Consider the following 57,029-nt stretch of genomic DNA (forward strand, 5'->3'; position numbering starts at 1 on the left):
TGTCCCGTCTTGAAGGCGGTGGCGTCGTCGGTGAAGATGCCGGTGGTGCCGACCTTGTGCTTGATCGCGAAGTCAAGCAGGTATTGAAACGCCTCCAGACCGGCCGGCGTGTCTGCCCACAGTACCTTGCGGCGGTCTTCACTTAAGTCCTGTCCCCCGGCCTGAAGCAGCAACCCGTCGCGGTACCAGTGGTGAAGCTGCGCCCCCGGTTCCCAAGCGAAGCCTTCGACAACGAATTGTCCGTTGGCGTCCTTTTCCGTCAGCTTCACGGCGTCCTTGACCAGCTCTTCCCACGTCGCGGGCGGCTCGACAATATTCGCCTTGGCGAACAAATCCTTGTTGTAAAACAAAGCCAATGTCCGAACGGCAGTCGGGATGGCCCAGTAGGAGCCGTCGATCTTTGCAGCCTCCACGAGAGGGTAATACCGGTTTTCGATTTCCGCCGCCGGAAAGGCGGATTCGGGCAACGGCTGCAGGAAACCGGACGAGACGTACTTCGGAAGCCAGCCGTAGTACAGGTTGATGACGTCCGGGCCTTTGCCCGCAGGAACGAGGGTCGCGACCTTTTCGTTGTATTGATCGTACGGAAAGTTCGTCTGCTTGACCGTAATGTTCGGGTTCTGCTCCTGGAATTGCTTGATCAGTTCGTCCATGAGCGTTACCTTGGCCGGATATTCGTACTGCCAGTACTCGATCGTTACTTTCTTCTGCACACCGCTTTCGGATACCGCGGAAGCGGACGGAGAAGCGGATCCGCTTGCTCCCGCGACGACGCGGATCCGGAGTTGCCGGTGTTGCCCCCGCCGCAGGCGGCGAGCAGCAAGGCTGCGGCTGCAAGTATGGATAGCGGTTTGAATGGTTTGATATTCATGATCATGATCGGACGATCTCCTTGGATTCGGTTTCGGATTGGGGAATGGACGGCTCCAGACGAAGCAGCTTTCTCGCGTTGTTGCCGAAGATCGCCGCAATCTGCACGGCGAGCTCTTCGTTTGACCAGCCGGTCAGGAAATTGAGTCCGCCGATGCCGTACCGGTCGAGTTCGTCTTTCCAGCGTTCGACGAGTGGACGGCTCGCCTGAGCGTCGTCGGCCTCTTCCGACGGAAGATCCCAGGTAAGACGCATCCGTTCGGACCGCTCGCTGGCGTATCGGGTAATTTTTTCGTGTTGGTCGTACAACTTGGGGTAGTTGTAAGGCAAATGTCCGTGAATGTCGAAAACGTTGAAACCGGGTCTGAACACGTTCATTCCTCCTTAAGCCCGTCTGGCGGCGGCTTCCCCTGTGGGATGATTCGCACGGCGAATCCGTTCGGTTAGGATAATATCCAGCATCTCGAGCTTGGAAGCCAATGCGGCATTCGCCCTTTCGGTCCACTCTTCCGCCTGTTTTCGCGCCGCCTCCTGATCCGCGAGCGCCCGCCTTAGCTCATCCGGACTCGGACCGCCCGGGATCGAACGGATTCGGACGAAGTGCTCCGGATCGAGCGCTTCCCTGAGCTCGTCGGCCGTCAGTGAAAGCGATCGTCCGACGATGTCCTCCGCAGCGGCGTTGAGTCCTTCCACTGTCAATTCCCGAACCGAAAGACCAGATGCGATCGCGGCTCGCACGAGCGTCGCGACGATTGCATGAGCGGTGCGGAAGGAGAGACCCTCCTTGCGAACCAACGTATCCGCCAGCTCCGTAACGGTCGCGAAGCTCGTCTCCGCCCTTCGGCGCAAAACGTCCTTGTCGACCTCAAGCGTCTCGATGATTCGCGCAAGAAGTCGGTAAGACGAATCCAGCGTCCGAAGCGTCCGCCACGCATAGGGCTGAAGATCGTCCTCCGTATCCACGATATCCCCAAAAGGCGTGTTATGGACCATCGCGAGCACCGTATTCGCATCCCCGACGCAGCTCGAAAGCAGCGACCTCAAGTGCTCGACCGAGACCGGATTCCGTTTTTGCGGCATGATCGAGCTGATCTGGACGTAGGGCGCTGCCACCTTGACGACGGCAAATTCCTGGGTCCCCCAGAGCAGCAGCTCCTGGACGAAGCGGCCGAGATTGACGGCGGCAAGCGATGCCGACGAGGCGATCTCGAGGACGTAATCCGCCCCGCTAACCGCGTCGTACGCATTCGCAATCGTTCCGTCGAAACCAAGCAGTTCTGCGGTCCTCTCCCGATCGATCGCGAATCCCGTCGTCGTCATCGCGGCCGCCCCCAGGCTGCTGCGGTTGCAATTGGCATAGGCGGCCCGCAGGCGCCGGACGTCACGGGACAACGAGTCCGACACCGCCGCGATATAATGCCCCAAGGTCGTCGGCTGTGCCTGCTGCGTATGCGTGTAGCCGATCATCAGCGTCTCCGCGTGTTCCTCGGCGAATGCGATAAGCCGCTGCTGCAGCTCCAGCGCGGAGTTCAGGACGCTCAGCAATTTGCTCCGCAAGACGATCCTGTAAATTGCAATCCCCATGTCGTTGCGGCTGCGGGCAAGATGCAGATAACCTGTCGGCTCCCCGCCTATTTGTGCCAGCTCATGCTCCACCTCGAAAAACAGATCCTCGAATTCGCCGGTGTAACGGCCGTTCTCCAGTTTCTCCAGATCGAGCTCCTGGAGCGCCTTCGCAATGATCGCCGCCTCCGGTCCGTTTACGAGCCGCTGCTCGTAGAGCATAATGAGATGCGCCTTGCTGACGGCGATCATCGGTCGCAGCAATTCCTTTTTGGCCTGTTCGTATGACGGCTCGAGCACGACCTCCGCGTAGGTTTTTCCAGGGAAGGCGCTTCCCTCCTCCCGGCGCCGGTCTTTCGCATCCAGCATCGCTCTTCGCTCCTATCCGCATGATCCGGCCGACCCAAACAAAAAGGAGACCTTCATCCCTCAAGGGATTCGGTCTCCAGTTGTCTGGTAGAAGCCGTATTATTCCAATAAAACCTACTTGTATGGTTTTATTTTAACATGGTAGCACCGGTACTCACGGAAAGTCAATGGCTTTCACAATCAATAATTGCTATGGGTCAATTTGATTTATTTATAGGAATCCGGCGGATCAAAGGCTGAAAGAGCGCAAGCTAAGGCGTTCACGATCAATCCGAACTGGAGAGCAAATTCCGGGAGCGTACGTTAGAGCAACTTTTTTTGATATTATAAAATCGTATTGCGAGATTCAACTTCAGAGTATAGAAACGAACGGATGGGGTAGAGTAAAATATGTAGTTATCCTGAATTTCGAAAGTTCCACTCTCTGAAAATATAAAAAGGGCTCCAAATCTTTGGTAGAATGGTGTTTGTCGAGAACACATCACCCAAAGAGAGGAGCACCTTTTAGGTGAAGTCTACCACAGCCATCAGCAAAATCAAGAGCGAATTTTCACTGCAAAACGCCACAAGCTTCGGTGGCGTCAAAATCTTTCTGGCCTTTCTCGAAAAAATCAAGCTGACCGAAGCAATGCGCAACCTCTCTGGCGGAAAAGCGCACAATGCGATTTTCCCTGTTCATCGAATTCTGCTCTACTTCATCGTCGGCTGGATGCTCGGCTGCGAGCGAATTTTCCATTTTCGTCGGTTGAAGTCTGACGCGCTGCTACTCCGTTTCCTTGGCGGACGTTGTCCACATCATAGCCTGTTGTATAAGGAACTGGGGAGACTGGGCCGAACCTGTCCGCAGCTGGCAACCGAGCTGAGGCTGCTCAATCAAGAGATCATCCGACCATGTTTACCGTCTGACCTTATTCTCGATCTGGATTCCACGGTGGAGACAGTGTACGGCGATCAGACCGGCGCGGCCAAGGGTACGAATCCACATAAGCCCGGACGTAAAAGCTACCATCCGTTACTGGCCTTTGAAGGACAAACTCGCTTGAATCTGAACGCGGTCCTACGGCCGGGCAACACCCACTCTTCCACTGACGCCGCCGCCTTTCTGCAGCAAACCTTCAAGCTTCTCGGCGAGCGCAAGGTGAAGTATGGTCGATTCGACAAAGGCTTCGGCGGCGAAGAATTCTATAGCCTCTGGGAAGGCCAAGGAATCGGTTACGTCGGCAAGCTCAAATGGACTCAGCGGCTCGCCAGTGAAGTCCAGGCTTGCCGTTATTGGACACGCTTTGTGGACGAGGATTGGATCATCGAAGGAATCAGCTTGATCTACAAAGCGACATCTTGGAGCAAGGCGCGTCGTGTAGCGGTTATTCGCAAAGCGCAAGTATTCGAAGACGGCCAAGGCCGAATCGTGTTTGATTCCGATTGGCAATACGAAGCCATCGTGACCAACCTGGAATGGGAAGCGATTGATCTATGGCGGTTTTACAACCAACGCTGCTGCATGGAGAACTACATCAAGGAAGCCAAAAACGGCTTCTCAATCGACCGTATCGCCACGAGCGATTTCAATGCCAATGAGTTGGACTTGCTCATTAAGCTGCTCGCTTACAACTTATTTGAGCGATTTAAACGCGACTGTTGCGAGCCCATTCACCAAGGCTATACGATCGCCCGTTTTCGCTTGGAGTTCTTTCATTGCGCAGCGACGCTCATTCGGCACGGCCGCTCCGTCGTATTGAAGCTGATGAAAGATTTCGCTGGTCGCTACGCCTGGAAGCGAATCGAGACCAAAGTGGCCTTGCTGGAATGATCAATATCCATAAAGTTACATGGAAAATGAACTTGCCCCTTCACTGGGGAGGGGGAAGAACCATCCGTAAATCGCGAAAGAATCCTACAGGAATGGAAAATACCCACATTTTTACACCCCGTACTCCTTTTGCATCACCACGTTATCTTGGACTTACGGGCTTTCGAAATTCAGGGTTATTTTTATTCTTCGAGAATCGGGAGGTAGTTCCCTTGTATCAAGGATCGTTAATTGAATCCAACAGCGATCGAAGCCGGCCTTTAGCAAACAGAGTACGCCCGCAACAATTAGATGAGTTTGTAGGTCAGAAACATTTGTTGGAAGAAGGAAAAGTTTTGCGTGACATGATTACAAATGACCAAGTATCGTCTATGATTTTTTGGGGACCTCCTGGAGTCGGAAAAACGACTTTGGCCAAGATCATAGCGAATCAAACTAAATCCAAATTCATTGATTTTAGCGCGGTAACCAGTGGGATTAAAGATATCCGAAATGTGATGAAAGAAGCCGAAGAAAACAGACAATTAGGGAATAAAACCATCTTATTTATCGATGAGATTCATAGATTTAACAAGGCACAGCAGGACGCTTTTCTCCCCTACGTTGAAAAAGGCAGCATTATTCTAATTGGAGCAACAACCGAAAATCCCTCTTTTGAAGTCAACTCGGCCTTGTTGTCTCGTAGTAAAGTGTTTGTCCTCCACCACTTAGCGAGTGGGGATATTGTTGAATTATTGGAAAGAGCAATTGTGAATCCTAACGGATTTGGGGATCAAGAGATTAAAGTAGAAGATGGTGTACTCTCCGCTATAGCAGAATTTTCAAATGGCGATGCCCGGGTTGCCTTAAATACTTTGGAAATGGCCGTTTTAAATGGGGAAAAACAAGGTGAATCTATTAAAATCGGCAAAGAAGATCTGATTCAGATCATTCATCGAAAATCACTATTGTATGACAAAGACGGAGAAGAACACTATAATATCATTTCCGCTTTGCATAAATCCATGCGAAACAGCGATGTGAATGCGGCTATTTATTGGTTAGCTCGAATGTTGGAATCGGGAGAAGATCCGTTGTTTATCGCTCGTCGGCTGGTTAGGTTTGCAAGTGAAGATGTGGGTTTGGCGGACAATCGTGCTTTGGAGATCGCCGTTTCGGTTTTTCAGGCGTGTCAATTCATAGGGATGCCGGAATGCGATGTGCATTTAACGCAAGCGGTCATTTATCTTAGCCTAGCCCCTAAATCGAATGCGGCTTATCTGGTGTCATCAGCCACTTTAATTGACGGTAGATTCGGAACCGCCAATGACGGTGGCTTTTTGCTTTCCTCACCGCCGTTTCGGAGACAATTATATTTCGCCTTTGTTTGTCGGCGTAAAAAAACTGCTCCGAAGAGCAGTTAGAACAGCGGTCGGACGCGGTACTTGGCATGTCGGTGGAGCCAGAACTTCGAATTTCCAAACTTCACGTACCAGTCCGTATCGAGCTCAAGGTTGGATGGCAAGAAGTGCTTTCCTACTTGAATCATCACGGCATCACCACAACGTAGCGAGCAAAGCAACTCTTCTCCATCGTACACGTTCCAACGCTCGGTATCTCCATGAAATCGTATCTCATTCATATTTGTCATCCCTCACTGTTCCTTAAATTCAGCTAGGATCCTCGTCACATGGACGGTATCAATCATTTTGTCTTTTCGCAGCACTGCATCCAGAAGCGCAGCGGTGCAGACGTTATTTATCTCTCGGCATATCCCCCGAGCATGCGCGTATATGGCGTCCATCGCTTCTGTCGTAAACACCGGCCCTGTACTTCCGGCAACCTCCAATTGGTGGGAGATGTAATCGCGGCACTCCTCGAGCGACAAGCCTTCCAAATGAAAACGCACGTTCATCCGCTGTGTAATCGGCTTGAAGATTCTCAGTTGCAACGTGGCCTGTAGTTCCGGCTGTCCAATGAGCAGCAGGGCAAGCGGCGAAATCGAGTCCATACGAAAATTCGTCAAAAAGCGTATTTCTTGCAGCATGTCTCCTGAAAGCAGGTGCGCTTCATCCACGACAATAACGGCGACCTTCTGCTGGTTCTCGTACAAATCCCATACGAGGTGCTGGAATTGCCGTTTGGCTTCGCTGCGCAGAAACTTGGGCGGCAAGCCGAAGTGGTGGAGGAGTTCACGGTAAAAGTCCCTTGGTTTCAGATTCGCATCCGACAGATAGATAAACCGGTACTTGTTCGGATCCAGTTGGTCTTTCAAGTAGCGAACGGCTGTCGACTTGCCGCAGCCAATTTCACCGGTGACGCAGCCAATCGAGCGAGTCATCACCATATACTGCATCCGTGCTACACATTCTTCGAATCGCTTGGAGCGGTGCAGATGCCGTGTTTCAATCTCCCGGGTGAACGGAACGCGCTCCCACCCGAAGAAACCACGAATCATGAGCGATTCACCTCTTTCATCGCTCGCGAAAGCGCAGCGCCTTGCGCTTCGCGGGTCTGCCGTTTCTGTTCTTCCACCAATAATTCCACATAGTTGAGGCCCGTCTTCGGCGGTTGCATGACGGCCTTCGGTTCATCCTGCTTCGGCCGGTTTTTCGGATCGCGGAGCTTCATTGGCTTCGCGTCTTCATAGCGCTGGCCGTCCTTCCACACCTGGATGACGGACAGGTCGTGCGGATCGAATCGCACCTGAATCTTCGAGCCGGCAAGCTCTGTCTGGACCTCGAATATCGTGCCCAGCAGCGAGATGCATCCCGTTTTGTCCACTTTGCGGGATTCCTCCAGCAAGAATACTTCTATGAGTTCATGCGGCGGCAACATGCGAATCGGGTGGTCGTCTTTTTGGTATCGGTCGACTGGGCGCTGCTTAAAGCTGTTGTGGACTTTCTGGTGGTAAGCAATCTCAAGCCACGCCGAGAAGAATCGATTCAAATCGTTAAGCGTCTGGATCTTCCCTTGTTCAATCAGGTCGTATGCCTCCGGCACAAAGCTCTGGTCGACAAATCGGAAGAACTTTTCTTGCTTCCCGCGTCCCATAGGACGTCCGGGGCGAGTATGCTTAAGCTCTGCCCCCAGTCGCCCGCAAATCCGCTCAAAATGGTGTGAAGAATAGATGGCGCCGTTATCGACATAGATCATTTCCGGCACTCCGTTCTTTAAAATCGCCTTCTTCAGGCAATCCTCCAGCCGGGCCACACGTTCCTCGAAATAGAACTGGCCATGCACAACGAAGCGAGAGTAATCGTCAATGAAAATAACCAGATAGGCCATGACCTTCTTGCCGGGCTTGTCCGGATGCGGAAGGTAAAGGGTATGCTGCACATCGCCTTGCCACATGCTATTTCGGTGCGTGGCTTCAAACCGGCGAAAGTGGCTCCACCCCGTATTCAGTAACGCTTTGCGCGTGACGCCGCGGCGGCGAAGCTGCTTGCTAAGCGTGCTTTCTTTCAGGGTGCCGGGGGCCACGAATGCCGCCAGTTCCAGAATCGCAATAATCTGCCTGACGCTTCGGCCGGGTTGCTCCTGCTTTAAGGCAATCGCTTTGGCAAGCACATCCTCGGGGATTTCCCTGGTCGTGAGTTTGTCTGCTCGGACGGAGGGCAACAGCGCCTCCCATCCGCCTTCGCGATACGCTTTTAAATATCGCTCAAGCGTTCGTAGACTAATTCTCCTTCGCTGTCCCGACGACGTTTCATACTCATGGCTTACAATTTCGCGCATCAACGCCATCTGTTCTCCGGGATCCAATTTGCGGCTAACCAGTGATGCAATTAAGCCATAACGGAAGTTGGCTTCTTGCTGCCTTGCTTGCTCATCCATGCTAAATCTCCTCTCCCTGTGGTCTATGAGAGTATCGCATAGACGCTAGAAGCCAGGGAGGGCGCATATTTTGTGGGATCAGGAGGGCAACTTGCCGTCCAGGCGATTTTTAAAGCAATTTTGGAGGCGATTTTCGTTTGCCTTGCTCCTTGGCGGTGGATGCTGAAGGGATTTATAAGCGTGATGCTACAGGTAACCTCGCATTTAGAAACGTCCAATAGCCCCGTCTGGATGCGCCAGCGGGGATGAATCGGGGTAACAGTTTGTCCAGCCAATCCAATGTATCCATTGGCGTTGGGTTCATCATGGTGGGGTAAAGGTGGAGCATATCCGTGTCGTCCCCCTGGGCTACGAGTTTCCCAGCAACCCATAGTGCTGCATCCGCTGCGCGGCGCAGATGTCTTGCCCACCAGCGTTTCAACGTACGGCGGCTATAACGCACGGCAGGAGTTGTTGTGCTTTCTGTCGTCTGCCGCCAAGAGAATCCCTTGTGCTTGCGCTTTAATGCCGCTTCTCGCACCCAAGTCGCATACCGGGCCCATGGAATCAGGAACTCCGGCAGGAGGGAGATTGTTATTCTACAGGTAGGACAATATCGACGGTAGATCGGGATCTGGATGACCTCATGCTTCGTCACAATTCCTCGCCAATAACGACCGTGTTTATGGAGAAGCCGACCGCAGTTTTCACAGCAGAGCTGGACGTCAGGAGATTGATTTCCGAATGTGCGTAAATAAGCCTTGCAAGAAAGGCCGAAATAAAGTATTTTTGACATGATGAAGTGAATGCTCCCGGGGATCCTCGCCAAAGGTTCGGGAGCATTTTCCTTTTTAATCGACAATAGCCTAATCCACCGTCATTGTACAGAAGGGATTAGGCTATTGTCGGCTGTTTATTCGGTTTGGCTCCGCCACACCGAATGGCGAATTCATGCCTTTTTCCCGCCATAAAGTCAGGCGGCGAACAATCTGGCTTATCGGTCCGCGAAAAAAGATGCCCTGCATTCCATGAGTGAACCCGTCCCGTTGCAACTTCGCAATGCCCCAACGAAGCTAATGAAAGAGTTGAACTACGGTAAGGGGTATCAATATGCCCATGATACGGAAGAAAAATTAACCATGATGCAGACGATGCCGGATTCCTTGATCGGACGCGAATACTATCATCCTACAACACAGGGATCGGAGGCGAAAATTAAACAACGATTGGAAGAGATTGCAGCATGGCATGCCCAAAACAAGAACCGGGAATAACAACAAAGACAGGAGCAGATCGGGATGAAGATAGAGGAATTCGTAGAATACTGTTTGTCTTATCCAGGCTCGTATGAAGATCAACCTTTCGGAGAGGGCTGGACGGCCATACGCCATAAAGGGAACAAGAAGTTATTTGCCTTGATCTTCCATCGGGATGGACATCTTTGCGTTAACCTGAAATGCGATCCCGAACGCTCCGATTTTCTTCGGCGGGCTTTCAAGGAAGTCAAGCCGGGGTATCATATGAATAAAGAGCACTGGAATACAGTGATTCTGGATGAAGAACTTCCGGAAGATGATCTTCATGACATGGTAAGGCATAGTTTTGAGCTCACAAGGCCTAAACGTAAAACCGATTGAAAGATGGACACACAAAAAGCGAAGCTAAACAGGCTTCGCTTTTTAATATGGATCGGCGGAAAATAAATTCTACATTTGAATACACGCTAAGGGGTAAGGTTATGAATAGATTCTACCGCAGGACGCTCGTATTGCGGCATTTTATTTCTCAAATAAAGAGGATAGGATGCCTGCCATTGTCGACTGCTCTCCACTGCAATCGTATCAAAAGCCAGAGAACTTTTTCCTGAACCGGATATGCCTACGAAAACCACTAACTTTTCTTTTGGTAGGGTCAGATCAATATGCTTCAGGTTATTTTGCGGTCAGGGGAAATTGTTTACGGGCAAGATGGTACAGATGCCTGCGTTCCGACTCATCTAACCGAAGACGGTTATGTCGGAGAGGGAGCGGAATCTGGTTTGGATGACGTTTACTTCTCCCCGTTTCCGCTATCTAAAGGGAGACCAATGGGAACTGCATGCCAAGCGAATCGTTGCTAATTTTCATGCCGGATATGCGCGTCACGTCGACGATCCTTGGTGGTCCGAGCAGTTCGAGGCGCTTTCACAGGCTAGCAGGGAGTTTCGAGAATTTTGGGATTCCCACGAGGTTCTCGATGCTTTCGATGCTCCTAAGAAGCTACATTGTCCGAATCTCGGGATTTTGAATATTTCGAAGAGCAATACAGTCCCATACCCGGAATAGAATAATGACCCGCCATACTCGAAATCTGTACCATGTGACCGCCGCCCTGCTTACGGAAAAAGGGCAGGACTGCACGCGCTGCACGCAGGGAGCCAAGCACATTGGTCATAAACTGATGCTCAATTTGCCTGTCGCTTGCTTCTTCCACTGCGCCATACAAGCCATAGGCTGCATTATTGACAAACACATCGATCGTGCCCAGTTCTAAAAATGCACGTTCCACCACTTCAGCTATTTGCCGAGAGTTTGTCAGATCTAAATTAGCCTGCCAAAGTTGTGAGCCATACTGTGACTGCAGATCATCCAGCACCCCCGGCTTGCGTACCGTTGCAGCTACACGGTCCCCCCTATCAAGCAACCGGCGAATTATACGTGAAGCCAAGCCTCCTGACGCTCCTGTAATGAACCATGTTTGCATACTAAATACCCTCCAATCGTTGTCTTCCACTGAATCATACAAACAACTGGAGGGTGCTAGCCACAGCACGTCTATTCTACTAACAGGAGTAACAGTCTATGGTAGCTGCCTGTCCTGCTCAAGTAAACGCAATAATCTCTTCTCCGTGCCTGAACCGGGCACCGGAACAAAGAAACACCAGTGCAGTCCCGGGTCATTATCGATTACAGCCGCGGAATGGAGCTCGAACTCCATCACCTGTGCGTCAGGAACACGGAATAAAGCAGTGGCTACGCGTTTTTGTTTGATTTCATATAGCTCCCAGAAATGTACGAACTCCACGCTTTCCCGTGTCAAGCGTTCAAACCGTTCCCTATATAACGGGTTGTTCTTGTAAAGATCGAAGCCTGCCCGCAGAACGGCTACAGAGTAACGGGCAAAGCCTTCCCAATTCACCAGTCTGTTGCGGTAATCCGGCCTTAAAAACATAATGTTCATCATATTCCGTTCGTTGTCCGGCAGACTGCCGAAGTCGGCTACGATCAGTTCTGCCGCCCGATTCCAGGCGATAATATCCGTACCTTCGTCTGTGATAAAAGAAGGATATTGCAGTTGATCTACGATTTTCTGCAAAACTCCCGTATCCGGCCCACCGTTATTTGGCAATGTGACGACGCTCGCCACATCTACATTGGCCAGATCGAACAGATGCTTCTGCTCGTCTTCGTCAAGCTGAAGCGCTTTGCTGATACTTAGCAGCACTTCCGGCGAAGGATTATCCTCCTTGCCTTGCTCCAGCCAGGAATAGTAAGTCACGCTTATATTGGCAAGATAAGAGACTTCTTCTCTTCGAAGTCCCGGAGTGCGCCTACGTCCGGGCAACGGTTGGATCCCCGCCTCTGAAGGCTGCAACCGTTCTCTGCGCGATTTAAGGAAGTCACCCAAGGTGGATGAGGAACGATTCATTTTCAAGTGGGTCACCTCTATTTACTCTTATGGAAGATACAAATCGCTATTAACAAAATGGACCTAAAGCACTCTATACATGATTATTATAATCTCTGCTGAATGTCCGTTTCCACAAAAGAGAACCATAACGAGTACCGAGGCTGTTAATCCCGCTAATAGTATAAACATGATGTGGTTAACCTCTTACTATCGACAGTACGATAAAGATAATTTACGACAGAGAAGTGCTATCGATAGGAGGTTTTGTATCTTGAACAAGTATGCATATCGAAACAAGCTGGCAGTAGTCACCGGTGCTTCATCCGGAATAGGGAAAATGTATGCCAAAGAACTGGCGGCACGAGGCTGTCATGTGGTGCTGGCAGCGCGCTCCAAAGACAAACTGGATGCAATAGCTGGGGAAATCAACCGCCAGTACGGCGTGCAGGCTTATGCATTGGCTTGCGATTTGTCCAAAGCGAACGCCCCGCGCCAACTGGCCGAACAAATTTCCGAACTGGGCTTGTCCGTGGATATTCTCATCAATAATGCAGGCGTTGGCACTTACGGCCGTTTCGAGGAAATAGCCCCGGAGCGCGAGCAGGAGGAGATTATGCTGAACACGGCTGCGTTAGTCGATCTTACGCACCGGTTGCTGCCTAATATGCTGAAGCGAGAGGATGGAGTCATCGTTAACGTGGCATCGATGGCCGCGTTCATGCCCTGTGCTTATTCGGCCGTTTATGGGGCTACCAAAGCATTTGTATTGTCCTTCTCTGAGGCACTATGGGCGGAAACGCGCGGGCGAGGCGTTCGCGTGCTCGCACTGTGCCCTGGTGCAACCGAGACGGGTTTCTTCGATGCGGTAGGCAGCGAGGAAATGGGGGCGGGCCAAAAGCTCTCGACCCCGGAAAAGGTTGTACAGGCCGGATTTCGCGGGATTGACCAGGGACGCAGCTATATCATCGATGGCCGTAACAATTACCTTATGGCTCAATTGATGCGATTTTTTAGCAGGCGCAGGGTAGCCTTGATCATGGAACGCATGTCAAGGCCAAAAAGACACGGATAGCGGGATCCGGTTCTTTTGAGGATCTGCAGCTTGTAAACCAATTTAGCGGTAAGTGTGTTTTACCCCAATCGGTTATTCGCCAGGACTTATTTTGCTTTCGAATTGGCACGACGAATCGAAGGAACAGGAGTTTCATAATTTGCATTTCATTCGGGATGGCTTGCGAAAGGGGGCTTTATTTGAAAAGCAGTGAAAAAACTTGTCGTTACAGACAGCGCGGTGAACCTTATCACAAGTAGGGCGAAGTTTTTGCTCAGAATTATTAAGAAAGGTAAGACCTATCAGGATAAAGGAAAAGCCCCTTGCGCTATTGTTTCAGCGGAAGGGGCTAAGCTTAAAAATACTTTTCGGTCTCCTCGTTGAAGGCGAGCTCGACGCTGCCGATGTGTTTCCTGTCGTCCAGCGTGTTCCTCTCACGATCAGGTGCATTAGGGTCTTGCGCTGCGGGAAAGCCTTTTTGATAGCGTTCCTACGTACACTGGGATATCCCTAAATTCACTTTAAGCCATTGGCCGGCTGCCTGTTCAGATCATCTTGGGAATTATCTGCTCGCGTTGCGAGTATTAGAAAAATGCCGATAACTGACATAACTATGACAATGATAAAGGAAATTGTAAAGTTAGTATTGAAGGATAAAAATCGACTTAAAATAGAAGGACCAAATGCACCTCCTAAAATACTTAAAAGCGTGAAGAGTCCCATCCCGATACCAATCTCCGTCTTTTTCAAGGTCGATGGCACAACATTGGCAGCGGATGATACTAATGTGGTATAGCCGAGCGAAAAGATAAACATGACTATCCCAATGCCGAGGGGCATGTCTTGCAAAACCGCCATAAGCAGTGCTCCCAGAATCATAAAACCATGACCAGCTAGAATAATGATCCTGCCATTGTACTTGCGAGAAAGTGCTCCCATGTAAGGGACGAACAACGAACCAATCAGTGCGCCTGGGAACATGACGATGCCGATCAGGTTTGCTTGCAAGTTACCGCCCTGTTTTAGAAGTCCGGTGATAAAGTCCGCGTAAGCAGGCTTTTATCACGGTTTTGTCGAATTAATATCGTAACACGACTATCGAAAGAGTGATTAGGTATGAAAGCCCGCAAGTCATCGGCTATCCAGCCTCAGATGTTCCAATTCGTGGATATGGATGAACTCGTGCCGAAAAAGCACATCCTGCGCCAACTGAACGAAGCGCTTGATTTTTCCATCGTTCATGATTGGGTGGCGCCTCTATATACGGAACGTACCGGCCGCCCGGCGGCTGACCCGGAGCGGATGGTTCGACTGATGCTGCTTTCGTATTTGTTCAACCATTCCGAACGGGAATTGTATCAACTGTTGCCCATGCATGCGGGCTATTTGTGGTTTTGCGGACTGGATTTCGAATCCGTCGTGCGCCCGGACTCATCGCGGCCGTCCCTGCCGGATCGGACGACCTTGGTGAAGACCCGGAAATTGTGGCGAACGCACGGTGTTTTTGAGAAGCTGATGAAACATGTCGTCGATCAGTGCATCGCCGCGGGACTGGTCCAACCCGATGTGCATGTCGGCGTCGACGGCACCCAGGTACGGGCCAACGCATCCATTCACAGCTTGAAAGAAATCACCCTGGCCCCGGTGGAGTCGATTGAAGACTATTTGGCTCGCATGGCCCGGCAAGATGAAGAGACCGGTGGTGTCGCCCATGATTCCGATGATGACCGACAGCCGCCCGCACCGCCCGCGCAAAAAGAGCGGCTGCTGGAAGACGAAGCGACGCATGAAGATTTTCATGGCAAAACGTTCTCGAACAAGACCCACCGCAGCGTAACGGATCCGGATGCCCGCTTGTACAAAAAGAGCAACGGTCAGGAAGCGCATTTGCGGTATTTGGTGCATGATGTGACGGATATCAAATCCGGCGTCATTCTGTCTACGCAAGCGAGCATCGCGTCCGGAACGGCTGAGCGTGAAACGAGCTTGCGGCAGCTCTTCGCGATCCGTTTTGCCCATCCGCAAATCCGGATTCGGACGCTTTCTGCCGATAAAGCCTACGGTACGACAGATTATCTGCAAGCGTTGTTCGAGCAAGGGATTGTTCCCCTGGTTTCGCTTCGCAACCTGACACTGGAAGATGTACCTGCTTGGAAACGTCAAACGAACGATCCGGAGAAACAACGCAAACGGCTGGCCAAAATCCGGGAAATCCAAATTCGAAACAAAGCCAAACGAATTCAGCTTATGGGTTCTTACCGTCATCTGCAAAAGTTGCGGACGCGGTGCGAGCATGTGTTTGCCGAAAGCAAAGTCGCGCATGGCCTGGGCCGCGCACGGAGCCGTGGATTGGACTGCATGCAAGAGCAGGCGGTGCTCACGGCCATCGTTCAAAATCTGAAAAGACTGTGCCGGTTTAAGAAAAAGCGACCACAAACCGGTGTTTTGGCATGTCCAAAACCGAAATCCGTGATGATGGAGGCAGTGTCGGACCTGCTCATTTCGGCGCTGGTTGGGTTGTTTTCCTCTTTTTTTATGCCGAAGAGACGGTTACAACTGACCTAAATCACCGGACTTTTAGAACCAAGGGCAATAAAAATAAAGCGGCCGGATATGCAGATGTGCCTGCAAATACAGAGAGCAAGGAATTTCTGTAGCTTTTGTTAGCGAGTAAAGAGATGGTGATAAAAAGTGAGTTCTTCCCGCGTATGTGGAATGAAAACGCAATAAACATCAGGACAGCAATTATTAAAAGATAAGGATTTAGGCTGATACCTAATACCAGAATGCCTACTGCCAAGGAGAATAATATAGCTCCTAAGACATCGAATTTCTCCCCTTGTGCAACATTAGTAGGGAAGTGTTTCACAACAAATGGGATAATAAATACGATCAAGAGAGAAACAACAAAAAGACCGTGCCAACCAAACAGTTGAATAATAAATCCACTGAGGACGGGGGCTACTCCGTCCATCAGCGCGAAAGTAGTAGACACAAGGCTTAATGCTTTGCCTCTGTTCTCGGGTTTGAAATATTTAGGCGGAACTACATACGCTAGGGAGGGAATAGCCGCAGCACCAGCTGCTTGAATAATTCTTGCGGTTACAACGGCCGGAAAAGAGCTCGAAAAAACCCCCATTAGCGAACCAAGAGTGAATAGGGCTATCCCTATTAGTATTAATGACCGTGCAGAGAAACGGTCGGTAAGCTTTCCATACGTACCCGAACCTGCTGCTAGTACAACTGCATACAGCGTCGTTACAAGACTGCTTTCGGAGGTATCTCCTTCGACCATAGTTCTGTTGAATTTGCACTAAATTTAGATTAACATTAAACGGAGAGCTCTCCTCTTTATATTAAGCGGAGAAGTCTCCACATGTCAATATGAACCAAGTTTAGTATTAGGGGTGTTAACATGTCTGAGGAAATCAAGGTAATTCAGTCGCGAATTGAACGACGTGATGCCGCCGAGAATCGTCAACGAATATTGGTCGCAGCCCATAAACTTTTTGAGCAGAACGGCGTGGACCAGGTAAGTATGAACGTAAGCGTCAAATAGCCCCCACCTAGCGGCGGGAGCTCAGTTCGACTAATCTGTAGTTACTTTTTACTTAATCGGCACTCAGCCGGTAGCTCGTGCGACCATGGCATGAAGGGTTCGAGCGCGTCGGCATCGAGCGGTCCAGAGATTTGCGGCAACTGCTCGAAGAGGTACTTTAAGTAGTTGAACGGGTGCAGACCATTCTCCTTGGCCGATTCGATCACGCTGTAGATTACCGCGCTAGCCTTCGCGCCGCGAGGCGTGTTGGCGAACAGCCAGTTTTTGCGCCCGATCACGAACGGTTTGATCGACCGCTCGCTCCGATTGTTGTCGAGCTCCAGCCGCCCATCTGACAGGAACGCAGTAAGCTTATCCCACTGATTCAAGCTGTAGGCGATCGCTTGACCGGACAGGCTCTTCGGCAAGGTTTTGGACCGTTGCTCCTTCAGCCATCCATGATAGGCGTTAAGCACCGGCAGGCTTTGCTCCTGCCTCTTCGCCTGTCGCTCTTCAGCGGAGACTTCGGCAAGGTCCCGTTCAATTGCATACAGCTGGTTACAGTAAGCCAGGCCCTGTCCCGCAACGGTTCCCAGCTTCCTCATCTCCGGCGGCCCTGCCTTCAGCGCCTCGTCGTACTTGCGCCGGGCATGTGCCCAACAACCGACGAGCTTCACGTCTGCCACCTTGTGGTACCCAAGGTACCCATCCACATGCAAATAGCCTTTGAATCCGGACAGGAAGTTACGCGGATGTTCGCCGCCCCGCGTCCGTTGGTATTCGTAGAGTATTGCCGGCGGCACATCACGTCCGGTCCGATATAGCCACAGGTAGGACGTCGCTTCCGCGGACTTGCCTTCTTCGCGCAGCACCTGAAGCGTCGTCTCGTCGGCATGCAGCACTTCTTGCCGCAGCAGATACGCCTTCATGGCAGCAAACAGCGGAGACAGCCATTGCTCCGCACCATACATCATCCAGTTCGCCATCGTCTGGCGAGACAACGTATAGCCAAGACGCGCGAACTGCTGCTCTTGCCGGTACAGGGGCAAGCCATCCACATATTTCTGCGTCATGACGTAGGCCATGCTGGACGGCGAAGCCAAGCTTCCGGGATAGACGGGCCTCGGCATGGGCGCCGTGACGATGGGTGTCTGGATCTCATGACGCTCGCAGTGGCGGCAAGCATAGACTTGACGAATATGCCGCATGACCTTGACCTGCGGGGGCACCAGCGCGATCTCGCTGCGCATCTCAGTCGTCATCTCATGCAGCGAGCCGCCGCAGCAAGCACAGGACCGTTCGCCTTCCTCGAGTTTGTACACGACGGTCTCTACCGGCAGGTCGGAGAAGTCGTCTTCACGCTTGCCCGTCTGTTTGCGGCGCTCGTACGTGATCTTCTCTGTAGGTGGCTCTTGTCCGGCTGGTGTGGCCAGCACTTCGGCTTCGTTGAACAGATTCAGCTCCATCTGGTCCGGATTCGTCTTCTCGCTGGAAGTGCCGAAGCGCTTTTGCTGCGCCAGACGGAACTGTTCCTCGTACCACTTGAGCTTGGCCGATAGCTCGATATTTTGTTGTTCCAGCTTCGCATTTTGTTGCCGAAGCTCTTCGATCTGAGGCGATTCCGCTCGATTTTCCATATGGTATACTTCGGCACGGATGGGGGCAACGCCTGCCATAACATATGTCGAATTAAGTAAGGAATAGATTGCTAAATGACCGTAGCGGCGGTCACTTTCGGGTGAGCCTGCCGCTGGCTGAGCGAAAGTCCGTCCAGCAGCCAGCGGAGCTCGCGGGTCGTGACCGTGACCGGATCGCTGTGATCCCTGGGCCACTGGAACGTGCCGCGCTCGAGCCGGCGGTAGAACAGCCAGAAACCGTTGTGCTCCCAATACAAGATCTTTAACTTGTTCCGCTCGCGGTTGCAAAAGACGAACAAGCATGGAGAGAATGGATTCAGTCCGAGCCCCTCTTGGACAAGAGCAGCCAATCCGTCGATGGATTTACGTAAATCCGTGCTGCCACAAGCCAGAAATACCTGACGGCTGGTTAATTCGCTCAGCATATGACCTCCAAAGCCTGCACCACGTCGCGGAGCAAAGTGGGATTGAACCCGGCGTCAACCTCGATGACGGCTGCGCCGATTCGGATGCGAAGGCAAGCCGAAGGTGTGGCTTCCGGCTCGGGAGTAATATGAGCTTTGACGAAGGTGGCTGACTTGACAGCAGCAGGGGATGAACCGCTTAGTCTCTTCATCCATGTATAGAGCCCGCGACGATCCACCTGATTGGCTTTGCACCATCTTGCTGCTTTTTCTCCACTGGAACGGAAAGCGGCAATTCGTTCTTCCCATTTCTTCTGTACGTCTTCTCTGGCCATAAAAAATCCTCCCCGAATTGGACTATGAGGAGGATTATCTCACGGTTATTGCAAGGAACGAAGGTGGGGAGAGTTTGACGCTTACCCTCGTATGAACCAGATCGCAGCGGAAGCCCAGATAGGTCCAGGCACCCTATATCGTCGTTATGCCAATAAAGGTGAATTGTGTTCGGATTTAATAAAAGACAGTGTCCTTCGGTTCTTCGAAGATATTGAGCAGTATCTATTGCAGCATCAGCAAGAGCCGCCGGATCAACGGTTAAAAGGAATTCTCAAAATTTACATGCCTTTCATTGAGAAGAAAGCACAACTGTTAACAGGAGGCAAGGGATCCGCGTCAGCTAAGCGACTTCCGTATCAATCACAGAATCCGCTCTATAACAAAATGCATCAAATCGCAGTCGAGTTATTCGATGAGATGGCAGAAGCGGATCGTCCAAGCCCAAATAGTATATTTAAAGCAGATATGCTGCTGATCGCCATAAGTATTGATTCATATTTTTATCAAAGAGATGTTCGCGGCTATTCACCCGATGAAATTTTGGAACACCTTTGCTCAACATTCATTTAAAGGGGTTTGATGCAGTTTATAATCTGGATGATCTTCAGCGAAAAAAATACTTTGCGAAGCAAATTAGTCGCCACGTTTGGGCTGATTACTTGGAGGAGGCAGACCACCTCCGCCGTACGGAACAGAACAAACGAATTTACTCTCAACGCATGCCATGCTCGTTTTTGCTTGCATGGACCTCAAAAAGTTAGCCGCCTGGCTCTGGAAGTCAGACGGCCAAGGCCGGCGGTTCAATGGATTTTTCCTTTTATACATTATGTAGTAATGCTTGTAATCCTGCCGTATTTATTACATTCCATGGTGTGTTTAATTCTGGCTGAAAGAAGAAGTCGGCATAGGCCAATTGTTCTAATGTGCATCCGGTTTGAATCGCAAGGGAGACCGTATTGATATTAGCAGTCAAATCAACTTTAGACATGATTTGTCCCCCTAAAATCTCTAAAGTTGTTGGATCGTAAACCAGTTTGAACATAACGGTCGTCTCCGGAGAAAACAGGGCTGTCTCTTGTTCCAAGTAGACGGATTTTATCGCCGCTGGACCAAATGATTCTAGGGTACGACGAATAATTGCGCTGAAGAGATAAAAAATCTGTTTAAAAGGAGCAAGGCATACTCATGGCAACACTTGATGATTTTTTAAGCGCTCTTCTGTTCAAATAACGAGGAGATATGAACCAGAAAAACTAATTGGTCAACAAGTTGTAGCGATTGTAAATTTTCCAGTCAGACGAATGTACACCGATTGCTTAATACTTTTATGGGTTTAATTTAACGGGTAATGTTAGCGTCCAATGAAAAAGCGAAAGTCTAGGACATTATTTCTCGTCCATGGCTGTCGCTTTTTCGATTTCAAGGGTCAGCTAATACTTTTTTTATGGAGGCTACAATATGGAAATCCTCTAGGCCACAACGGAATCGGATATGGACGCTTCACTTATGAAATGGCTTGCAAAATATGAACGATCTTTCTTTCCATATCGGAGTTGTCTATCGTCTTCAGATATTCAGGTTTTAGCAGTTGATACTGCTTCATGCAGTAGAAATCCAAAATCGCTTGTTTCAAAGTGATATCATACTGAATCGAAAATGACGGCTCGATAAAACGTCGCAGCACAGCGTCATCTTGAACCATAAACAAAACGGCATTCAATCTGTTGAAAATCTGTTGCTCCATACCGGACTCAAAAAATGTTTGTAAGCTTTTATTCCGATTTTGCAGGGCAACGGATAGTTTCTCAAAATGGGGCGGATAAAATTCCTTCAGATCTTGCAAGAATAAATCGGAAATAAACGTGGCACACATCAAGGATTGTAAAAATGTTAATTGAAAACGAACCAAAAAAGAGACGGAATCGTCTTTGACAACGGTGTCAGCCTTCTTCGAGTAATCAATGTAATAACTCACAACTTGTTCGATGATATCGTCTTTGGAGGGAAAGTACTTATAAAGTGTCACTTTGCTGATATCCATATATTTTGCGAGATCGTCGACTTTCAGTTGGCTGAATCTTGTTCTTCTTATAATGGGTTTTATTTTTTCTACATATGCATCTACACTCACGGCTTTTCTCACAGAAAGTGCCTCCCTTTAATGCCTCTCGAACTTATTATAACAAACTTGCTGACTTTCATGTATTGAGTTTATTAAGTGAACAAATTTAATAAAATTAGTTTACTTAGTTAAACCATTGCTATATAATCGTTTCTGTACCTAATCATCCGATTGCGGATTAACCAAAGGGAGGACGATTCAAATGGAACAATTCATTAAGGGCAAATTCTCCGGCAAAAAGGTTGTGATCACGGGAGGCAGCAGCGGAATCGGCCTTGCGACGGCGAAGTTGCTCGTGGACGAAGGGGCACACGTTCTGATTACCGGACGTACTCAGGCAACGCTGGATGCGGCTCGTGAACAACTCGGCAACAACGCAATCGCGGTCTTAAGCGATGCCGCCTCATTGAAGGATATCGCCGCGTTAGCCGATCGAGTGAAGGCTGATTTTGGAACGATAGATGCCCTGTTCGTTAACGCTGGCGTCACGGGGTTTGTCCCTTTCGATTCAACGATCGAAGAAACGTACGACGAGATATTTACAATCAACGCCAAAGGGCCGTACTTTACCGTACAAAAACTCGCTCCACTCCTGAGCACAGGAAGCGGGGTAGTACTTACGACTTCAATCGTGAACGTAGTGGGTCTCCCCATGCTCAGTGCGTATGCAGCTAGCAAAGCGGCGCTGCGCTCCATGACTCGAAGCCTGGCACGCGAGTTATTGCCTCGAAATATTCGCGTCAACGCAGTCAGTCCCGGCGTCATTGACACAGGTATCATGGAAAAGTCAATGCCGAAAGAAGCTGCCCAACAGACAAAGGCGCAGATGAGACAGCAGATCCCGATGCTGCGTTTGGGCGATCCAGTCGAGGTCGCCAAAGTCGTAGCATTCCTGGCATTTGACGCCACCTATACCACCGGGGCTGAGATACCTGTCGACGGAGGCGGCTCCCAGATCTGAGCGAACTTTAGGATTTGTTGCTTTTCCTTGAAGACCGTTTGGATTCACAGGGAACACGATTTTATAAGAACAAAATGGAGGGAACATCGCAATGGACAATACCATACGGACATCCGGTTCCACGACTACGGCGAACCGACCGATGTGTTGCGTTTGGAGGAGGCGGCAATCCCAGAACCGGGTCCGGGACGCATTCGCGTAAGGGTACGCGCTTGCGGGTTAAATCCGGTTGACTGGGCGATGTGCCGAGGACACTTTGCCGGTCAACTGCCGTTGCCTCGCGGGATTGGTCTGGACGTGTCCGGGATTGTAGACGCGGTTGGAGAGGGCGTAACCGATGTCGCCATCGGCGATGCCGTTCTGGGCGCCGCCGATTTCATGGGCGGATCGAGCGCCGGTGCGTCCGACCGAGCGATCATGTACTACTGGTTCCGCATGCCGGCCGGACTCGACTATGTACAGGCTGCAGCACTGCCAATGGCGGTCGAAACCGCTTACCGGGGGATTGATACTCTCGGGGTGAGTTCGGGCCAGACCGTACTCGTGCACGGAGCCGGCACAACGGTAGGCTTCGCCGCCGTCCAGATCGCCCTCATGCGCGGTGCCCGAGTGGTCGCAACCGCTGGTACTGCCTACGCCGACAAACTCCGCGCCATGGGGGCGATGGTGACCTCGTACGGTGATGGAATGGTCGAACGAGTGACCGAACTGGCGAAGCAGCCGGTTGATCTCGCCCTGGATACCGCACCAATCAGCGGCTCATTGAAAGATCTGGTCCAAATCGTCAATGGGCATCCTCAGCATGTCCTAACCGTCAGCGATTTCGCCGCAGCCGCTGAACTTGGCGTTCGCGCCAGCTATGGAGAATTACATACCGCACGTTATGACGTTGTCGTTGACTTCGCCCAATACGCAGCAGACGGCAAGTTCACGATTCCGGTCGCCAAGACTTTCGCACTCGACGCATGGCGTTCAGCTGTCGAAATCAGTCAGAGCGGGCGTGCCCACGGCAAATTGATCCTCCTGCCCGCCTCCGACTGATGAGCACATATAACCGATGAAATTCTGAATGAAGGAGGACATGCATTGAGTAAGAACCAACGAGAACATATTGCACTGATTACAGGCGCAAGTAACGGGATCGGGTTGGCATTGACCCGGAAAATGCTGTCGGAGAACTGGCAGGTGGTTGCTTTAAACCGGTCGGATTTTCCGGCGGACGACAGATTCCTCCAAAATCATCTCAAGGAAGGACGGCTCCGAGCCTATAAAGTGAAGGATCTCGCCGATTATGACAGCTTGAGACACTCTTTGGAAGAAATCAAAAGCAAGGAACAGCGGATCGATATTTTGTTCAACAACGCCGGAGGAGGCTTAAGTGAGCTTCGTTATTCGAAACAAGGCCGGGAATTGCATTATGAATTGTTGACGGTCGTTCCTTATATTATTCTGATGGAATTAAAGGAGCTGTTGAAGAACGGCAGCTTAAAAACGGTGATTAACACTTCGTCGCAGGTGTTTAGATTTACGAAGGAGTTTACGATCGAAAAATTGGAGCATCCCAAAACCTTCCGCAAAATGTATGGACCCTATGCGACTTCAAAGCTGGCTCTTTCGTTGTGGACCCAAGCCGTCGCACCGCAGCTTGCCAAGGAAGGCATCAAGATCCGCAGCGTTGACCCGGGCATTAACAACACGCTAAGAAAAGGAAAAGATTCCGGACTGACCGCAGGGTTTGAACTGTTTATGAAGTTTTTTTCCTCTCCGCCTACACATGGAGCCAGCCTATTATATGAGGGAGCTCTGGGCAAAAACAGCAATGAGACCGGCGTGTTTCTGTTCAAAGATCGAATTGCGGACTTGAAATTTACAGAACATGCGCAGCGTGTGCTGGAAAAAATATCCGATATCTATAGCCATGAATTTCTTGGCGCACCGAACCGTTAGTCACGACCGCACAATATTTTTTGATCTGGCAAGCCTATTCCGAACTACATCGCTACGGGAATCGTCAAGCTTGCGACCGCGTACGAGACAGCCCAGTATCCGCCGGCCGCTTGACTGCTTTCATTTGCAGCCCGATGGCCTCCGCCTTCGTCTGTTGTTCCTTAACCTCGTTACCAGCGATTCCGCCAAGCGAGTGCTCTGCGCCAAAAAGGGCCGCCGGCGGATCGAGCCCGGACAAGCCCGCTTCCGGCCCGACGGCCTCTCCTGCGATCAGAGCAGGGGAGGCCGTTTTATTTTCGCCGATGAGCCCGGCCCAATGATGGCCGCTTACTGTACAAGTGCCGTTACAGGAGATACTCGTCCGCTAATACAATGGGGATAAATGTCGGCCGCCCGACCCGAAAAACGGAGGTGATGGGATGCAGAAGACAGGTCATCGATCAAAGGCGGGCGTCCGCGGAAGCAAGGAAGGCTATCGAAAAGGCTGGGACGACGGCTACCATCTCGGCATGTGCGAAGCGATCGTTCGCCGCACGCCGGGCTACGCGTCGCCCCCGAAAAATTTGCGGGTGTTGTATATTCCGCAAGGCTTCGAATCGGTCGACCGCGGCGTCATCGAGGGGCTGTCGCAAACCGTGTCCGCCCTCATCGTCGGAAATGCCGAGACGATGGCGGATCAGGCGCGGGAACACGCTCCCGATCTCGTTTTGGTGATGAACGGGCTTCACGTTTTTCCCGCCGATCATTTGGAGCAGGTGGCTCGCATACGCGCAATGGGGTGCCGGACGGCGATCTGGTTTGCCGACGATCCTTATTTTACGGTGGAAACGGCGGAAATCGCGCCGCATTACGACTGGGTGTTTACGCATGAGCTCAGCTGCGCGGACTGGTATCGAAGCCTCGGCTGCGCGAATGTCCATTACCTGCCGCTCGCGGCGAGCATTGCCTGCTATCGACCCGCTCATATCGAACCGCAATACCGCAGCGACGTTTGCTTTATCGGCACGGCGTTTCCGAACCGGGCGCTGTTTTTCGACCGGATGGCCGAATTTTTGGCGGGACTGCGAACGGTCATTATCGGGGGCTTATGGGAAACGCGCCTCGCGAACTACTCCCTGCTCCAGGATCGGATTCGCCCCGGCTTCACGTCGCCCGACGAATGCGCCAAATATTACGCGGGGGCCAAAATCGTGCTTAATTTGCACAGGCAGACGGAAGAAGAGAAAAATACGGCGAACCTTCCCGGAAAATCGATCAATCCGAGAACGTACGAAATCGCCGCGAGCGGCGCGCTGCAGCTTACCGACATTCGGGAGGATTTGCCGCTTTATTATGCGCCGGGGAGGGAAATCGCGGTTTATTCCTCGCCCGAGGAAGCCCAGCACAAAATCCGCTATTACCTGAATCGCGAAAGCGAGCGGCGAAGCATGGCCTGGAACGCTCTCGTGCGAACCCGGAAGGAGCATACGTACGCCCACCGGCTGGATCGGCTGCTTCGGGTCGTGTTCGGAGAGGCATAGCCAACCAATCCGCGGAAAGGAGGATGCCGGAGGCGATGGCTAAAAGGAAGCGAAACGAAAGCTTGCCCGATCATGAGCTTGCGTTTAAGAGCCGAAGGAACGAAGGCTACGCAACCGGCCGGCAAATCGGCTATCTTCTCGGGCGATGCGAAGCCGTTCGTCGGCAGGCGCAAGTCGTTCCGGAGCGGAAATGGAATGTGAAAATACTGTACGTAACGTCAGGAAAAGGTTATCCGTACTCGCCGCTTGACGAGGCGATCATCCACGGTTTGCGGGTCGTCGCGCGGGAGGTCGTCGTTTTCGAGCAAAGCCCGGAAACCAAATCAAAGCTCGCCGCGGAAGCACTTGCGCACAAACCGGACCTGGTGCTGGTGCTGGAGAGCCTCCATTTGGATCTTCAATCGATTTACCGCATCCGCCAGGCCGGCATACCGACGGCGGTCTGGTTTGCCGACGACCCTTATTACACCGACATGACGGATAAAATCGCGCCTCATTTCGATTACGTTTTTTCGCTTGAAATGAACTGCCTCGATTTTTACCGCCAGTTGGGCTGCAAGGAGGTTCACTACTTGCCCTTTGCCGCCGACACCCGGAAATTCCGCCCGATCCATCTCGATCTGGTGCTGCGGAAGGATTTTTGTTTTATCGGCAGCGCTTTTTGGAACCGGGTCAAGGCGTTCGACGAGCTTGCGCCGTATTTGGCGGGCAAAAAAAAGTACATTTGCGGACTTTGGTGGGACCGCTTGAAAAATTACCGGCTGCTCGAACGCGATATCGATTTGGGGCGCTGGCTGACCCCGGAGGAGACGGCCCGAATCTACAACGCCTCCAAAGTCGTTCTCAACATGCATCGGGCGCATGACGACGAGACGTACAACTTCAACAGCCGAAAAATTCCCGCGAGCTCGCCCAATCCCCGGATGTTTGAAATCGCGGCATGCGGGACGCTGCAGTTGGTCGACAACCGGGGGACCTTGGCCGGTTTTACAAGCTGGGCGAGGAGGCGCTCTCATACTCTTCGCTCGGGGAGCTGATCGAAATCGGCGAATTTTATTTGAAGAACGAAAGCAAACGGCAGGAAGTCGCGGTCCGGGCGCTCAGGCGCACGTTGACGGAGCATACGTACCCGAAGCGGCTTGCCCAGATGATGGGCGTCATTTTCGGATGACGGGCGCGATTCTCGGCCCCGAAGGCGGGAGGTGAAACGATGGCGAACCTTCGCAAACGCCGCGCGGCAAAACGGCGGACCGGCAGCGGACGAAAAGCCCGATCGCGAAAAGCGAGGGGAGGGATCCGCTCCGTACGGTCCCCGAGGCTGCCGAAGAAATCGGGTCCGGACCGCGGCCGCCGTCCGGAAAGCGAAGCGGCAACAGCGAGCTCTGCGTTCAACGAAGGCTATAACGAGGGGTTCAACGCGGGCTTCGCCGAAGGCCTGGCGGACGAAGGCCGAGCCGCAAGCTGAACGGCCGCAGACGATTAGCGAACGAAGCCAATACTCGGAAGAAGGAGAATGGTCGATGAGCAAGGTAGCTTTGATCACCGGCATCACCGGTCAAGACGGCGCATATCTGGCAGAATTGCTGCTCGCGAAAGGTTACGTCGTTCACGGCTTGAAACGCCGGAGCTCTCTTTCGAATACGGGAAGAATCGACGGTCTGTACCGGGGAGCGCATGTCCAGGACGCGAAATTCTTTTTGCATCACGGCGACCTGACGGATTCCGCGAACCTGATCCGGATCGTCGCCGAGGTTCAGCCGGACGAAATTTATAACCTGGCGGCCATGAGCCATGTACACGTTAGCTTCGAATCGCCGGAGTATACGGCCAACGCCGACGGCATCGGCACGCTGAGGCTGCTGGAAGCGATAAGGATTCTGGGGTTGACCGGAAAAACCCGGTTCTACCAGGCTTCGACGTCGGAGCTGTACGGACTCGTGCAAGCCGTGCCGCAAAGCGAAAAAACGCCGTTCTATCCCCGCAGTCCGTACGCCGCCGCGAAGCTGTACGCTTACTGGATTACGATAAACTATCGGGAAGCGTACGGCATGTTCGCCTGCAACGGCATTTTGTTCAATCATGAAAGTCCGATTCGCGGCGAGACGTTCGTAACGAGGAAAATTACGAGAGCGGCGGCGAGAATCGCCCTCGGGCTGCAGGAACAGCTGCGGCTCGGCAACTTGAGCGCCAAGCGGGACTGGGGCCATGCGAAAGACTACGTGGAAGCGATGTGGCTGATGCTGCAGCAGCCGGAAGCCGAAGACTACGTGATCGCATCGGGCGTAACGACGGAGGTGCGGGAATTCGTTCGGCTGGCGTTCGACGAGCTCGGCATCGAGCTGGAGTTCCGGGGCGAGGGCGAGGGCGAGAAGGGCATCGTCAAGGCGTGCCGCCTGCCGGAGTTCCAGCTTCCGGTCGGCCGCGAAATCGTCGCGGTGGATCCCCGCTATTTCCGGCCGTCCGAAGTGGACCTGCTGCTGGGGGATCCGTCCAAAGCGCAGTCCAAGCTGGGGTGGGCGCCGAATTACGACTTGCGGAAGCTCGTAAAGGAGATGGTGGCCGGAGACTTGAACGAAGCCCGGAAAGCGGAGCATTTGAAAGAAGGCGGCTTCGGCGCGGAAATCGATATGGAATAGCCCGGCGAGAGAGGAGGAGCGGGAACGGTGAAAGCGTTGGTCACCGGCATTTCCGGATTTGCGGGAAGTCATTTGGCGGATTATTTGTTGAGCCAGAACGTGGAAGTGTTCGGCATGGTGCGCAGCGGCAGCAAGCTGGAACGGCTTGGGAACGCCATTGGGCGCATTCGGCTTGTGGAATGCGATCTGCGCGAAGAACAGGCCGTCCACCGGGTCGTCAAAACGCTGAGGCCCGATCTGATCTTTCATCTCGGAGCGCAAAGTTCGGTTCCGGTTTCGTGGAGTTCGCCGATCGATACGCTGCATAACAATATCGCCGGACAAATTCACCTTATGGACGCCGTTCGGCTGAGCGGGATCGATTGCAAAATCCAAATCGCCGCTTCCAGCGAAGCGTACGGGAGCGTACAGCCCCGCGAAGTGCCGCTCAAGGAGACGAATCCCCTTCGCCCTTTAAGCCCGTACGCGGTCAGCAAAGCGACCCAGGAATTGCTCGGCTACCAGTACTTCAAAAGCTACGGCCTGCCGATCGTCGTCACCCGGGCTTTTAATCATATCGGACCGAGACAGAGCGACAACTTCGTCGCTTCCAGCTTTGCCAGGCAAATTGCCCGGATTGAAAAGGGCGAGAGTCCGCCCGTGCTGTACGTCGGCAATTTGGAGGCGTGCCGGGATTTTACCGACGTGAGGGATGTCGTTCGCGCGTACTGGCTGGCGCTTAAGGAGGGGGAGCCCGGGGAAATTTACAACGTCGCCTCGGGCGAATGCCGGCCGATTCGCGAGCTGCTCGAACGGCTGCTCTCCCTGGCCGCCGTCGAGATCAAGGTGAAGCAGGACCCGGATCGGCTGCGGCCCGCCGATGCGGCTACGCTGTATGGCGATTATTCCAAGCTGGAGCGCAAAACGGGCTGGAGGCCGGAAATTCCGTTTTCTCGCACGCTTGAGGATTTGCTGGAGGATTGGCGCAAGGCGCAATGACATTTTTGGGGAGGGTGCGATTCGCATGAGACATGGCGCGACGGCAGCGAAAACGAGGAGCAAGCGGAAAAGAACTTCGGTGAAGGTCCGCAGGACGTATCGGGAGGTAAAGACGAAGAAAAAATCGCTCAAGCTTACATTCAAAAAGGTTCGGAAGCTGAAGCTCAAAAAATCGTACGGGCGACTTCGGCGCGGCAAAAGAAAAGGAAGCCTGCGCTTGGCCAAAAAAGGGAAGCGGGCAAGGCTGGCCGTTCCGGTTCACGAGCATCCGCCGGAGGTCGTCGAACATCCTCCGCACCAAGAGCCCGAACATCGCGGAGAGCCCGAAGAACCTGCGGACACGGGAGCGCCCGGATTTTACAGAGGGATCAACCTGGTCGGATTTTTGCGGGCGGAGCTGGGCCTAGGCGAGTCGGTGCGGCTTGCGGCAAGATCGCTGGAAGCCAATCGAATTCCGTTCGGCATTCTGGATTATAAAGAGGTCATTTCCGAAGGCATGGGCGATTCGACCTGGGTGCATAAGGAAATGGGAGGACCGCTTTACAAGGTCAACGTTTTCCACATGAATTCGGACTCCCTGCCGCACTGCCACAACTATTTCGGTCACGATTTGTGGCATAACCGCTTCAACATCGGCGTCTGGCACTGGGAACTGCCGGAGTTTCCGGACGAACTGTGCGAAGGCTTCAATTACGTACAGGAAATCTGGGCCCCGACGACGTATGTTCAGCAGATTATCGCCCAAAAATCGAGGGTGCCGGTGGTACGAATTCCCCACGGCATTCACGTCGATTTTATCCCGGAGTTGAACCGCGACGCCTTCGGCCTGCCGCACGACCGCTATCTTTTCTTTATGATGTTCGACCTGCAAAGCACGATGGCGCGCAAAAACCCGCAAGGCGTGATCGATGCGTTCAAAATGGCGTTCGATAAAGACGACCCGCGCGTCGGCCTCGTGCTGAAGGTCAACAATTCGAGCCTGCGTCCCGAGGATGTCGAGCAGATCCGTCCGCTCATCGACGGGCACAGCAACATTTTCCTGATGGACCGGCTGATGAACCGGATCGAGGTGAACTCGCTGATCAACAGCACCGATTGCTATGTTTCGCTGCACAGGGCCGAAGGCTTCGGGCTGGGGCTCGCGGAAGCGATGTTCCTCGGCAAGCCGGTCATCGGAACGAACTATTCCGGCAACACGGACTTCATGAGTCCGGAAAATTCCTGTCTCGTCGACTACACGATGGTCCATGTGGGCGACGTATGGGCGGGTCCGTACCAGGCTCATCAAATATGGGCGGAACCCGACATCGCGCAAGCGGCCGGGTATATGCAGCAGCTCGCCTTCAATCCGGAATGGCGCACGGCGCTTGCCCTCAGGGGACAGGAGACGATCCGGACGCAATTTTCGCCCGAGGTGGCGGGACGGATGATGAAGCAAAGGTTGAAAGAACTGGGCTGGTATTGAAGCCTCGTTTCATAATTGGTCGAATCTTCATGGTACAAGGCCCGATCACCGGAAGGCCAGTCTGCATTATATAGAGCATACCACGACGAAAGGGGTGCTCTGATATGGCAGTTTTTGTGTATAAAACAGGGGCGATTCCGCGCGCTTCTTTGGATGCGACGACGACGGTCAGCGTGACGGTTACGAACATGAACGACGATCTCGGCGTCAATACGGCCCGCATCATCTATTGGGAAGTGCCGGCTGCCGGCGCGAAAACGGCTCTTTCGCAAACGGCCTTCGCTCTTCTTGCAAACAACAACTTGACGACTTCCTTTACGGTTACGTCGACGGTGGCTCAATTTGCGGTCGAGGTTCGCTATTCGAATCCGAACATCGTTCCGGAAATTACGCTGGTCGGCGGAGCTGCGGTGGAACGCATCCAGGCGGGGGAAATGTTCTTCGCCAGCAGTCCGACGGACAATCCGTAATCGCTCTGTCATCGAGGGACCGCCGCTTGCCGGCGGTCTTTTTCTGATGAGTCGAGGCGGTCACCTGTCCGGAGCCGCCGACATAAATTGATGGACGGACGTTTTTTTCGGTAACGGGCCGCGCGGGAAGGGCAAGCTCGGCTTCGGTTCAAGGAGGCAAAAGCAGATGGAGCTCGGAGAACATCCGCTCGGGGAAAATCCGCATAGCGCCGGCAGAGCCAAAGAATGGATTCGCCAAATCCGGAGCGACGCGGAGCAGCTCAAGGCGGTTTTGTGGTCGGCGGAGGAATGGAACGCGATCGGGAAAACGATGGAAATCTGGCAATCCCGGATGCAAAATCACCGCAACGATATTATCGAGCATTTGAATTGGTACAAAAATATCGGCTGGAAAACGTTTCTGCCGGACGCGGAGCAGTTCGAAGCCCGGGCGAACTTGGAAGCGACGGCGAAGGAAAAGGCCCGGCTTGCGGAATGGGTCGAGGGGAATGTGCGAATGTCCAATTTCTATTTGGCGTTCAAGCGGCAGCTTCCGGAAAGCAAATTGTTCGGGCTGCTCGCGCAATCCGGCCTTCCCGAAATCGGCCGGCTGTCCGTGCTGGACGCCTCCTGCGGAGACGGAACGTGGCTGCGGGCCTGCATCGGGCGCGGAGCGGAACCGAAGCGGCTCGCGGGAGTCGAATTGAGCCGGGAAGCGCTCGCGGAGGCAAGGCGGCAGTCGCCGCCCGGCGTCGCGTATGCGCATGCCGATCCGGACGATCTTCCGTTCGCCTCAGGGTCGTTCGATCTGATTTTGGCAGTCGGCTTGTTTATGCATATGCTGGACGACGGATTGCGGGCCGCGGCTGCCGGCGAGCTGATCAGATTGCTTGCCGACGGCGGCATGATCGTAACGTTCGACTTTCATTCGGGAACGGAAAAAGGACTCGAGCCGTACCTCCGCTATACGACGAAGGGGATGGATCCGGAGGAGCTCGGGCGTCTGTTTGCCGGGCTTGCGGTCGAATACGAGTATATGCCGCTCAGCGACAAGCATCCCGATTACGGATACGGCTTCGCGGCGATAAGGAAGTCCGTCGGGGAACGGGGGGAACCGGATGCGCATGAGTCGTGAACGGATGGAGCAAACGCTGGCGCAGTTGGAAACGGCGATATCTTCGTGCATCCAAGAATGGAAGCGGGATAACGACGAAACGGGCTACGAACGCTTTCTGCAGTCGCTTGACCTGCTGGAAGCGATGGCGGACGCCGCGGCCGCGGATGGCGGCAGCGAGCCTGCGAAGCTTGTCCCGCTCCTGACGAAGCTGCATGCCCATGTGCGGAACCGGGACATCGTCGCGATCGTCGACGAATTCGAATGGAGCCTCATTCCGTTTGTTCGGGATTGGCGAAAGGTTGTGACCGCAAATGCCGGAAATCCGGGTTGACGAAGACGAACATGGCGGCAACGGCGACGGATTATTCCGCCGCAACCTGGCGCTTCTTCAGGAACCGCTGCAGCGGCGGATTTTGCAGGCGGAGGCGGAGGAAGCGAACGGCCGGATCGAGGTGCTGCGGACAGCCTCGGGACTGCCGGTCGCGCGTTACGGGAGCGTAGACACGTCCGCGATGATCAACGGCGCCGATCCTCTCGGACAGGCGAAGGAATGGTGCGACCAAATTCCGCTCGAGCAGGTCGGCGCGCTATTCGTTTACGGCTGCGGCTTCGGGTATCCGCTGTTCGAAATTGCGACCCGGAAACATCCGGAGACGCTGGTGTTCGTATTCGAGCCCGATATCCGGCTGTTTGCCGCGATGCTTCGCGAGTTTCATCTGGAGCCTTGCCTTCGTTCGCGAAAATTCGCCTTTTTCGTCGGCCGCTACGAGGAATTCGCGCCGGAGTTCGAACGGCTGATGTCGTCCGACATTTTCCACGGGTGCACGGCTCCCACGCTTGCCTTCGCTCCCGGATCCAGGCTGATGAAACGCGAATGCTTCCGCATTCACGAACGGGTTTTCGAGTTTTTCATGCTGCAGCTGGAAAAAATGGGGAACGATCATTACGATTCCGTGCTCGGGTTTCATCAGATCGTCGACAATGTGGACGAAGTGCTCGAAAATCCGTACTTGAGCTGTTTGAAAGACCGGTTTGCGAACGTTCCGGCGTTCATTATCGCCAACGGCCCTTCGCTCGACCGGGCGATTCCGGCGTTGAAGGAAGCGTGCGGCAAAGCGCTTATCGTGGCCAGCGAATCCGCCGTCACCCCGCTGCTGCGCAACGGAATCGTGCCGGACGCGGTTTGCGTATCGGAACGCTCGGAGCGAAGCTATCGGCGTCATTTCGAGGGGAAGGCGTATCCGGGGGAGCTGGCGCTGCTCGGCATGGCCGTCATCGATCCGCGGATTTTTTCCTCGTTCAAGGGGCCGAAAATTCCCGTTTTTCGCAGTCTGGAATCGAACGGCTCGTTTTTCAACCAGATCGTGGGGGACGGCAGCGCGCTGTTCGGCGGGAAAAGCTCGGCGCATTTCGCCTTCGAAGCGGCTCTCTACATGGGGGCCGACCCGATCGCGCTCGTCGGGCAGGATTTGGCGTACGGCCGGGACGGATCGACGCACAGCGCCCAATCGGTGTACGCCGAGGCGGCGCACCGGGAGGCGGTGCAAAGGCTCCGGGAACAGCCGACCGTCCATTTGCCGAGCAACGACGGCCGGATGATTCCCTCGAACGCCATCTGGTACCAATTCAAGCTCATCTTCGAGCAGATGATCGCGGAACATCCGCGGGCGACGGTGATCAATACGACGGAAACGGGCGCCGCGATCGGCGGAACGGCCGTCGCCAAGCTTTCGGACGTCGTCAGGGCGTACTGCGGCGAGCCGCTGCGGGTCAAACCCCATGAAATCATAAACGAAGCCAAGCGTTCGCTCGACCGGGACGACCGAACCCGCAAGCGGGAGCGGCTGGCGATCGAGCTGGCCAAATACAGGGACGTATATCGTTCCCTGGAGCAGCGCATGGCGAAGCGGAAAAGCGGCTGCGAGCGGCTCGCCGAGGAAGCGCGAGCCGGCACGGACGCGCTCGTTCCGGGCTTCCGCCGCGAATACGAGCGAAACCGGAAGGAAATCATGCAATTTCTTTCGCCCGACATGCACATCCTTTACTTTCAGCAAGTCATCATGGCCGGATATTACAAATTGAACGCGCTCGGTCCGCCGTCTTCGCCGAACGCCTTCCGCAAGGCGTTCCTCGTTCAATACGAGACGTTCGAGCATCTGCGTTTCGTTTGCGAGAGCTTGGTCCGGAATATCGGGATCGCCCTCGGCAAGCTTGCGGACGGGGACGGACGAAAATGACGGCCTCGGAGCATCCGGACTTGAGGCGGAACGAAACGTTTGCCCGGAACGCGGCGTTTCTTCCGGCGCCGCTGCGGCGGCGCATCCTGGAAGCGGACCCGGAGGAAATCCGAAGCGGGATCGCCGTCGCCCGGTCCGAAGACGGGCATCCGGTCTGCAGCATGGCCGAAGGCGGCCGAACGTTTCGAATCAACAGCCTGCGGCCGCAGGACCAGGCGAAGCGCTGGTGCGGCCAAATTCCGTTCGGCGAGGTCGGCGCCCTGTTCGTATACGGCTGCGGCTTCGGCTACCCGCTGCTGGAAATCGCCGAACGAAAGGATCCGGACACGCTCGTTCTCGTGTTCGAGCGGAGCCTGCCCTTGTTCGCGGCGATGCTTGCCCACGTCGATCTGGAGCCGGTATTCCGCACGGGGAAGTTCGCCTTTTTCGTCGGGCGGCCGGATTCGTTTTCGCCGGAGTTCGCGCGGTTGATTTCGCAGCCGGAGCTGTTTTTTCTGACGGCGCCGACGCTTGCCTTCGCTCCGGAAGCGCGGCTGTTCAAGCGGGAATACGTTCAAATTCATGCGCGCGCGCTCGAACTGCTCGCCCTGCAAACGAAAAAAATCGGAAACGACCATTACGACTCCGTTCTCGGGTTCCGCCAGACGATCGCAAATTTGCCCGAAGTGCTGGGAAATCCGTACGCAAGCTGCCTGAAAGACAAGTTCAAGGGCGTACCGGCCTTCATTATCGCGAACGGCCCGTCGCTTGACAAGGACATTCCCGAATTGAAGCGGGCGGTCGGCAAAGCGCTTATCCTGTGCAGCGAATCGGCGATCGCGCCGCTGATGAAAAACGGGATCGTGCCCGATGCGATCTGCGTTTCGGAACGTTCGGAGAAAAGCTATCGGCGTCATTTCGAACGCGACCGGTATCCGGAAAAGCTGGCGCTGCTCGGTCTTTCGGTCATCGACCCGCGCATTTTCGCGTCTTTCGAAGGGCCGAAAATTCCGATTTTTCGCCGTTTCGATTCCGACAGCCGGCTCGTTAACGGGGCGATCGGGGACGGCAGCGCGTTTTTCGGCGGAAGAAGCTCGGCGCATCTCGCGTTCGAGGCCGCGGTGTACATGGGAGCGAATCCGGTCGTGCTGGTCGGGCAGGATCTCGCGTACGGCCCCGGCGGGGAGACGCACAGCAGGCAGTCGGTGTATGCGGAAGCTTCGCAGCGGGAAACGGTCGAACGCATCAAGGCGTCGCCGGACGTTTACTTGCGGGGCAACGACGGGCGAACGGTCCGTTCCAACGCGAAGTGGAACCATTTCAAGCTGATCTTCGCCGAGATGATCAAGGAAAATCCGCATGTCGCCGTGCTGAATGCGACGGAAGCGGGCGCCGTCATCAAGGGCGCGAAATACGCGCCGCTGGGGCGCGCGATCGACGCTTATTGCGCGAGGGACCTGCCGGTCGCTCTGCATGAGGTCGTTCGCGACGCGAAGCGGGCGGTGGACGTCGCAAGCCGAAAACGGAGGCTTGGGACGCTTCAGGTCGAGCTCGAAAAGTATGCGGCGATCTACGACGCGCTCGATTCGTTCTGCGCCCGGCAGCAGGAGCGGTGCGAGCGGCGGATCGGGGGCCGGAAGCCGGACCCGATTCCGTCTCCGCCTCCCAAGGCGAACGGCGGGGCGAATCCGCCGACTTCGCGCTCGAAGCGCTGCCGCTGTTTCTGGATCCGCACCTGCATATGACGTATTTTCAACAGGCGCTGTTCGCCGGCCTTCACCCCTTGAACGAGCTCGGGCCCGCCCGTTCCCGGGAAAAGCGCGACGCTTCGCTGGGCATGCAGGCCGAACTTTTCGGCTGGCTTGGTTTGGTGTGCCGAAGCCTTGCCTCCCATTTTCGCGACGCGGCCGGAAGCATCCGCTCATGGAGAGACGGCATGCCGCCGGAATGAATAAGATAGGATGCGAAAGGAACGGGGGAGATCAGGGTGACAAATCCGCCTTCTATCCTGCGGGACGCATGCCTTGTCGTGGCGGAAATCGCGCAGGCGCACGACGGCAGCCTCGGCACGGCGCACGCGCTGATCGACGCGGCGGCCGAGGCCGGCGCGGACGCCGTCAAATTCCAGACGCATATCGCCTCGGAGGAGAGCACGTCCCGCGAGCCGTGGAGGGTCAAGTTCAGCCGGCAGGACGCCACCCGCTACGATTATTGGAAACGGATGGAGTTTACGAAGGAGCAATGGAGGGGACTGAAGGCGCACGCGGAGGAGCGGGGGCTGATCTTCTTCAGTTCGCCGTTCTCGCCGCTTGCGGTCGATTGGCTGGAGGAGCTCGGCGTTCCGTTCTGGAAGGTGGCTTCCGGCGAAATCGCGAACAAGCCGTTGATCGATCGGATGCTGCGAACGGGCAAGCCGATGCTGGTGTCGACCGGCATGTGCACGCTGGAGGAGCTGGACGCGTGCGTCGGCCGGATCCGGGAGGCGGGCGGCGAGGTCGTCGTCTTTCAGTGCACGTCCGAATATCCGTGTCCGCCGGAGCGCGTCGGCCTGAATCTGCTCTCTTTTTACCGGGAGCGGTATGGCTGCCCGGTCGGCCTGTCCGACCATTCGGGCGAAATCTATCCGGGCCTGGCGGCCGCCTGGCTTGGCGCCTCGATGATCGAGGTGCACCTCACGCTGTCCAAGCGCGCGTTCGGACCGGACGTGCCGGCTTCGCTGACGCCGGAGCGGCTGAGGCAGCTCGCGGAGGGCGTCAAGTTCATGCGAAGGATGCGGGACTCTCCGGTCGATAAGGAAACGGCGGCCGGCCGGCTCGGGGATCTGCGGGCGATTTTTTACCGCAGCCTCGTGGCCCGATCGGACCTGAAGGCGGGCACGGTGCTTACGGAGGACATGATCGCCGTCAAAAAGCCGGGAGGCGGCCTTTCGCCGGACCGTCTGGGCGAGCTGATCGGCAAAAGGCTGCGGCGCTCCGTGCCCGCCGATCATCCGTTCGGCGAGTCCGATTTTGCGGCGGAAGAGGAGGGCGACGGGCGTTGAACATTTGCGTGGTTTTGGTGGACCGCGCCAATTATGGCCGCTTGAAGCCGGTCATGGCCGAGCTGCGGACGCGTCCCGGCGTCCGGATGCAGGTCGTCTGCGCCGGAACGATGCTGCTCGACCGGTTCGGCAAGGCGAAGCAGGTCGTGGAAGCGGACGGTTTTCCGATTGACGAAGAGGTGTATCTGGAAATCGACGGTTCGCTGCCCGCCACGATGACGAAATCGATCGGACTCGGCATTATCGAGTTTTCCAGCGTTTTTCGCAAGCTTGATCCCGATTTCGTCCTGCTGATCGGCGACCGGTACGAGGCGCTCGCGGCCGCCATCGCCGCCGTGTACCAGAATCTGTGCCTCATCCATCTGCAGGGCGGAGAAGTGACCGGTTCGATCGACGAGGCGACGCGCCATGCGATCACGAAGCTCGCCCATTATCATTTTCCGGCCACGAGGCGCTCGGGGCGGTACATCGTCCGGATGGGGGAACGGCCGGAGACGGTGTTTCCGCTCGGCTGCCCGAGCGCGGACGTCGTCGCGGCCGCTTCCGGGGACGTGCCGGCCGAGCGCATCGCCGCCGCGGGCGTCGGGGCGGAAATCGACTTCGGCAAGCCGTATCTGCTGACGCTGTTCCATCCCGTCACGACCGAATTCGCCGCGGCGGAAGATCAGATGAACGAGCTGCTGGCGGCCGTCAAGGAGACGGGCATGCAAATCGTGCTGCTGTGGCCGAACATCGACGCGGGCGCGGATTCCGTTTCCGGCGCGATCCGCCGGTTTCGCGAATTCAACCGCGACGTTCCGCTGCACGCGTTCAAAAATTTCGAACCCGAGAACTACGTTCCGCTGCTGCGGCAGGCGGCCTGTTGCGTCGGCAATTCCTCCAGCTTCGTCCGGGAGGCTTCCTTCCTCGGGACGCCGGTCGTGCTGGTCGGCTCCAGGCAGGACGGGAGGGAGTGGAGCGGGGCGGTAAAGCGGGTAGAGCCGATCCGGGAGGCGATCGCGGAGGCGATTGCCGCGCAGCTCGCCCACGGGCGATATCCGCCAAGCGGCTTGTACGGCAAGCCCGGCGTGTCGGCGCGGATCGCGGACAAAATCGCGACGCTGCGCCCGTACGGCCAAAAAAGGCTGGCGTACGGAAAAGAAAAGGCGACGGGGGTGTGATCGATTGAAGCGGTTGGTGTACAGCGGACCGCCCGAAACCGTCGGCATCGTGGAGAAGGAGATGAACGGGCGATTCGAGGTTGTCGCTCCCGGCGAGGAACCGGAATCGCTGCTTCCGGAAATTGAGCGGTGCGCGGTGTTTCTGGACGCCTCGATGAAGACGAGGCTGACCGAGGAAACGATCGCGAAGGCAAAGGCGCTTGAGCTGGTCGCGACGGCGACGACCGGGGCGACCCATATCGACGCCGAGGCGCTGCGGCGGCGGGGCATCCCGCTTCTGACGCTGAAAGGGCAAACGGAGTTCCTGCGCGAGCTGACGCCGGCGGCCGAGCATTCGTGGCTGCTCCTGCTCGCGTGCGCCAGACGGCTGCGCGGCGCGATCGAAGGAACGCTGCGCGGCGAATGGAACCGGCAGCGTTATCCGGGCGTCATGCTGCGCGGCAAAACGCTCGGCATCGTCGGCATGGGCCGCATCGGCACCTGGATGGCGAAGTACGCGGATGCGTTCGGGATGAAGGTCGTCGCCTACGACCCGTATGCGGACGAATTTCCGCCGCGGACGGAACGGGCCGGGTTGGACCGGCTGCTGGCCGTATCGGATTTCGTCAGCGTTCACGTTCACGTGACGGAGGAGACGAAAGGGCTGCTGAGCGCGGACAAAATATCGGGCATGAAGCCGGGTGCGGTCCTGATCAACACGTCGCGCGGCGAGGTGGTCGACGAGCGGGCGCTGCTCGAGGCGCTCCGCTCGGGCAAGCTTGCCGCGGCCGGGCTCGACGTGCTGGCGGACGAACCGGACATCGGCCGGAGCGAGCTGTGGCAATACGCCCGGCAATCGGAGCGTATGATCGTTACCCCGCATATCGGGGGCTACTGTCCGGAGACGGTCGAGCGGGCCGTCGCGTTCGCCTGCGGGCGCATCCGCGATTACTGCGAAGGAGGCGCGCCATGAGCGAGCTGGCCCGCCGGCTCGCCGGGGAGCTGGTCCGCGCGGGTGTCCGGCACGCCTTCGGCGTCGCCGGCAGCGGGATCAGCTACGATCTGATCGCGTGCCTCCGGAGCTCGGCGTTCCGTACTATCCGGCCGCCCACGAAGCGGCCGCCGCGCTGATGGCCGGGGCGTGCGGCCGGGACGGCCGGCTGCGGGCGGCGGCGATCGGCATTAAAGGGCCGGGACTTGCGAATTTCGTCCCGGGCATGCTCGCCAACCGGTACGAGGCGAGGGCCGCGCTTACGGCGAGCGAATCGTATCCGTCCGCCGCCCCGGCTTACGCCATGCACAAGCGGGCCGACCATGCCGCGCTGGCAAGCGCGGCCGCGAAAGGGTATGCCCGGCTGGACCGCGAGCTTCGCGTCGTCGGATCGCTTGCCGAGCTCGCCGCCCGGGAGACGCCGGGTCCGGTCCATCTGGACATCGCCGAAGAGCCGGAAGACGCGGCCGGGGTCCGTTGCTTTTCGGCCGTCGATTCGGGCCTGCCGGCTTGCGGCGAACCGGGCGAACCGGGCGAAGCGGCCGGATCGGACGGCGGGAGGCGGGCGCTGGAGCGCGCGCTCGAAGCCGTTCGGCGCTCGGAGAGGCCGGCGATCGTTCTCGGCTCGGTGGCGGCCCGGCGGCTCGGTTCGTTCCGCTGGGACCGAATCGGCGTGCCGGTGCTGACGACGGCGGCCGCCAAAGGGTGCGTCGACGAGCGGAGCGATTTTTACGGCGGCATCGTCACCGGAGAAATCGCGAAGCTGTCGCCGGAGCGAAACGTTCTGCGGGAAGCGGACCTCGTCGTCGGCATCGGCCTCCGAAATACGGAGGTCGTTCGCACGGCGCTGACCGAAGCCGAAATCGTGATCGCGGACCATGCCGCTCCCGGGCTGAACGCGGGCTTCGGGGCGTCGGCCGTCGCGCATCCGGACGATCTGGAAGCCGCGTGCGCGGAGCTGGCGGAGGCCCTTTCCGCCAAAAGCTGGGGGCGGAGTATCTCCGGACCTACTGGCGGGACGTGGACCGCGAGCTGTTTCGCGGCTCGTGGCTTCCGGCGGCCGCGCTGCGCGAAACGCAGGAGCGGCTGGAAGGCAAGGAAACGATTCTGACGGCGGACACGGGACTGTTCTGCACCGTCGCCGAAACGGTATGGAAGGCGCGACGGCCTTTCGAATATTGCGGCAGCGGCAACGGCCGGTTCATGGGCATTTCGGTGCCTTCCGCCATCGGCCTGGCCGTCGCCCATCCGAACGCGACGGTCGTTTGCGTCGCCGGCGACGGCGGCATCCGCCCTTATCTGGCCGAGCTGAAGCTGGCCGTCGCCTGCAAGCTCAGGCTTGTCGTGCTGTACATGACCGACGGGGGGTACGGCTCGATCCGGCGGGCGACGGCATCCCGAACGGTCGGCGGCGTCCCGACGGGCGGCCGTCCGGAAACCGGCCGTCCGGAAACCGGCCGTCCGGGAGCCGGCATGCCGCCGGGCGGACACCCGGCGGAAATCGCCGATTCGAGCTGGTACCGGCCGATGGCCGCGCTCGGCTGGGAAGCGGCGCGGGCGGAGAGCGTCCGGCAGCTGCGGCGGGCGCTTGCGCGAATCGACCCGGACCGGATGGAGGCTCCGTTTTTTTTGGAATTGGCGTTCGACAAGGCCCGATATACGTCGATGACGGTAAATTTGAGGTGAAAAAAATGCCTGCCAAGCATATTCTAGTTCTCGGTGCCGGATCGGTCGGCAAGCGGCACTTGCGCAACTTCGCTTCCTTGGGCTGCCGCGTATCCGCCATGGACCCCCGCCGGGACCGGCTGGACGAAGCGGGGAAAGAGACGGAGCTCGCGCACGCTTTCGCCGCCTTGGACGAGGCGTGGCGCGCGGACGATTTCGATGCCGTCGTCATCGCCTCGCCTCCCGCCTTCCATGTCGACCAATGCCTGCAATGCCTGCAGCGGGGCAAGCCGGTGCTGCTGGAAAAGCCGCTCTCCCCGTCGCTTGCCGATGCGCGGCGGCTCCCGGCTTCGGATGCGGGCCGTCCGGCGTCCCCCGCCCTGCTGATCGGCTACACGTACCGGTGGTGGGCCTCGATCGTCCATTTGCGCGACATGCTTCGCGGCGGGGCGATCGGCAAGCCGCTGTACGCCGATTTCGTCATGAGCGCCCATCTCGCCGATTGGCATCCGTGGGAGCCCTATCAGCAGTTTTTTATGGCCAGCGAGAAGCTGGGCGGCGGCGCCCTGCTCGACGAGAGCCACTTCATCGATTTGCTCGTCTGGCTTTTCGGCATGCCGAAAAGCGTATACGCCAACGTCGAGCGCATCAGCTCGCTTGAAATCGAAACCGACGATCATGTGGACATTTTGGCATCATACGACTGGAGCTTTCGCGCGCGAATCCATTTGGATCTGTACGGGCGGCCGCACGAGAAAACGATTCGGATCGTCGGCGAGAGCGGAACGCTCGTCTGGACGTTCGAACCGGATGCCGTCCGCATCGGGCTCGGGGCCGGGCCGGACTGGAAGGAAATCCGCTTCGGCCATGAGCGGAACGAGATGTTTCTGCGGCTTGCCGGGCATTTTCTGGATATCGTCCGCGGAGACGCCGAGCCGGCGTGCGCGCTTCGGGACGGGCTTAACGTCATGGAGGTCGTCGAGGCGTGCCGGCAAAGCTCGCGAAGCGGCCGCTCCGCGGAGCTTCGTTCCGTCGGGAAGGACGGTGAAAGCTATGTATCTGAATAAAAGCGTCATCGCCATCGTTCCGGCGCGCAGCGGAAGCAAAGGCATTCCCGGCAAAAACATGCGCAAGCTGTCGGGACTTACGCTTATCGGCCATGCGGGAACATGCCTGAGCCGGCTGCCGTGGCTCGATGCCAAGGTGATTTCGTCCGATTGTCCGGCATACATCGAGGAAGGCGGACGTTACGGGCTTGACGCCCCATTCGTTCGCCCCGCCGAATTGAGCGGGGATACGGCCGGGGCGGTGGAGACGGCCGTTCATGCGCTGGCGGAAGCCGAAAGGGCGTACGGCCGAACCTACGACGTCGTGCTGCTGATCGAGCCGACGAGTCCGCTGCGGGAGGCCGAGGACGTGGAGCGGGCGACGGAGCTGCTCATCCGCTCGCAGGCGGATTCGGTCGTGACGGTGAGCGCGCTGCCGTCCAAATTCCATCCGCGGAAAATATTCGGCCTGGACGGAGGCAAGCTTGCGTTTTACGAGCGGGACGGCGCCGAAATCGCCTATCGGCAGGCGCTGGACGACAAGTACTGGCGCAACGGCGTTTGCTACGCGCTGACGAGGGATTGCCTTTTGAACAAGCGAAAAATCGTGACGGATCGCACGCTGCCGCTTCCGATCGGTCGCGAGGTCGTCAATATCGACGAGCCCGTCGAGCTCGAATGGGCGGATTTTTTGCTTCGCAAGCGCGGAAAAAAGGAGGCGAGGCGCCGATGAACTGTCCGTTATGCGGACAAAAGGAGCCGCAAATGCTGACCGACCGCCTGCGGAACGGGGAACCGCTCCGCGTCTTGTACTGCCCGGATTGCGACGCGGGCTATCTCGAAGACCGGAAAACCGGCGACGAGCTGAAGGCGTACTATCGGGACGCGTACAGGAAAGAATACAAGCCGGATTTGCGCAAACAGGCGGATGCCGGCCGGCTGTTCGACATCGCCGCCCGGTTCCAGGAGGACAGGATCGCGCGGATCGAGCGCTACTTGCGCAAGGAAGCGTCCGTTTTGGACGTAGGCTGCTCGTCGGGCGCTTTTTTGTACCGGATCAAGGACAAGGTCCAGGCGTTGGCCGGCGTCGAGCCGGATCCGGAGGCGGCCCGCTTTGCGTCGCGCGCGTGCGGCTGCCCGGTTTATGCGGGCTATTTGCCCGAGACGCCGCTGCCGAAAGGCTCGTTCGACGTCGTCTGCTCCTTTCAGGTAATGGAGCATGTCGAGGACCCGCTGGCGTTTTTGCTGCAAATGAAAGAGTACGTGAAGGATGACGGGGTTTTGTGCGTCGAAGTGCCGAATTTGCGGGATGCGCTTGTCTCGGCGTTCGAGCTGCCGAACTACAGGCGTTTCTATTTTCGCAGCGCCCACCTGTTCTACTTCGGCGATCGCGGCTTGCGGCTGCTGATGGAACGGGCGGGGCTCGAGGGCGACGTCTTTTATTCGCAGGACTATCACTTTGTCAATCACATGAACTGGGCGCTGAGCGACAAGCCCCAGCCGAGCGCGGAGGACGGCATGGGGGAGCCGGCCTTTCCGCTGCGGCGGGATGCCGATCCGGATGCCGGGGCCAGGCTGAACGGCTTCTTGCGCAGGGTGAACCGGGAGTACAAGGCGCTGCTGGAAGAGCTCGGCATAACGTCGAAAATCGGTTTCATCGCCCGCAAAAAGCGGGATTGACCGGAAGCGCCCGCCGCTGTCCGATCGGGAAAAGGGCGCTTCGGCCGCGCTCATCCGGGGAGAAGTCCAAGCCGGTCCCGTCCCCCTTTCATAGAATAGCCAAGGGGTGATACGGATGAATGCGGTAATTATGGCCGGCGGAAAAGGCAACCGGTTCTGGCCGAGAAGCGTCGAGGCCAAGCCGAAGCAGTTTCTGGAGCTGACGGCGAGCGGAGAAACGATGCTGCAGGTAACGTACCGGCGCCTTCGTTCGTGGCTGCCGAGCGAGAACATTTACGTCTCCACCGCGCAAAAATACGTTTCGCTCGTTCGCGAGCAATTGCCCGGCATCGACGAGAAAAGGATGATCGTAGAGCCGGAGCAGCGGGATACCGCTCCCGGCATCGCGCTGGTCGCGCTCTCCTTCTTGGCTCGGGGCAACGGCGACGTGTTCGCGACGATTCCGTCCGACCATCATATCGGGGACGAGAAGGCGCTCGGCGCCGCTCTCCGCCAGGCCGCCTCCGTGGCGGAGGAAGAGGGAGCGATCGTGACGCTCGGGGTTGCGCCGACCCGCCCGGAGACGGGCTACGGCTATATCCGCGCGTCGGAATTGCCGGGCGGGAACGGCGTCTTCAAAGTTTCTTCCTTTATCGAAAAGCCGGACGCGGCAACGGCCGAGAAGCTGGTCCGGCAACGCCATGTATTTTGGAACAGCGGCATTTTCGTCTGGAAGCCGTCGACCGTCGCGCATTATATGGCGAAATTTCAGCCGGACATGTGGACTGCGCTTAACGAAGGGACAGACCGGCTGGACGCCGTCTACAAGGGTTTGCCCGGCCTATCGGTCGATTACGCGATCTTGGAAAAAGCCGACCGCATTTATATGATTCCCGCCCGGTTCGAGTGGGATGACGTGGGCAGCTGGACGTCGCTGGAACGGGTTCGGGTTCCCGATGCCGACGGCAACGTCAAGGAAGGCTTCGTGGAAACGGTGGACAGCCGGAACAACATCGTGTTCTCCGAAAGCGCCCGCACGATCGTCATCGGGGCCAGCGATCTGATCGTCGTATCGACGGCGGACGGACTGCTGGTCTGTCACAAGTCGAGGGAGCAGAGCATCAAGACAGTGCTGCAGAGCTTGAAGAGCAAAGGGGACGGCGGGGACAGCGAGGACGGCGAGAACAGCGAGAACAGCGAGAACAGCGAGAACAGCGGGACCTGAAGCCCGGCGGGCCGGAGCTTCCGCCTTTTCGGCACAAACGGGAACGAGGCGGGACAGGCTTTGGGCGGGCCGGCTTGGAAGCATCCGCACGGAGTAGACGCAAGCGGCGTCAGGTTCGCTGCGTATGGGGGACCCGGCGGCGGCGCGGACGTGGTGCACCCAGTACGCTACATGGAGGAAATCCGACGCTGGCGGAGCGAATGTGATGCATCCAGTACGCTACATGGAGGAAATCCGACGCTGGCGGAGCGAATGTGATGCATCCAGTGCGCTACATGGAGGGAGTTCGGCGCTGGCGGAGCGAATGTGGCGCATCCAGTGCGCTACATGGAGGGAGTTCGGCGCTGGCGAAGCGAATGTGGCGCATCCAGTGCGCTACATGGAGGGAGTTCGGGGCTGGCGGCACGAATGTGGTGCATCTAGTGCGCTACATGGAGGGAGTTCGGCGCTGGCGGAGCGAATGTGGCGCATCCAGTGCGCTACATGGAGGGAGTTTGGCGCTGGCGGCACGAATGTGATGCATCCAGTGCGCTACATGGAGGGAATCCCGCGCTGTGGGCGCGAATGTGGTGCATCCAGTGCGCTACATGGAGGGAATCCGGCGCTGGGGGCGCGGATGTGGTGCACTCGGTTGCGCATAGCAAGGGGCTGCGCCGCTCGCGGAACAACATCCGCCGCGGCACAGCCCCTTTGATTGCCGATGAAGTACGAACGGTACGGCAAGCGTTTTAAACCCGTCCGCAGGACGAAACGGCGGCGGTCGCCGCCGCCCGCTAAAGGCGCGCGGAATCCGCGGAGCGGCTCCCGGCGATCCGATTTCCGGCCGCCGTCCATTCCGCCAGGCGCCGCTCCAGCTTCCCGGCCAGCGCATGCACCTGCTCGGCAAAAGCTTCCCGCGCCGCCGGGTCCATCGACTCCGCCGCCCGCTCGAGCGCTTCCGCGGAGAGCTCCGCTGCCGACAGCGCGGCCAGCAGCGCCTGCATTCCGGCCCGGACGGCGGCCTCCGCGGATGCAGGCGTTTCGCCGCCGCCGCGCGCCGTTCCGTCCGTTTCGGCCGGGGCGGCACCCGAGCCGGCGGCGGCAGGTCCGCCGGCATCGGTCCCGCTCTCCGCCGCGCCCGCGGGCTCCTGCGCCCCGGCTCCGGCCGCTTCCCGCGCCGATCCGTCCCCGCCTTCCCGTTCGGCCGCTTCCTGCCCGGGTCCGCCTGTTGCCTCCCGTCCGGCCGATGTACCGGCTCGGGCCTTCGGCTCGGGCTTTTTGCCGCGTTCGGCCTTGTTGCTCTCGTATACCGACCACGTTTCCAGCAGCGCGGGTCCCGTCTTGTACAGCAGCTTGGCTTTGGTGGCGTCCGAGATGTCCGGATCCTTGAACAGGCGGGCGATCCGCTTGATGTCGCCGACGGGAAGCTCGTCCCGCGCGGCGGTCAAGGCGAGGGAATCCCGGTACTCCATCGGCAAGTCCTTGAGCGGCAACGCCTGATCCTCGGTCAGCCGGTCCTTGCGGATTTCGGTTCCCTTGACGATCAACTCCCGCACGGCCGGTCCGAAGTTAAGCAGGTCGCACTTTTTCTTGATATAGCTTTCGGTTTTGCCCAGCTTGGCGCCCAAATATTTGAGCGAGCTGTTGAACGCGGATTCGTGCAGCAGCTTATGGTAAGCTTCCGCCTCTTCGATCGGGGAAAAGCCTTCGCGCGTCAAATTCTCGGCGACCTGCTCCAGATAGATTTCCGTCGCGTCCGTCGCCGCAGAGACGATGCAGGGGATGGAGGGAAGTCCGAGCGTCTTGCAGGCGAGATAGCGCCGGTTGCCGTAAATGATCGTATACCTTCCGTTTTCCGCTTTCCGCACCTTGATCGGAGACAGCAGGCCGAGCTGTTCGATGCTGCGGGTCAGCTCCTGCAACGCCTCCTCGTCGAAGCGGGAACGGGGCTGATGCTTGTCTTCGTCGATAAGGCTCAGGTCGATTTGAACAATGTCCATGGGCATCTCCTGTTTTAGAGTGGCAATATATGTATTATATATCGGACAAGTCGTTTCGTCATATTTCGAAATTGTTATTGCATAAAACGGCAGCCGCTGGTAGAATGAAAACACAATAATTGAAAGCGCTTCAAATCGCGCTATAATTACAACGTTGTAATTAAAGGTCGATTGGAGGGAACGGGGTGGAAAAACGATACTTTTCATAATTTTTTTGTTTTCGTTTCGGATTAAAATTCAAACGTTGTAAAATAACCGATTCGCGCCGCGGAACGGGAACAAGGAGTGCCGGCACGATGGAGAATCGAAAGCCGAAACTGCTTCATCTGATCAAACGGGATAAATATTTGCTGTTGATGTTTGCTCCCATCTTCGTCTATTACGCCGTATTCATGTATTTGCCGATGCCTGGAATTGTAATCGCCTTCAAGGATTTTGCTCCAGGGCAAGGCATTTGGGGCGGGGAATGGGTCGGGCTCAAGTGGTTCGGGCAGTTTGCCGATTCGATTTACTTCTGGCGGCTTATCCGCAATACGTTTCTGCTCGCTTTTTACCCGCTGCTGTTCGGCTTCTGGATTCCGATTCTGTTCGCGGTCTGCATCGTCGAAATTAAAAACCGCGCGTTCAAGCGCTTCGCCCAGACGGTTACATATTTGCCGCACTTTATATCCACCGTCGTCATCGCGGGCATGATCATCAACTTTTTGTCGCCGACGGACGGCATCGTCAATTCGTTTCTCGCCAGGCTCGGCATGGAAAAAATCAACTTCATGATGGAGCCGGGCTGGTTCCGCGCCATCTTCACCGGTTCCGAAATCTGGCAGAGCTTCGGGTTCAGCTCGATCATCTACATCGCCGCCATTATGGGCATCGATCCGGAAATGTACGATTCCGGCAAAATCGACGGCGTCAACAAGTTTCAGGAGCTGTGGCATCTGACGCTGCCGAGCATCAAGCCGACGATCGTCATTCTGCTGCTGCTGTCGCTCGGCGGACTGATGAGCGTCGGGTTCGAGAAGGTGTATCTGCTTTATAACGGCTCGACCTACGAGACGGCGGACGTCCTGTCGACCTACGTTTACCGGATGGGCATCGAAGGACAAAACTTCGGGCTTGCCGCCGCGATCGGCCTGTTCAATTCGCTCGTCACGTTCATCCTCGTCTTTGCGGCGAACGCGCTGTCAAGGCGGGCTACGAACCTGTCGTTATGGTAATGCGGCCATTCCCGCCCCATCTCGAGGCAAAGGAGCCAATTCAATGAGAAAATCGCCGGCAGACCGCACGTACTATTCGCTGGTCTATCTGATGACCGTTGCGGCCGTCATCGCCACGCTTTATCCGTTCCTGTACGTGCTCAGCGTTTCGTTCAGCTCTGTAAGCGCTATTGACAAACAGCAAGTGTGGCTGTTTCCGGTCGACTTCACGTTTGACGGCTACAAAATGGTGCTGCAGTACAAGGAAATCTGGACTTCCTACTACAACACGATCTGGTACACCGTCGTCGGCACGGCGCTGAACCTGTTCGCCACGTGCCTGGCGGCTTTCCCGCTGTCCCGCGCCAAGTTCTTTTTGCGGCGCAAGCTCAATTTTTTCATCGCGTTCACGATGTACTTTTCCGGCGGCCTCATCCCGGCGTACATGCTCATCACCTCGCTCGGCTTGTACAATACCCGTTGGGTGATGGTGCTTCCCGTGCTCGTCTCGACGTTTAACGTCATGATCTGCCGCTCGGCGTTCGAGAGCATTCCGGGCGAAATATTCGAGAGCGCCAGTCTGGACGGGGCCAACGACCTGACGATTTTGTACCGGATCGCGGTTCCGATCATCAAGCCGACGCTGGCGGTGCTCGGGCTCTATTATGCCGTGTTCCACTGGAACAACTTCTTTAGCGCGTTGTTGTATTTAGGCAACCAGGAGCTGCAGCCGCTGCAAATTTTCCTTAGGCGGGTGCTCGTCATGGCGTCGCCGGAAATTATGCAGAAGATGGGCGGAGGGACGTCGACGAGCGCGCTCGCGGTGTCGACCCTGCAGGTTCGCTATGTGTCGATCGTCGTCAGCATCGTGCCGATCGTCATGATCTATCCGTTCATCCAGCGCTATTTCGTTAAGGGCATCACGCTCGGGGCAGTAAAAGGGTAGCCGCCCTTTTCTGTATATAGCTTTCCAAACTACGAGGAGGGAAGAAAAATGGCAAACAGAAGAAAAGGGTTGGTCTGCGCGGCAGGTCTGGCGCTGCTCGCACTGGCGGTCGCCGGCTGCTCCGGCGGCGGAAGCGAAGCGAAGGGGAGCGCGACGCCGGCAAGCGGCGGGGCGTCCTCGTCGAGCTACGTCTATACGGGCTCGGGGCCGATAACCGACGCGCCGGAGAAGCTGACGATTCTCGCGACGAACGCCTGGACGACGAACGTCGACCTGGCCACGGCGGAAATCGTCCGGACGATCGTCGACAAGGCGGGCGTGACGGTCGACTGGCAGCTGCTGCCGCCGCAAAATTACGCCGATGCGGTCAGTCCGCGGCTCGCTTCCGGCATCGATCTCCCGGATATCGTCTATCTGCCCGACCAGGATCAGCTGATGAAGTACATTAAAAGCGGCTTGTTTCTTCCGATCGACGAGTATTACGAAAAATACGGCGTGAATCTGAAAAAGCTGTACGAGCAAAATCCGGACATCAAGGCAAGCCTGACGACGCCCGACGGCCGGATGAACTACGTGCCGCAGCGGGTGCTGACGAAAAACTACATGCCGCTGTTCATGGTCAACACGCGCTGGCTGGACGCCGTCGGCCTCAAGGAGCCCGCCACGCTCGACGAGTTCACGGAGATGCTGCGCAAATTCAAGACGGACGACCCGAACGGGAACGGCCAGGCGGACGAAATTCCGTTCTCGCTCGATCCGAAGTTTTTGCCGATGGCGTTCGGGCCCTCGTTCGGCATGGATCTGTATACCCAGTTTTACGCGGACGACGCGGGAAAAGTGCATTTCGGCTACTATGAGCCGGCATACGAGGACTATTTGACGTATTTGAACGGCTTGTACGGGGAAGGGCTGCTGCCGGTCGACTTCGCGAGCACGACGAGCGATCAGGTGACCTCGCGGTTTTCCCAGAACGTCACGGGCGCCACGTTTAACTTCAGCTGGTACACGTCGATGGTGTACAGCCCGCTGTTCGAGGATTACGACCCGAACGTGCCGCTGATCAAGGGCATCGCCCCGCTGGCCGGACCGAACGGGGACCGGTTCTACGTCGGCCGGACGCCGGTCAGCGGCATTTTCGGCATCTCCAAAAACGCCAAAAACCCGGAGCTTGCGTTCAAATTCCTCGACTACGCTTCTTCGGAAGAGGCGCAGACGTATTACACCTGGGGGATCGAAGGCGTCACGTACGAAATCGCGGACGGCAAGAAGCGGTTTACGGAGCAGGGCAAAAGCAACGACTTCATCCAGAAGCTCGGCATCGGCCCGGTGAACCTGCCGAACTCGCAATCGACCGAATCGACGGACGTGCTGGTGGCGCCGTGGCATGCGGAAATTGACAAGGAGATGGAAAAGTATATTAAAGCGCCGTTCCCGTTCGTCTACGCCCTGCCGGAGGAAGCGAGCGTGGAGAGCCAGTACATGACGGATATTTCGACGTACGTCGAAGAAATGCACTACAAGTTCATCACCGGACAGGAGAACCTGGGCAATTTCGGCAAATACATCGCCAATCTGCAAAAAATGGGCATCGAGCAAGTGATCGAGGTCAAGCAGGCGCAGTACGACCGGTACTTGGCCGCCAACGCGTAACAAAAGCCGAACGGAATGGAGAGCGGCGCGGGGAGGCGTCGGCAGACACTTCTCCGCCCGCTTTGAAAGCGCTAGCCTTCGAGGGGAAATTTCGGTATTGTTAGGGTAACGGAGAAGTTTGACGGTTCGGTCGGAAAGGGCGTGAACGCAAGCGATGATCACGATCAAGGATATCGCCAAGCTGGCGGGCGTAAGCTACAGCACGGTGTCCAAGGCGCTAAACGGCAATCCTCTCATCAAGCCGGCGACGCGGAAGAAGGTGCTGGAAATCGCCGAAAAGCATCAGTACCGGAAAAATATTTTGGCCACCCAGCTTTCCTCCGGCAAAAGCAATATTATCGGGTTTGTCCTTGACGAATTGAGCAGCAACCCGCTGTTCGCGCATATGTCCAAAAGCTTGCACCAGGAGCTGAGAAAGCGGGGCTATCAGATGATTCTCGTCGTCTCGATGGACGGCTACGAAATTTTCAGCCAGCTGCGGGTCGACGGGTGCATCTTCTGGGACTATCGGCCCGGCAAGCATAACGATTTCATGAAGGATTTTTCGAACCTGAGCATTCCCTGGTTCTCGCTCGGCGCGGATGACAATCCGAACTCCCCCTACATCATGATCGACCGGAAGGAAGGGATTTACAAAGCGGTGGAATTTCTTCACGCGTTCGGCCACCGCAGAATCGGCTTCATCGGCAATTCGCAGGACATCAAGCTCGAAGGCTTCAAGGAAGCGCTTCGGCGCCTGGGGCTCGGGTTCTCGGAGGACCACGTGCTGCCGGCGCACTCGAGCTGGGAAGACGGCTATTTCGCCGTGCGTCGTTTCCCGTTCGGGGAAGGATCGCCGACCGCGTTTATCGGCTTGAACAGCCTGGTAACGAGGGGGGCGCTTCGGGCGCTGCTTGAGGCGGGCTTCCATGTGCCGGACGATATTTCGTTGATCGGCTACGACGATTTGCCGGAAATGCAAAACGCCGAGGTCGCCCTGACGACCGTCGGCCCCCCGCTGGACGAGATGGCCGCCCAAGCGGCGGAGCTGATCGTGGCGCTGATTCGCGACGAGCCGGCGGAATACCCGATCGTGGTTCGGCCGCGAATCCAGCAGCGGAATTCGGTCGCGGCGTGCAAAGAAGAGAGATAGCGGGAGGGGGAGAAATCGGCGATGAGTCATGAGAGGGACCGGAATCCGGCGTTTCACCTTGCGGAAACGGCGGCGAGGCGCAGCTTCGTCGTCGCGGCGGACGGCAGCGGGGACTTTGCGTCCGTTCAGGCGGCCGTCGACGCGATCCCTCCGGATTTTCCGGAACGGGTGACGATTTTCATACGTCAGGGCGAATACCGGGAAAAGGTGTTTATCGACCGCCGGAAAGTCAGCCTGATCGGCGAGGGAGCGGATCGGACGGCGATCCGGTGGGACGATTACGCCTTGAAGACGTTTCCGGACGGAGAACCGTACAACACGTTCAACACGTATACGCTGTTCGCGGGCGCGGACGATTTCATCGCGGAAGACTTGTCGATCGTCAACGGCGCGGGCCGCGGCGAGGACGTCGGACAGGCGGTAGCCTTGTACGCCGACGGCGACCGGGCGGTTTTCCGGCGGTGCCGACTGATCGGGTGGCAGGATACGCTGTTTACGGGGCCGCTGCCGCCGAGCCCGGTCGAACGGGCGACGTTCGGCGGCCCGAGAGAAGGAGCTCCCCGCCGGCCCTCGCGCCAATACTACGAGGACTGTTACATCGAGGGCGACGTCGATTTCATTTTCGGGTCGGCGACGGCGGTGTTCAACCGGTGCGAGCTGTTTTCGAAAGCCCGCCGGGAATCGCCGGAGGACGGAGAAGACCGCGTTCACGGCTGGATTGCGGCGCCGTCGACTCCGGAGGACGCGGCTTTCGGCTATTTGTTTTTGTCGTGCCGTCTGACCGGCGACGCTCCGCCTCGCTCCGTCTACCTCGGACGCCCTTGGCGCGATTTCGCGAGCGCGGCGTTCGTGCGGTGCGACATGGGGGCGCATATCCGGCCGGAGGGCTGGCACGACTGGGACAAGCCCGGCGCGCGGCGGACGGCGCGATTCGCGGAATACGGCTGCGCCGGCCCCGGCGCTCCGGGCGGACACGGCCGGGCGGGAGCCGCGAACGGCGCCGCGCCCGAAGGGCGGACGGCGGCCGCGCGGGTCGATTGGAGCCGTCAGCTGACGAGCGAGGAAGCGGACGAAATGACCGTTGACCGGGTGCTTGCCGGCGCGGACGGCTGGAACCCGCTTGCCGCAAAGCCGGGCATGCTCGAATTTGGCGGCGGATAAGCGGGTTTCGGACGCAGAGAATCGCAGAGGACCGCCCTTACGGGCGGTCCGAATCGGTTTTGCCGTGAAAATGCGGAGGCCGGCTCCCAATGTCCGGTTCGCTCCCGGCCGATCCGCATGACCGGCGCCAAGAGGGTCGGCCCCTGCAGACTGCCGCTTGCGGCGCCCTGCGGCCAGCCGCAGCAATCAAACGCTGCTCGCCTCCCGGGTTCCGTTGCCGAGCATCGCCTGTTTCCAACGGGAATATACGTCCCAGGCGTCGCCTTTGTCGAGCAGCGCCTTGCACGTGTACAGCCCTTCCTCCACCGACTTGACCTTGCCCGTCAGGCTCAGCCTCACGGCGCCGTTCAGCAATACCTGATTGTAGAACGCCATGTGGCCGCCGCCTTGCAGCACCGCTTCCGCGGTGCTCAGCTGCTCCCGGGCGTTCCACTGCGTTTCGGGAACTTCCGTTTCCAGGCCGATCGCCTCGGGGTCGACGATGTTCAGCTCGAATGCTTCGTTTTCAACCGCGTAAACGCGGGTCGGCCGATCGATGAACAAGTCCTCGGAGCCTTCCGCGCCTTGGACGATCAGCGCTTTTCTGTAGCCGAGCTTGACCATCAGCCGCGAGAGGCGGTCGAACACGGTATTGTGGTAGATGCCGAAGACAAGGTAAGGAGAAAACGAAAAGTCGATCAGCTTCTCCGCCGTATTGAAGATGGTCCTCATGCCGATCTCCTGGCGGAGCGGGCGAATCCGGGCCAGCGGCGGACACCATTGCTCCGTCGGGACGAACAGAACGCCCGTCTGCGCCGCGGCTTCGACGCACCGCTCCGACGACAGCGTCTCCGCGTTTATGCCGGCTTCCTTCAGCAAATCGAGCAGCGTGACGCCCCATTTCGGCGGCAAGGAGGCGGACCCGTGCAGCGTAACGGGCATCCCGGCGGCGGCAAGCAGGAAGGCGGTCGGAAAGGTCGCGATAAACGAAGTTTTGCGGCCGTCGTACGGTCCGGCGAAATCGATTCCTTCGTGAACGGGCCGGCGTTCGGCATATTTGCGGCAGACGGCCACGAACGCCTCCAGTTCTTCCACGCTTTCCAGCTTGATTCTCTCGGCTGCCAGAAACGCTCCGATTTGCGCGGGCGTGGCCTGCAGGTTCAAGATATATTCGGCAGCCTGAAAGGCCTCGTCGTAAGTAAGGTCCCGGGCGCCTCGCTTGCCTCGCGCGACTTCCTTCAGCAGTTGGATCATTTCTTCGCCCTCCCTTGTTTTTGATCCTGCAGCAGCTCGTAAACTTTGACAATCGAGGTGGCGACGTCGACCATTCGCTTTCGCTCGTTCATCGCCTGCTTGCGAAGGAGGTCGTAAGCTTCGGATTCGGAAATGTTTTTGACTTTGCAGAGCACGCCTTTGGCCATATCGATCCACTTCCGTTCCTCAAGGCGCGACAGAAGCTGCTCCCGTTCCTTGTTCCACTGCTGGCGCTCGAAGCATTGCTTGGCTCCGAAATGCAGCGCCCAATGAACCTCCTGCGGAAGCATGGACGGGGACAAGATGCCGTCCACCATAATCCGGTCTTCGCAAGCCTCGACGGACAAGGTGGCGGTAGAATCGCTGCACCACCAGAGGATGGGAACGATCTTTTTTTGCAAAAGGGAGCTCGACCAGGACTGAATATCCGATATCGGGATATGCAGGATAGAGGCGTCGGCGTCGCGCACCCGGTCCAATGCGAGCGATGGATCATCCGCCGTCTCGACCAGATAACCGCAGGAACGGAGAAGGTTTTCCGGCAGCGAAACGGATTCGGCAGACGGCTTTCGTTCCGGTGCTGTGGACTTATTATAAATAACCAGCAGGGAATGCATGAACCGACGCCCCTTTCTTATCGGTATCTAATAATAAACGCCTATTTATGTTGCAATTTCGTGACGAAAAAGTCTTGCGTTAATTTATATAACACAAACCCCTTGCTTTTGTCGATAATTTGCCCAAATCATATTTTTCATGTGATTTTTATTGACGTTTTCGAAGCGATAGTGTATATTTTTCATAATAAAACCGAATCATTTCACGAATACAAAGGGGTATTCGGAAGAAGAGGCAATGGAGCCTGCTTCACTTCAAGCGATGGGAAACGTCTGTTTTCCCCCGCGAAGTGGAGCGGGCTTTTATGTTTTGCGGATACAGAGAGGAGAGGGAAACGCATGACCAACCGCCAAAAACTGGTTCTCGTCGGAAACGGAATGGCCGGGGTGCGCGCGATCGAGCATTTGCTGAAGCTGACTCCCGACGCTTACGACATCACGATTTTCGGAGCCGAGCCGTACCCGAATTATAACCGGATCGCGCTGTCTTCCGTGCTTGCGGGGGGAGCGGATATGAAGGATATCATTTTTAACGATTTGAATTGGTATTCGGAAAACAACATCCGCTTGTTTATGGGGCACGCCGTCACTCGCATCGATACGGCGCGGCGCAAGGTTTTTTCCGACAAGGGAGCCGAAGCGGAGTACGATTCCCTCATTTTGGCCACCGGTTCCAATCCGTTCATGCTGCCCCTTCCCGGCGCGGACAAAGAGGGCGTGATCGGATTCCGGGATATTAAAGATTGCGAAATCATGATGGAAACCTCCAAAACGTATAAAAAAGCGGTCGTCATCGGCGGCGGCCTTCTCGGGCTCGAAGCGGCGAGAGGCCTGCTCAATTTGGGCATGGACGTCTCCGTCGTGCACATTCACGAACATATTATGGACCGCCAGTTGGATACGGCCGCTTCCATGATGCTGCGCCGGGAGCTTGAAAGCCAGGGCATGAAATTTTTGCTCAAAAAGCATTCCGAATCGATCGTCGGCCGCAAACGGGTGCAGGCTTTGAAGTTTGCCGACGGCTCGCAAATCGAAACGGATTTGATCGTCATGGCGGTCGGCATCCGGCCGGACGTCAAGCTCGCGAAGGCCTCCGGCATCGAGGTGGACCGGGGCATCGTCGTCAACGATTATATGGAAACGAGCGTTCCCGGCGTATATGCCGTCGGCGAGTGCGCCCAGCATCGGGGAATTTTCTACGGGCTCGTCGCTCCGCTTTACGAGCAGGGGGCCGTGCTCGCCAAGCGGCTTGCGGGAGTCGAGACGGAAGGCTATGCGGGCTCGGTTACGTCGACCAAGCTCAAAGTATCGGGCGTGAACGTATTTTCGGCGGGCGTTTTCAAGGAGCCGGAGGGTGCCCGTTCGCTGCGTTACCAGGACGAAATCGACGGCATTTACAAAAAACTCGTCATTCAGGACGACAAGCTGATCGGAGCGGTTCTGTTCGGCGATACCGGCGACGGCGCCAAGCTGTTTTCCCTCATTAAAAAGGGCGAATCGATCAAGGGCCGGGAAAAGGAGCTGCTCGGCATCGCGGCCGGCGGCCAATCGGAGTCTTCGGCGAGCCGTCTGGAAGCGATGGCGGACGACGAAATCATTTGCGGCTGCAACGGCGTCTCGAAAGGCGCGATCAAGGACGCGATTCTTTCCAAAGGCTGCACGAGCGTCGGCGACATTAAAGCTTGCACGAAAGCTTCCGCTTCCTGCGGCGGCTGCAAGCCGGAAGTCGCGGAGCTGCTGCAAATTTATGCCGGCGATAAAGTCGTGTCCGTCAAGGAAGGCATTTGCGGCTGCACGACGCTGAGCCGGGACGAAATCGTCGCCGAAATCAAGCGCATGGGCCTGAAAACGATCAAAGAAGTGATGAACGTCCTGGAGTGGAACAACGAAGAAGGCTGCT

General features: G+C 56.5%; 57 protein-coding genes and 4 pseudogenes (2 of these 61 cut by a window edge). 41 read left to right on the forward strand and 20 right to left on the reverse strand.

Annotation, left to right across the window (positions count from 1 at the left end):
• The 4 genes in view from JW799_RS15705 to argH are tightly spaced (at most 12 nt apart) and all read right to left on the reverse strand, a layout consistent with a single transcriptional unit that may run on beyond the window.
• Nucleotides 1-713, reverse strand: partial view of an extracellular solute-binding protein gene (locus JW799_RS15705; RefSeq protein WP_338026274.1) — the 5' portion only. The gene continues 490 nt to the left of window position 1, outside the view; 713 of the gene's 1,203 nt are visible here — the first part of the coding sequence; it begins with the start codon at nt 711-713; its stop codon lies beyond the left edge, outside the window.
• Nucleotides 698-877 (reverse strand): hypothetical protein, encoded by a 180-nt coding sequence (locus tag JW799_RS28735; RefSeq protein WP_240353302.1) that lies wholly within the window; start codon nt 875-877, stop codon nt 698-700. The genes JW799_RS15705 and JW799_RS28735 overlap by 16 nt, the downstream gene beginning before the upstream one ends.
• Nucleotides 874-1,242 carry a hypothetical protein gene (locus tag JW799_RS15710; protein ID WP_205430593.1) on the reverse strand — a complete coding sequence of 123 codons (369 nt, stop codon included), beginning with the start codon at nt 1,240-1,242 and terminating at the stop codon, nt 874-876. Before JW799_RS15710 ends, JW799_RS28735 begins: the two co-directional genes overlap by 4 nt.
• Before the next feature lie 12 nt (nt 1,243-1,254).
• The gene (gene argH / locus JW799_RS15715; protein WP_205430594.1) at nt 1,255-2,802 is read right to left on the reverse strand and encodes an argininosuccinate lyase; all 1,548 of its coding nucleotides are present in this window, start codon (nt 2,800-2,802) and stop codon (nt 1,255-1,257) included.
• A gap of 508 nt (nt 2,803-3,310) precedes the next feature.
• Here argH and JW799_RS15720 point away from each other — a divergent pair.
• Together JW799_RS15720 and JW799_RS15725 are read left to right on the forward strand one after the other, a co-directional pair.
• Nucleotides 3,311-4,612 (forward strand): IS1380 family transposase, encoded by a 1,302-nt coding sequence (locus JW799_RS15720; RefSeq protein ID WP_205429816.1) that lies wholly within the window; start codon nt 3,311-3,313, stop codon nt 4,610-4,612.
• Between the two features lie 212 nt (nt 4,613-4,824).
• Complete coding sequence (locus JW799_RS15725) at nt 4,825-6,015, forward strand: replication-associated recombination protein A (protein WP_205433006.1); 1,191 nt, start codon at nt 4,825-4,827, stop codon at nt 6,013-6,015.
• Here the strand turns inward: JW799_RS15725 and JW799_RS30175 are convergent.
• The 4 genes from JW799_RS30175 to JW799_RS30180 all read right to left on the reverse strand — a co-directional run bounded on the left by JW799_RS30175 (nt 6,012) and on the right by JW799_RS30180 (nt 9,203).
• Nucleotides 6,012-6,242 carry a DUF5348 domain-containing protein gene (locus tag JW799_RS30175; protein WP_080832308.1) on the reverse strand — a complete coding sequence of 77 codons (231 nt, stop codon included), beginning with the start codon at nt 6,240-6,242 and terminating at the stop codon, nt 6,012-6,014. The genes JW799_RS15725 and JW799_RS30175 overlap by 4 nt on opposite strands.
• A 3-nt stretch (nt 6,243-6,245) precedes the next feature.
• On the reverse strand, nt 6,246-7,049 hold the full coding sequence (locus tag JW799_RS15735; RefSeq protein WP_080832318.1) for an ExeA family protein: 804 nt from the start codon (nt 7,047-7,049) through the stop codon (nt 6,246-6,248).
• Nucleotides 7,046-8,428 (reverse strand): DDE-type integrase/transposase/recombinase, encoded by a 1,383-nt coding sequence (locus JW799_RS15740; protein WP_080832306.1) that lies wholly within the window; start codon nt 8,426-8,428, stop codon nt 7,046-7,048. The genes JW799_RS15735 and JW799_RS15740 overlap by 4 nt, the downstream gene beginning before the upstream one ends.
• Nucleotides 8,429-8,600: 172 nt before the next feature.
• Nucleotides 8,601-9,203, reverse strand: a complete 603-nt coding sequence (locus JW799_RS30180; RefSeq protein ID WP_420830679.1) for a DUF6431 domain-containing protein — start codon at nt 9,201-9,203, stop codon at nt 8,601-8,603.
• 193 nt (nt 9,204-9,396) lie between these two features.
• On the opposite strand from JW799_RS30180, the gene JW799_RS15745 reads away from it, so the two are divergent.
• The 3 genes from JW799_RS15745 (at nt 9,397) to JW799_RS15755 (ending at nt 10,731) form a co-directional block, all read left to right on the forward strand.
• Nucleotides 9,397-9,681: an AAA family ATPase gene (locus JW799_RS15745; RefSeq protein WP_275901526.1), complete on the forward strand. Its 285-nt coding sequence runs from the start codon at nt 9,397-9,399 to the stop codon at nt 9,679-9,681.
• Nucleotides 9,682-9,705: 24 nt separating this feature from the next.
• A complete protein-coding gene (locus JW799_RS15750) occupies nt 9,706-10,044 on the forward strand; it encodes an MmcQ/YjbR family DNA-binding protein (RefSeq protein WP_205430596.1) in 339 nt (112 codons plus the stop codon).
• Nucleotides 10,045-10,449: 405 nt separating this feature from the next.
• Nucleotides 10,450-10,731 (forward strand): MmyB family transcriptional regulator, encoded by a 282-nt coding sequence (locus JW799_RS15755; protein ID WP_240353304.1) that lies wholly within the window; start codon nt 10,450-10,452, stop codon nt 10,729-10,731.
• On the opposite strand, the gene JW799_RS15760 is transcribed toward JW799_RS15755, so the two are convergent.
• Nucleotides 10,658-11,149: an SDR family NAD(P)-dependent oxidoreductase gene (locus JW799_RS15760; protein ID WP_240353305.1), complete on the reverse strand. Its 492-nt coding sequence runs from the start codon at nt 11,147-11,149 to the stop codon at nt 10,658-10,660. The genes JW799_RS15755 and JW799_RS15760 overlap by 74 nt on opposite strands.
• Before the next feature lie 96 nt (nt 11,150-11,245).
• Entirely contained in the window at nt 11,246-12,094 is an 849-nt protein-coding gene (locus JW799_RS15765) for a helix-turn-helix domain-containing protein (RefSeq protein ID WP_240353690.1), read from the reverse strand.
• Nucleotides 12,095-12,347: 253 nt separating this feature from the next.
• Here JW799_RS15765 and JW799_RS15770 point away from each other — a divergent pair, with 253 nt between their 5' ends.
• Nucleotides 12,348-13,148: an SDR family NAD(P)-dependent oxidoreductase gene (locus JW799_RS15770; RefSeq protein ID WP_205430599.1), complete on the forward strand. Its 801-nt coding sequence runs from the start codon at nt 12,348-12,350 to the stop codon at nt 13,146-13,148.
• Nucleotides 13,149-13,643: 495 nt separating this feature from the next.
• On the opposite strand, the gene JW799_RS15775 is transcribed toward JW799_RS15770, so the two are convergent.
• Nucleotides 13,644-14,135 carry an MFS transporter gene (locus JW799_RS15775; protein WP_205430600.1) on the reverse strand — a complete coding sequence of 164 codons (492 nt, stop codon included), beginning with the start codon at nt 14,133-14,135 and terminating at the stop codon, nt 13,644-13,646.
• Nucleotides 14,136-14,243: 108 nt separating this feature from the next.
• Here JW799_RS15775 and JW799_RS15780 point away from each other — a divergent pair, with 108 nt between their 5' ends.
• Nucleotides 14,244-15,692, forward strand: coding sequence for a transposase (locus JW799_RS15780; protein WP_205428726.1), 1,449 nt, complete (start codon nt 14,244-14,246; stop codon nt 15,690-15,692).
• 1 nt (nt 15,693) lies between these two features.
• Here JW799_RS15780 and JW799_RS15785 read toward each other — a convergent pair whose 3' ends face one another.
• From JW799_RS15785 to tnpA, 4 genes are all read right to left on the reverse strand, one after another.
• Complete coding sequence (locus tag JW799_RS15785; RefSeq protein ID WP_205430601.1) at nt 15,694-16,422, reverse strand: MFS transporter; 729 nt, start codon at nt 16,420-16,422, stop codon at nt 15,694-15,696.
• Nucleotides 16,423-16,727: 305 nt separating this feature from the next.
• The gene (gene tnpC, locus JW799_RS15790; RefSeq protein WP_420830629.1) at nt 16,728-18,302 is read right to left on the reverse strand and encodes an IS66 family transposase; all 1,575 of its coding nucleotides are present in this window, start codon (nt 18,300-18,302) and stop codon (nt 16,728-16,730) included.
• A gap of 71 nt (nt 18,303-18,373) precedes the next feature.
• On the reverse strand, nt 18,374-18,727 hold the full coding sequence (tnpB, locus tag JW799_RS15795) for an IS66 family insertion sequence element accessory protein TnpB (protein ID WP_028598474.1): 354 nt from the start codon (nt 18,725-18,727) through the stop codon (nt 18,374-18,376).
• A complete protein-coding gene (tnpA, locus tag JW799_RS15800) occupies nt 18,721-19,041 on the reverse strand; it encodes an IS66 family insertion sequence element accessory protein TnpA (RefSeq protein WP_205430603.1) in 321 nt (106 codons plus the stop codon). Before tnpA ends, tnpB begins: the two co-directional genes overlap by 7 nt.
• Nucleotides 19,042-19,132: 91 nt before the next feature.
• Between tnpA and JW799_RS15805 the strand changes: the two genes are divergently transcribed.
• Together JW799_RS15805 and JW799_RS28740 are read left to right on the forward strand one after the other, a co-directional pair.
• Entirely contained in the window at nt 19,133-19,612 is a 480-nt protein-coding gene (locus tag JW799_RS15805) for a TetR/AcrR family transcriptional regulator (RefSeq protein ID WP_205430604.1), read from the forward strand.
• Nucleotides 19,613-19,668: 56 nt separating this feature from the next.
• Nucleotides 19,669-19,823, forward strand: a pseudogene (locus JW799_RS28740) (IS5/IS1182 family transposase); the annotation flags it as partial.
• A 36-nt stretch (nt 19,824-19,859) separates the two neighbouring features.
• Here JW799_RS28740 and JW799_RS15810 read toward each other — a convergent pair.
• Nucleotides 19,860-20,141: pseudogene (locus JW799_RS15810) on the reverse strand (FAD-dependent oxidoreductase); the annotation flags it as partial.
• 109 nt (nt 20,142-20,250) lie between these two features.
• Here JW799_RS15810 and JW799_RS30185 point away from each other — a divergent pair.
• A pseudogene (locus JW799_RS30185) lies at nt 20,251-20,346 on the forward strand (tRNA-binding protein); the annotation flags it as partial.
• A 200-nt stretch (nt 20,347-20,546) separates the two neighbouring features.
• On the opposite strand, the gene JW799_RS15815 reads toward JW799_RS30185, so the two are convergent.
• On the reverse strand, nt 20,547-21,185 hold the full coding sequence (locus JW799_RS15815; RefSeq protein ID WP_205430605.1) for a TetR family transcriptional regulator: 639 nt from the start codon (nt 21,183-21,185) through the stop codon (nt 20,547-20,549).
• Between the two features lie 181 nt (nt 21,186-21,366).
• Here JW799_RS15815 and JW799_RS15820 point away from each other — a divergent pair, with 181 nt between their 5' ends.
• The 25 genes and pseudogenes from JW799_RS15820 to JW799_RS15940 all read left to right on the forward strand — a co-directional run bounded on the left by JW799_RS15820 (nt 21,367) and on the right by JW799_RS15940 (nt 45,218).
• Complete coding sequence (locus tag JW799_RS15820) at nt 21,367-22,125, forward strand: SDR family oxidoreductase (RefSeq protein WP_205430606.1); 759 nt, start codon at nt 21,367-21,369, stop codon at nt 22,123-22,125.
• Nucleotides 22,126-22,152: 27 nt separating this feature from the next.
• Complete coding sequence (locus JW799_RS15825; RefSeq protein WP_240353306.1) at nt 22,153-23,166, forward strand: NADP-dependent oxidoreductase; 1,014 nt, start codon at nt 22,153-22,155, stop codon at nt 23,164-23,166.
• 45 nt (nt 23,167-23,211) lie between these two features.
• Nucleotides 23,212-24,072 carry an SDR family NAD(P)-dependent oxidoreductase gene (locus tag JW799_RS15830; protein WP_205430607.1) on the forward strand — a complete coding sequence of 287 codons (861 nt, stop codon included), beginning with the start codon at nt 23,212-23,214 and terminating at the stop codon, nt 24,070-24,072.
• Nucleotides 24,073-24,491: 419 nt separating this feature from the next.
• Entirely contained in the window at nt 24,492-25,592 is a 1,101-nt protein-coding gene (locus JW799_RS15835; RefSeq protein WP_205430609.1) for a CgeB family protein, read from the forward strand.
• Between the two features lie 521 nt (nt 25,593-26,113).
• Nucleotides 26,114-26,763 (forward strand): annotated as a pseudogene (locus JW799_RS30190) (CgeB family protein).
• A 39-nt stretch (nt 26,764-26,802) separates the two neighbouring features.
• Nucleotides 26,803-27,057: a hypothetical protein gene (locus tag JW799_RS15845; protein WP_080834422.1), complete on the forward strand. Its 255-nt coding sequence runs from the start codon at nt 26,803-26,805 to the stop codon at nt 27,055-27,057.
• A 55-nt stretch (nt 27,058-27,112) separates the two neighbouring features.
• A complete protein-coding gene (gene gmd, locus JW799_RS15850; RefSeq protein WP_205430610.1) occupies nt 27,113-28,228 on the forward strand; it encodes a GDP-mannose 4,6-dehydratase in 1,116 nt (371 codons plus the stop codon).
• Between the two features lie 27 nt (nt 28,229-28,255).
• Entirely contained in the window at nt 28,256-29,206 is a 951-nt protein-coding gene (locus tag JW799_RS15855) for a GDP-mannose 4,6-dehydratase (RefSeq protein ID WP_205430611.1), read from the forward strand.
• Nucleotides 29,207-29,231: 25 nt separating this feature from the next.
• Nucleotides 29,232-30,671: a glycosyltransferase gene (locus JW799_RS15860; RefSeq protein WP_205430612.1), complete on the forward strand. Its 1,440-nt coding sequence runs from the start codon at nt 29,232-29,234 to the stop codon at nt 30,669-30,671.
• A gap of 104 nt (nt 30,672-30,775) precedes the next feature.
• Nucleotides 30,776-31,141, forward strand: a complete 366-nt coding sequence (locus JW799_RS15865; protein WP_205430613.1) for a hypothetical protein — start codon at nt 30,776-30,778, stop codon at nt 31,139-31,141.
• 166 nt (nt 31,142-31,307) lie between these two features.
• Nucleotides 31,308-32,255 (forward strand): class I SAM-dependent methyltransferase, encoded by a 948-nt coding sequence (locus JW799_RS15870; RefSeq protein WP_205430614.1) that lies wholly within the window; start codon nt 31,308-31,310, stop codon nt 32,253-32,255.
• Nucleotides 32,245-32,568, forward strand: a complete 324-nt coding sequence (locus JW799_RS15875) for a hypothetical protein (protein ID WP_205430615.1) — start codon at nt 32,245-32,247, stop codon at nt 32,566-32,568. Before JW799_RS15870 ends, JW799_RS15875 begins: the two co-directional genes overlap by 11 nt.
• Nucleotides 32,549-34,474 carry a motility associated factor glycosyltransferase family protein gene (locus JW799_RS15880; RefSeq protein WP_205430616.1) on the forward strand — a complete coding sequence of 642 codons (1,926 nt, stop codon included), beginning with the start codon at nt 32,549-32,551 and terminating at the stop codon, nt 34,472-34,474. The genes JW799_RS15875 and JW799_RS15880 overlap by 20 nt, the downstream gene beginning before the upstream one ends.
• Entirely contained in the window at nt 34,471-36,198 is a 1,728-nt protein-coding gene (locus tag JW799_RS15885; protein WP_205430617.1) for a motility associated factor glycosyltransferase family protein, read from the forward strand. Before JW799_RS15880 ends, JW799_RS15885 begins: the two co-directional genes overlap by 4 nt.
• Nucleotides 36,195-36,404 (forward strand): hypothetical protein, encoded by a 210-nt coding sequence (locus JW799_RS15890; protein WP_205430619.1) that lies wholly within the window; start codon nt 36,195-36,197, stop codon nt 36,402-36,404. The genes JW799_RS15885 and JW799_RS15890 overlap by 4 nt, the downstream gene beginning before the upstream one ends.
• A 36-nt stretch (nt 36,405-36,440) precedes the next feature.
• Nucleotides 36,441-37,493, forward strand: coding sequence for an N-acetylneuraminate synthase family protein (locus tag JW799_RS15895; protein WP_205430620.1), 1,053 nt, complete (start codon nt 36,441-36,443; stop codon nt 37,491-37,493).
• Nucleotides 37,490-38,653: a UDP-N-acetylglucosamine 2-epimerase gene (neuC, locus tag JW799_RS15900; RefSeq protein ID WP_205430621.1), complete on the forward strand. Its 1,164-nt coding sequence runs from the start codon at nt 37,490-37,492 to the stop codon at nt 38,651-38,653. The genes JW799_RS15895 and neuC overlap by 4 nt, the downstream gene beginning before the upstream one ends.
• A gap of 4 nt (nt 38,654-38,657) precedes the next feature.
• Nucleotides 38,658-39,605 (forward strand): NAD(P)-dependent oxidoreductase, encoded by a 948-nt coding sequence (locus JW799_RS15905; RefSeq protein ID WP_205430622.1) that lies wholly within the window; start codon nt 38,658-38,660, stop codon nt 39,603-39,605.
• Complete coding sequence (locus JW799_RS15910; protein ID WP_205430623.1) at nt 39,602-39,763, forward strand: hypothetical protein; 162 nt, start codon at nt 39,602-39,604, stop codon at nt 39,761-39,763. Before JW799_RS15905 ends, JW799_RS15910 begins: the two co-directional genes overlap by 4 nt.
• On the forward strand, nt 39,703-40,734 hold the full coding sequence (locus tag JW799_RS15915; protein ID WP_205430624.1) for a thiamine pyrophosphate-binding protein: 1,032 nt from the start codon (nt 39,703-39,705) through the stop codon (nt 40,732-40,734). Before JW799_RS15910 ends, JW799_RS15915 begins: the two co-directional genes overlap by 61 nt.
• Complete coding sequence (locus JW799_RS15920) at nt 40,644-41,309, forward strand: thiamine pyrophosphate-dependent enzyme (RefSeq protein WP_205430626.1); 666 nt, start codon at nt 40,644-40,646, stop codon at nt 41,307-41,309. Before JW799_RS15915 ends, JW799_RS15920 begins: the two co-directional genes overlap by 91 nt.
• Before the next feature lie 5 nt (nt 41,310-41,314).
• A complete protein-coding gene (locus JW799_RS15925) occupies nt 41,315-42,355 on the forward strand; it encodes a Gfo/Idh/MocA family protein (protein ID WP_080834396.1) in 1,041 nt (346 codons plus the stop codon).
• Nucleotides 42,342-43,067 carry an acylneuraminate cytidylyltransferase family protein gene (locus JW799_RS15930; RefSeq protein WP_205430627.1) on the forward strand — a complete coding sequence of 242 codons (726 nt, stop codon included), beginning with the start codon at nt 42,342-42,344 and terminating at the stop codon, nt 43,065-43,067. The genes JW799_RS15925 and JW799_RS15930 overlap by 14 nt, the downstream gene beginning before the upstream one ends.
• Entirely contained in the window at nt 43,064-44,014 is a 951-nt protein-coding gene (locus JW799_RS15935) for a class I SAM-dependent methyltransferase (protein WP_205430628.1), read from the forward strand. The genes JW799_RS15930 and JW799_RS15935 overlap by 4 nt, the downstream gene beginning before the upstream one ends.
• Before the next feature lie 115 nt (nt 44,015-44,129).
• Entirely contained in the window at nt 44,130-45,218 is a 1,089-nt protein-coding gene (locus JW799_RS15940; RefSeq protein ID WP_205430629.1) for a mannose-1-phosphate guanylyltransferase, read from the forward strand.
• A gap of 773 nt (nt 45,219-45,991) precedes the next feature.
• Here JW799_RS15940 and JW799_RS29345 read toward each other — a convergent pair.
• Nucleotides 45,992-47,197: a ParB/RepB/Spo0J family partition protein gene (locus JW799_RS29345; protein WP_205430630.1), complete on the reverse strand. Its 1,206-nt coding sequence runs from the start codon at nt 47,195-47,197 to the stop codon at nt 45,992-45,994.
• A 296-nt stretch (nt 47,198-47,493) separates the two neighbouring features.
• On the opposite strand from JW799_RS29345, the gene JW799_RS15950 reads away from it, so the two are divergent.
• The 5 genes from JW799_RS15950 (at nt 47,494) to JW799_RS15970 (ending at nt 53,279) form a co-directional block, all read left to right on the forward strand.
• On the forward strand, nt 47,494-48,411 hold the full coding sequence (locus JW799_RS15950) for an ABC transporter permease (protein WP_080834385.1): 918 nt from the start codon (nt 47,494-47,496) through the stop codon (nt 48,409-48,411).
• Between the two features lie 43 nt (nt 48,412-48,454).
• A complete protein-coding gene (locus JW799_RS15955; RefSeq protein ID WP_080834382.1) occupies nt 48,455-49,336 on the forward strand; it encodes a carbohydrate ABC transporter permease in 882 nt (293 codons plus the stop codon).
• Between the two features lie 48 nt (nt 49,337-49,384).
• Entirely contained in the window at nt 49,385-50,986 is a 1,602-nt protein-coding gene (locus JW799_RS15960; RefSeq protein WP_205430631.1) for an extracellular solute-binding protein, read from the forward strand.
• Nucleotides 50,987-51,140: 154 nt separating this feature from the next.
• Nucleotides 51,141-52,118: a LacI family DNA-binding transcriptional regulator gene (locus tag JW799_RS15965; RefSeq protein ID WP_080834378.1), complete on the forward strand. Its 978-nt coding sequence runs from the start codon at nt 51,141-51,143 to the stop codon at nt 52,116-52,118.
• Nucleotides 52,119-52,139: 21 nt separating this feature from the next.
• Nucleotides 52,140-53,279: a pectinesterase family protein gene (locus tag JW799_RS15970; protein WP_205430632.1), complete on the forward strand. Its 1,140-nt coding sequence runs from the start codon at nt 52,140-52,142 to the stop codon at nt 53,277-53,279.
• A gap of 186 nt (nt 53,280-53,465) precedes the next feature.
• On the opposite strand, the gene JW799_RS15975 is transcribed toward JW799_RS15970, so the two are convergent.
• Nucleotides 53,466-54,512 (reverse strand): anthranilate phosphoribosyltransferase, encoded by a 1,047-nt coding sequence (locus tag JW799_RS15975; RefSeq protein WP_205430633.1) that lies wholly within the window; start codon nt 54,510-54,512, stop codon nt 53,466-53,468.
• Nucleotides 54,509-55,129, reverse strand: coding sequence for an ANTAR domain-containing response regulator (locus JW799_RS15980; protein ID WP_080834372.1), 621 nt, complete (start codon nt 55,127-55,129; stop codon nt 54,509-54,511). The genes JW799_RS15975 and JW799_RS15980 overlap by 4 nt, the downstream gene beginning before the upstream one ends.
• A 339-nt stretch (nt 55,130-55,468) precedes the next feature.
• On the opposite strand from JW799_RS15980, the gene nirB reads away from it, so the two are divergent.
• Nucleotides 55,469-57,029 carry the 5' portion of a nitrite reductase large subunit NirB gene (gene nirB, locus JW799_RS15985; RefSeq protein ID WP_205430634.1) on the forward strand. 866 nt of this gene lie beyond the right edge of the window, so 1,561 of the gene's 2,427 nt are visible here — the first part of the coding sequence; the start codon lies at nt 55,469-55,471; its stop codon lies off the right edge, out of view.

Origin of the sequence: Cohnella algarum, assembly GCF_016937515.1 — a bacterium.
GTDB lineage: Bacteria > Bacillota > Bacilli > Paenibacillales > Paenibacillaceae > Cohnella > Cohnella algarum.

Bases quoted from the DNA above. Each gene is read 5' to 3' on its own strand.
- JW799_RS28735 (WP_240353302.1), bottom strand. From the start codon at position 877: ATGATCATGAATATCAAACCATTCAAACCGCTATCCATACTTGCAGCC.
- argH (WP_205430594.1), bottom strand. From the start codon at position 2,802: ATGCTGGATGCGAAAGACCGGCGCCGGGAGGAGGGAAGCGCCTTCCCT.
- JW799_RS30175 (WP_080832308.1), bottom strand. From the start codon at position 6,242: ATGACAAATATGAATGAGATACGATTTCATGGAGATACCGAGCGTTGG.
- JW799_RS15735 (WP_080832318.1), bottom strand. From the start codon at position 7,049: ATGATTCGTGGTTTCTTCGGGTGGGAGCGCGTTCCGTTCACCCGGGAG.
- JW799_RS15740 (WP_080832306.1), bottom strand. From the start codon at position 8,428: ATGGATGAGCAAGCAAGGCAGCAAGAAGCCAACTTCCGTTATGGCTTA.
- JW799_RS30180 (WP_420830679.1), bottom strand. From the start codon at position 9,203: ATGTCAAAAATACTTTATTTCGGCCTTTCTTGCAAGGCTTATTTACGC.
- JW799_RS15750 (WP_205430596.1), top strand. From the start codon at position 9,706: ATGAAGATAGAGGAATTCGTAGAATACTGTTTGTCTTATCCAGGCTCG.
- JW799_RS15755 (WP_240353304.1), top strand. From the start codon at position 10,450: ATGACGTTTACTTCTCCCCGTTTCCGCTATCTAAAGGGAGACCAATGG.
- JW799_RS15760 (WP_240353305.1), bottom strand. From the start codon at position 11,149: ATGCAAACATGGTTCATTACAGGAGCGTCAGGAGGCTTGGCTTCACGT.
- JW799_RS15765 (WP_240353690.1), bottom strand. From the start codon at position 12,094: ATGAATCGTTCCTCATCCACCTTGGGTGACTTCCTTAAATCGCGCAGA.
- JW799_RS15780 (WP_205428726.1), top strand. From the start codon at position 14,244: ATGAAAGCCCGCAAGTCATCGGCTATCCAGCCTCAGATGTTCCAATTC.
- JW799_RS15785 (WP_205430601.1), bottom strand. From the start codon at position 16,422: ATGGTCGAAGGAGATACCTCCGAAAGCAGTCTTGTAACGACGCTGTAT.
- tnpC (WP_420830629.1), bottom strand. From the start codon at position 18,302: ATGGAAAATCGAGCGGAATCGCCTCAGATCGAAGAGCTTCGGCAACAA.
- tnpB (WP_028598474.1), bottom strand. From the start codon at position 18,727: ATGCTGAGCGAATTAACCAGCCGTCAGGTATTTCTGGCTTGTGGCAGC.
- tnpA (WP_205430603.1), bottom strand. From the start codon at position 19,041: ATGGCCAGAGAAGACGTACAGAAGAAATGGGAAGAACGAATTGCCGCT.
- JW799_RS15805 (WP_205430604.1), top strand. From the start codon at position 19,133: ATGAACCAGATCGCAGCGGAAGCCCAGATAGGTCCAGGCACCCTATAT.
- JW799_RS15820 (WP_205430606.1), top strand. From the start codon at position 21,367: ATGGAACAATTCATTAAGGGCAAATTCTCCGGCAAAAAGGTTGTGATC.
- JW799_RS15835 (WP_205430609.1), top strand. From the start codon at position 24,492: ATGCAGAAGACAGGTCATCGATCAAAGGCGGGCGTCCGCGGAAGCAAG.
- JW799_RS15845 (WP_080834422.1), top strand. From the start codon at position 26,803: ATGGCGAACCTTCGCAAACGCCGCGCGGCAAAACGGCGGACCGGCAGC.
- gmd (WP_205430610.1), top strand. From the start codon at position 27,113: ATGAGCAAGGTAGCTTTGATCACCGGCATCACCGGTCAAGACGGCGCA.
- JW799_RS15860 (WP_205430612.1), top strand. From the start codon at position 29,232: ATGAGACATGGCGCGACGGCAGCGAAAACGAGGAGCAAGCGGAAAAGA.
- JW799_RS15865 (WP_205430613.1), top strand. From the start codon at position 30,776: ATGGCAGTTTTTGTGTATAAAACAGGGGCGATTCCGCGCGCTTCTTTG.
- JW799_RS15870 (WP_205430614.1), top strand. From the start codon at position 31,308: ATGGAGCTCGGAGAACATCCGCTCGGGGAAAATCCGCATAGCGCCGGC.
- JW799_RS15875 (WP_205430615.1), top strand. From the start codon at position 32,245: ATGAGTCGTGAACGGATGGAGCAAACGCTGGCGCAGTTGGAAACGGCG.
- JW799_RS15880 (WP_205430616.1), top strand. From the start codon at position 32,549: ATGCCGGAAATCCGGGTTGACGAAGACGAACATGGCGGCAACGGCGAC.
- JW799_RS15885 (WP_205430617.1), top strand. From the start codon at position 34,471: ATGACGGCCTCGGAGCATCCGGACTTGAGGCGGAACGAAACGTTTGCC.
- JW799_RS15890 (WP_205430619.1), top strand. From the start codon at position 36,195: ATGACGTATTTTCAACAGGCGCTGTTCGCCGGCCTTCACCCCTTGAAC.
- JW799_RS15910 (WP_205430623.1), top strand. From the start codon at position 39,602: ATGAGCGAGCTGGCCCGCCGGCTCGCCGGGGAGCTGGTCCGCGCGGGT.
- JW799_RS15925 (WP_080834396.1), top strand. From the start codon at position 41,315: ATGCCTGCCAAGCATATTCTAGTTCTCGGTGCCGGATCGGTCGGCAAG.
- JW799_RS15930 (WP_205430627.1), top strand. From the start codon at position 42,342: ATGTATCTGAATAAAAGCGTCATCGCCATCGTTCCGGCGCGCAGCGGA.
- JW799_RS15935 (WP_205430628.1), top strand. From the start codon at position 43,064: ATGAACTGTCCGTTATGCGGACAAAAGGAGCCGCAAATGCTGACCGAC.
- JW799_RS15940 (WP_205430629.1), top strand. From the start codon at position 44,130: ATGAATGCGGTAATTATGGCCGGCGGAAAAGGCAACCGGTTCTGGCCG.
- JW799_RS29345 (WP_205430630.1), bottom strand. From the start codon at position 47,197: ATGGACATTGTTCAAATCGACCTGAGCCTTATCGACGAAGACAAGCAT.
- JW799_RS15950 (WP_080834385.1), top strand. From the start codon at position 47,494: ATGGAGAATCGAAAGCCGAAACTGCTTCATCTGATCAAACGGGATAAA.
- JW799_RS15955 (WP_080834382.1), top strand. From the start codon at position 48,455: ATGAGAAAATCGCCGGCAGACCGCACGTACTATTCGCTGGTCTATCTG.
- JW799_RS15960 (WP_205430631.1), top strand. From the start codon at position 49,385: ATGGCAAACAGAAGAAAAGGGTTGGTCTGCGCGGCAGGTCTGGCGCTG.
- JW799_RS15965 (WP_080834378.1), top strand. From the start codon at position 51,141: ATGATCACGATCAAGGATATCGCCAAGCTGGCGGGCGTAAGCTACAGC.
- JW799_RS15970 (WP_205430632.1), top strand. From the start codon at position 52,140: ATGAGTCATGAGAGGGACCGGAATCCGGCGTTTCACCTTGCGGAAACG.
- JW799_RS15975 (WP_205430633.1), bottom strand. From the start codon at position 54,512: ATGATCCAACTGCTGAAGGAAGTCGCGCGAGGCAAGCGAGGCGCCCGG.
- JW799_RS15980 (WP_080834372.1), bottom strand. From the start codon at position 55,129: ATGCATTCCCTGCTGGTTATTTATAATAAGTCCACAGCACCGGAACGA.